Origin of the sequence: Actinomadura sp. NTSP31, from assembly GCF_041951385.1 — a bacterium.
In the GTDB taxonomy this organism is placed as follows: Bacteria; Actinomycetota; Actinomycetes; order Streptosporangiales; family Streptosporangiaceae; genus Spirillospora; species Spirillospora napierensis.
Window position 1 is genome coordinate 1 of record NZ_JBGNUT010000048.1, and the last position, 54235, is coordinate 54235.

The window sequence follows — 54235 nt, forward strand, 5'->3', positions numbered from 1 at the left end:
CGCCCCCCCCCCCCCCCCACCACACCCCGGCTAGTTGCCGGCCATCACGGTGAAGGCGAATCCGGCGCTCGTCGGACGGCGCAGCGGAATGTCGCACTTGATCCGGCGCAGCACCTCGTTCCTGCTGAGGCCGAGCCCGCGCGCGATGAGCCGATCCGGACGTACCGGCACCGGATCCTCGAAGACGACCTCCACCTGGACCGGCCACGTCTCATCGAGCGGTGCCGGCGCGGTGTCCAGCCGCCATGCCCTCGTCCAGTCCAGGGTGAAGCGGTTGCGCCTGGCGAGTTGCGGATCCAGCAGCCTGGACGCCACCAGTTCCGGGTCGTTGACGCGGTAGCCGTGGAGCTCGGCCGGATCGAAGGAACCGGCCGGCACTCGCTCGTGCACGGTGAGCTTGCGCGTCCGATCGCAGGACACGCAGCGGACCAGCAGCCACACGTCCAGCAGCTTGCCGTTGGCGTTGACGCGGAACCTGCCCTCGCCCGTGGTGGCGGACTCCGACCGGCAGTCCGCGCACCGCAGCGACAGCAGAGGCAGCCTGGTCCGGCGAACGACCCAGGGCAGCACGGTATGAGGTTGTGAAGACATGAGCTCTCTAGACCTGACACGAGGCCGATTACGCGCGGCCTCGAACGCTGAGAGACCGGGCGCACATGGGCAGCCCGGCAGAGCCGACGGGAGCGTCGGCTACAGGTGAGCGGAAGAAGGTGTCAGGTCTAAAGAGCAGGCGGGGTCACGCGGTTCTGTCCTCTGTCCTCGCTGCGACGGGGGCCGCAGGCAACTTACTGGAACGCGGAGGCAGGCTCAAACGGTTTTCCGAAGCGCCAACCGTGTGGTGCGCCGCCTGGTCGATGTTCACATGGCTACGGGGGCCTCTACCGCCAAAGCCGCTGAGGGGCAGCAGTACCGGAGTGAGGGCGAACAGTGCGACCGCGAGGGCCGCAACCGCGACCATGGCTCCGCGGAGTCCCACTGCGTCAGCCCATATCCCGACGTAGACCGGGCCAACGAGGAACCCGAGGTAGGACACGGTCGTGACCACCGAGGTCGCGCGGCCACGGCGGGACTCGTCGACGTTTCGCGAAACGATCCCGAGCAGGGTCGGGAACAGTACTGCGGTCCCGGCGGCGGCCACTGCAAGGCCCAGCCCGGCGACCAACAGCGTGGGTGCGGCGGCGATCAGAACCGCGCCCGCCGCAGCGGCCGCCGCGCCGGCGAGGAGAACGGTTCGAGCGTGGGACGCCTTGAGGCCGCCGACGGAGAACCGTGTGATCGCGACCGTTCCGGCGAACACAGCGGGTGCGACGGCGCTCAACCCCGCACCGGAATGAAGTTCGTCGTGGGCGAAGACGGCGCTCCAACTCTGGTGCGCGTTCTCGCTGGCGAACCCCAGCGCGCCCAGCGCGCCGATGAGCAGGAACGGGCCGATCCCGCGTCCGGTCGACGGTGCCGGATCCGCAGCCGGGACGGGCTCGTGCCTCTGAGCGGTCGCGCCCGCCGGCAGCGTCTTGAGCAGGGAGGCCCCGGCCAGCAGAGAGAAGAAGGCGACGACCGCGAACGGGACCGCAAGCGGGAGGGACGCGGCCGACGCCAGTCCGGTGGCAAGACTCGCCAGGACCACCAGACTGGAGAAGACGCCGTGGGCGCGGGTGATGACGGGCCGGCCGGCGATTCTTTCGGCCCGTCCGGCGACTGCGTTCATGGCCACGTCCGCCGCTCCGCTGGTCGCCCCGACGAAAACCAGCCCGACGCACAGACGCTCCAAGCTCACCGCGGTCAGCACCATCCCGACCCCGGCACAGCCGAGAGCGGCGATGACCACGCCCGCGACCGTCAGTCCCCACCGATCGAGCGCTCTGCCCACGAGGAGCATCGCCGGTAGAGCACCTGCGCCCACGAACAGCAGAGCAAGACCCAGCTGGCCGTCTCCTATGTCGGCCTGGCGCTGAACCCGCGGCACGGAGGCGCCCCACACTCCCCAGAAGGAGCCGAACGCGGCGAAAGCCACGATGGTCGAAATGATCATGTGGCGCGGTGAGCCGACCGACGTCCGTCCCATAGGTGTAACGATACACAACGCCGCTAGGCTGACCCTCATGGAATCGTCGACAGGCTCGGAGCGGGTGACCCTCGCGCAGGTGGCCGAGCGGGCCGGCGTGTCGGTGATGACCGCCTCCTACACCTACAACCGGCCGAACCGCGTATCGGACCGGGCCCGTTCGAAGGTGCTCGCCGCGGCGGCCGAGCTGGGGTATCCCGGCCCCGACCCGAGTGCCCGGTCGTTGCGCCGCGGCAGCACCCGGACGCTCGGCGTCGTGATGGGCGAGCATCTGAGTTACGCGTTCGACGACCCGGAGGCGACGTCCTTCCTCGCGGGGATCGCCGATGTCTGCGCCGATCGCGGTTACGGCATGACGATCTTGCCGATCACGGGGGCTTCCGCCGACGTCCCGCGGATCACCGACGCCGCCGTCGACGGGTTCATCGTCTGGACCACGTCCGACGATGATCCGATCTTGGCGGCCGTCCGGGCGATGAAGCGCCCCGCGGTGGTCCACGGAGGGCCGGCGGTCCACGGGATGGGACTGGTGAGCATCGACAACCGCGCCGCGGCGCGCGCGGTGGGCTCTGTCGCGTTCGCGGGCGCCCGGCGGCCGGCGGTGGTGAGCTTTCCGCTCTCCCGAGATCGGACCAGCACGATCAAGAGCGGGGCGGACATCGCGGATGTCCGTTTCCCGGTGACGCGTGAGCGGCTGGAGGGCTACCGGCGGGCAGCCGAGGACGCCGGTACCGCCTGGCGCGACGTGACCATCGCGGTATGCGCACGCAATGACGCGGCCGAGGCCGAGCGCGTCGCGGCGACCCTGCTCGCCTCCGACGAGCCGCCCGATGCGATCGCCGCGATGAGCGACCAGCAAGCGGCCGGAGTCGTTCGCGCGGCCCGTGCCGCCGGCCGCGCCATCCCCGATGATGTGGCGATAACCGGGTGGGACGACGCGGCAGTGGCGGGACGACTCGGGCTGACGACGGTCGCGCAATCACTGCGCGACCAGGGCGCGGCATGCGCGCACGCCGCCCTTGGCGACGAACCGAACGCCCAGACCGCACCTTGGTCCATCGTCCGCAGAGACAGCACCCGCGCATGACAAGGCAACAAGCTCGTCCCGTCCACGGAGGGACCCGGTCCGAGCGCGACGCGATCACCAAGGACAATGCGGGCATGTCGTCTCTCTCCACCCGGGGGATCTTGCGCAGCAGGGCCGGCACCGGGGTCATGCTCGTGGTCGGCGTCGCGCTGGTGGCACTCGGGGTCTTTCTCAGCCTGCGGATCGCGCCCGGTGGTGTTCGCGATCTGCATGCTTACCAGGCGGCGCCGCGGTGCACGGCGGCTCCGTCCGGAGAGGCCGAATGCCGGTGGACGCAGACGTTCACCGTGTCCGATATCAGGCTGACCAGCAGCCGGAGCGACGTGGACCGCGCGTTCCTGACCGACGGGAACGGGGGCAGGTGGGAGACGGAGTACGCCAACCGCAAGCCGGTCCTCACCGACCTGAAGAAGGGCGACCAGGTCACGGGCACCGTGTGGCGTGGGCGGCTGACCGAGATCTCGGCGAACGGCGCCTCCCAGCGGACACAGGCCGCTCCGGCCGACATGCGCACGCGGGTCCTGATCCTCGCGCTGATGGTGGTGCCCAGCGGCCTGCTCGCGGCGGTCGCGAGCGGCTGGCGGCTGGTGCGGCGCGCCCCGACCCCCGGGATGGTCGCCACCCTGGGGGTGGCGCTCGGGATGTTCTTCGCCGGGCTGTTCTCTCCGCTGATCGGGGGCGAGAACCTCTGGACGGTCGCGGCCCTCTGGCTCACCGTGGCCGCCGTCATGATCGGTGCCGCGCGATACTACGTCGTCCACAAGCGTGTGCCGGAGGCCGTTCCGTCCTCGCCGGCGCCGGCCGGGCAACGTCGGTGAACTGGAGAAACCGCAGAGTGCGGGCGCTGCGCCGGCCGTCCGCGCGGTCTTCCGGGTACGGACGAAAAGGTGTGGCCTCGGTTGCTTGCCGCTCGGTACGGTCGCGCCCATGGCGCCTGCGGAGACTCTGGGATGGACGGTTCGGCGTGCGGGCATGGGCGGCGTTGCCGCGCTGGTGCAGCTCGGACAACGGACGGCGTCCGTTACCGATGAACCGGAAGTGACCGAGCGACTCGACGGGTGAGGGGCGCATTCGTGTCCACCATTCCCGTGGCCCCCGAGAGCGGACGAGGCCGGGCCCTTCTGCTCGTCCTGTGCGGGACGATCTTCCTCGAGGGCAGCGACGTCGCCATGCTGGCCGTGGCCGTCCCCACCATCCGCGCCGACCTCGGCCTGGACACCGGCACCGCGGCGTGGGTGATGAGCGGGTACGTGCTCGGCTACGCCGGTTTCACCCTGCTCGGCGGCCGCGCCGCCGATCTGCTGGGCAGGCGGCGGATGTTCCTCACCTGGCTGGGCGTCTTCCTGGTCTTCTCCATGCTGGGCGGCTTCGCGGTCGACGGCTGGATGCTGGTCGCGGCCCGGTTCGTCACGGGCGTGGCGTCCGCCTTCATGACCCCCGCCGCGATGTCGATCATCACGACCTCGTATCCGGAGGGACCGCAGCGGGACAAGGCCCTGCTGGTCTTCGCCGGCGTCGGGGCCGGCGGGTTCTCGATGGGCCTGGTCATCGGCGGGCTGCTGACGGAACTCGGCTGGCGCTGGGTGTTCTTCGCCCCGGTGTTCCTGGCCGGCGCCATCCTGCTCGCGGCGCTCAGGCTGGTGCCGGCCGAGGCCCGCCCCGAGCCCGCCCGGCGCGGCTACGACCTGGTCGGCGCGGCCAGCGCCGCCGCGGCGATGCTGCTGTTCGCCTACGGCATCGTCCGGCTCGAGCACGGCGGCGACGGGCTCGGGCTGACCCTCGGCGCGCTCGCCGGCGGGCTGGCGCTGGTGGCGGCGTTCGTGGTGATCGAACGGCGCGCCGAAGCGCCGCTCGTCCGGTTGGGGATCTTCCGCAAGACCGCGATGGTGCGGGCCCACCTGGGCGCGCTGCTGTTTCTGGGTGCGTTCTTCGGCTTCCAGTTCATCGTCACGCTGTACCTGCAGGAGCTGCGCGGCTGGTCCTCCCTGCAGACGGCGATCGCGCTGATCGCCATGGGCTGTGACGCCGTGCTGGCGCCCACCCTCACTCCGCGCCTGGTGCGCCGCTACGGCAACAGCCGGGTGATCTTCGGCGGCTTCCTGCTGGCGATCGTCGCCTTCGGGCTCTTCCTGCCGGTCGGGATGGACTGGTCGTACGCGGCGATGTTCCCCACCTTGATCATCACGGGCACGGCCTTCGCCCTCGCCTACGGCCCGCTCACCATCGCGGCGACCGACAGCGTGGCCGAGGAGGAGCAGGGCCTGGCCGGCGGGCTGCTGTACACGTTCACCCAGTTCGGCTCGGCGGTCGGGATCTCCGCGGTGACCGCGGTGTACGGGATGGCCGCGGCGGGCGCCGACGGCTCACCGGACGCCGTATTGGACGCCTACCGCACCGCGCTCGTCATCCCGGTGGTCATGGTGCTGCTGGGGGCGGCGGTCTCCGCCTTCGGCCTGCGCGGCACCGGGCCCGCCGGCGGCCGGAGGAAGGGCCCGGCACCCGGGTCCCGAAGCGAGGTCGGCGACGGCGTTCCGAGGTGAAGCCGGCCCGCTCCGTGGCCCCGCTCGTGCTCTCGTGCTCGACGGTCAGGATGGCTGGACCTCGTCGAAGACGGCGAGGGCTTCGGTGGGGTCCGGGCTCACGAGGCGTTCCAGACCGGCCGCCGTCATCTTCGCCCACCTGCCGGCCCGTGCCCACATCTGTTCCTCGAAGGCGCGGACGGCCTTGTCCAGATCTTCGGGGCCGGTGGCGGCGGCGATGGACTCGGCGAGTTCGGCGCCTTCCAGCATCGCGAGGTTCGCGCCCGCTCCCAAGGGGGGCATCAGGTGGGCGGCGTCGCCCAGCAGCGTCACCCCGGGGACGTGCGCCCAGGTGTGGGACACGGGCAGGACGTGGAGGGGGCGGTGGACGAAGGCGGTGCCGTGGCTGAGAAGGTCGAGGACGGGAGCGGCCCAGCCGTCGAACAGCGCCAGCAGGCTTGATCGCACAGCCTCGACGTCGGTCAGGTCAAGGTCCCTGTGCCAGTCCAGCGGCGCGCGGAACTGGGCGTACACCTTGACGTGGCCGCCGCTGTTGCGCTGGGCGACGAGGCCGCGGTTCACGCCGTACACCGCCACGGAACCGTCGCCGATCAGCCGGGCGAGGTCGGGGTGGCGGTCGTCGACGTCGTCCAGGGAGGTCTCGAGCGAGGTGACCCCGGTGTAGTGCGGCGTCGCGGACGAGACCGCCGGGCGGACCCGGGACCAGGCGCCGTCCGCGCCGATCACGAGGTCGAACGTCTCCTGCCGGCCGTCCGCGAAATGGACCGGCACGCCGTCCGGTGTTCCCGGCACCACCTCGGTCACGGCCCGCCCCCACTGAACGTCCAGGGGGCCGAGCAGCAGGTCACGGAGTTGCCCGCGGTCGATCTCGGGACTGGCCCGGTCGTCCGGACGCGACGGCCAGTCGCGCAGGACGGTCCCGTCGGTGTCCAGGATGCGCATGGCCTGCCCCTCGGGTCGGGACAGCGTCCGGAACTCCGCAAGCAGCCCCGCCTTCCGCAGCGCGAGCTGGCCCAGTCCTTCTTGCAGGTCCAGCGTGCCGCCCGGGGGACGGGCGTCGGGGGAGGGATCGCGTTCCAGGACGGTGACGGGGTGGTCGTGGCGGTGCAGGACGCGGGCGAAGGTCAGGCCGGCGGGGCCGCTCCCGACCACGGCGATACGATGTCTCATGTCGATACACCGTATTGGGCGAATACGGCGTATCGCAACAGTACGGTGTGACCATGACTGTGTGGGACCGACCGGAGCCGCCGACTCGCCCCGCTCCGCTCGACCGGGAGAGAATCGTCGCCGCCGCCATCGCGCTGGCCGACGAGGGCGGGCTCGAAGCGGTGTCGTTGCGCAAGGTCGCCGCGCGGCTGGACGTCGGCCCGATGCGGCTGTACGGATACATCTCCACCAAGGAGGAGCTGTTCGACCTCATGGTGGACGAGGTCTATGCCGAGATCCTCCCCGAGAAACAGCCGGGTGACTGGCGGGAGGCGCTGCACATCCGCGCGCATCGCACCAGGCAGGCCGCCCTCCGTCACGAATGGCTGGCCGACCTGCTCGGCGGCCGTCCGACACTGGGGCCGAACGCCCTGGCCGTGAGAGAGGCCACGCTGGCCGCCCTCGACGGCGTCGCCGACCTCGACACGGTCCAGCGCGCCGTGGAGACCGTCAGCGCCTACCTCACCGGCGCGATCAGGCGCGAGATCGCGGACCTGCGGGCCGAGCGCGCCACGGGCCTGTCCAAGCGCGACTTCCAGCGCGCCTCCGGCCCGCACCTGAGGAGGATGCTGGCCACGGGCCGCTTCCCGGCGCTGGCCAAGGCGGTGTACGACGGCAGGGAGGTGGACGCCGAGACATCGTTCGCGACCGGCCTGGAATGGGTCCTCGACGCCGTGGCCGCCAAACTCGGCCGACCGCCGGCGTGACGTTGCTTACGGCGCCTGCGTCGCTGGGATCTCCGCTTCACGCCGGGTGAGCACCATAGGGGCGTCCTCGGTGATGGCGATCGTGTGCTCGGAGTGGGCCGTGCGCGAGCCGTCGGCCGACCGGATGGTCCAGCCGTCGGCGTCGTAGACGATCCGGTCAGTCGTACGCGCCAACCAGGGTTCGAGGGCGAGGGTCAGCCCCGGCAGGAGCTTCAGGCCGCGGCCGGCCCGGCCCTTGTTGGGAACGTGGAGATCCTCGTGCATGGTGCGGCCGATGCCGTGGCCGCCGAACTCGGTGTTGACCGGATAGCCGTAGTCGCGGGCCACCGCCCAGATGGCCGCCGAGATGTCGCCCAGGCGGTTGCCCGGCCGTGCCACCTCGATCGCCGCCTCCAACGCCTCCTCGGTGGCGCGGATGATCCGCAGGTCCTCCTCGGCGGCGGTGCCGACGACGACCGTCCGCGCCGAATCGGCCACCCAGCCGTCGATACTGACCGCGAGGTCCGCGCTGAGGACGTCGCCGTCGCGCAGTGTGTAGTCGTGGGGGAGGCCGTGCAGGACGGCGTCGTTGACGGACAGGCAGATGACGTTGCGGAACGGGCCGCGTCCGAAGGACGGCGCGTAGTCCCAGTAGCACGACTCGGCCCCGCGCCGTTTGATCATGCCGCGGACGTGGTGCTCCAGGTCCAGCAGGTTGACGCCCACGTCGGCGAGCCGGCCGACCTCAGAGAGGACCTCGGCGACGAAACGCCCGGTCACATGCATGCGTTCGATCTCCGCAGGCGTCTTCAGCTCGATCACGAATACCTCGCGTCACAGGGTGTTGGTATTACTATACCTGGACTCTAACACTTGCCGGTATAGTAATACCAACCCTATCCTGGGGGCATGGTCCGCCAACCGCTCACACCCGAGCAGATCGAAGCCGGCAGACGTCTCGGTGCCCTGCTGCGCCGGGCGCGGGCGGAACGCGACCTGGCGGAGGTCGCGCACGCGGCCGGCATCTCGCCGGAGACCCTGCGCAAGATCGAGACCGGACGGCTGCCGTCCCCCGGATTCGGCACGATCGTCTGCCTCGGCGAGGCGCTCAACGTGCCGGTCGAGAAGTTGGCGGCCACCTGGCGCGGCAACGACCTACCGCTGGAAGCCGTCTCCTAGCGATCCTGTTCGCCGGCAGAGTGGAACCCCGGCCCGCGCCCTCGATGTGAGCGGTGAAGGATCGGCTACTCGCGGATGCCGATCACCGCGTTGCCGGGCCGGTGGCGCAGCAGGAGCAGGGTCGGCAGGAGTGTGGCGGCCAGGACGAGCGCGAGAGCGCCGCCGGTGACCGCCGCGACGATCCACCAGGGTCCCGCCGGGACCACCGTTCCCAGCACGCTCAGGCTGAGTGGCGTCAGCGTCGTCGCCGCGATCAGCCCGCCGAGGATGACGCCCGTGGCGGAGACCAGGACGGCCTCCAGCGCCATCATCTGCATGACCTGCCGGCGGGTGGCGCCGACGAGCCGTAGCAACGAGAATTCCCGCCGTCTTTCGACGGCCGCGAGGACCTGGGAGTTGACCAGGGCGATCACCGCGTAGCCGACGACGACGCCGAGCACCAGGTAGGCCATCCACGCCTGGGTGTCGTCCTGGTCCTGCCTGGCGAGGGAGAGCGCCTTGCGGTCCGCCACGCGCAGCCCGGGGTGTTGTGCGGCCAGCGCGGACAGTGTCGCGGCCAGTTCCGCTCGGTCCGTCCCGGCCCGGGTGCTCACCATGATCTGCGGCACCAGGCCGGAGTCGGTGTGCCCGATGAGGACCGACGCGGGCAGCAACGCGGTCTCGTAGCCACGCCTGCCGTTCATGGTGGCGACCAGTTCCAGTTCGACCCGGGTGCCGTCGCCGAGCCGCATCGGGACCAGGTCGCCGATCTTGCGGCCGCTGGTGTACCGGGCCGGCAGGGCGACGGTGTTGCCGTGCAGCGCGTTCAGGCTGCCGCTGACGGCGCGGAACGCGGTCGTCCGGGTGATCCCCTCGGGGGTGACGCCCAGCAGCGACATGGCGGGGACGTCCGGCGCGCCCTTGCCCCCATCGCCCTCGGCCACGGCCGGACCTGCCAGTTCCTTGGGCTCGATGAAGCCGAGACTGGTGATCTGGGCGGTGGCCGCGGCGACTCCCGGCTGCGCTTTGACCGTGTCGACCAGGTCGAGCGGCAGGCCGGAGTCGGAGGCGACCGTGAGGTCGGCCCGCAGGTTCTCCTCGAACGCCTTGTCCGACCCGCTGGACTGAGTGGTCTGCATGTACGTCAGGGCTAGGGCCAACCCGGTGGCGAGCATGACCGGGAGGACCGCGCCGGCGAGCCGGGCGATGCGCGCCTTGGTGTTGGAGGTGGCAAGGTGGCCGGCGTTCCCGAACGCCGCGCGCATCGGCCGGTGCATCACCGCTGTGACGGCCCTGGCGAGAACCGGGCCGAGTAGTCCGAACCCGGCCGTCCACACCATCGCCGCCGGGGTCGCGACCCCGGCCGCGTCCGGGCCGTCCGAGCCCGCGGTGCCCGCCGCGAGCGCGGCGCCGCCGCCGAGGAACAGGACGGCGAGCACGAGGCGGACACGGCTGAACCGGCGCCGCCCCAGGGAGGCCTCGGCCAGCGCCTCGGTCGGCCGGGTGCGCGCCGCGCCGTTGGCCGCGATGAACGCGGCGCCGAGCGCGATGAGCAGCGCGGCACCCACGCCGACGATCATCGGGCCGCTGCCGGCGCGGTACACGATCGCGTCCGGCACCACGCCGGCGCCGGCGAAGGCCCCGAGCAGCCACCTGCCCACGTACGGGCCGACCGGCCAGGCGAGCGCGGTGGCGACCGCGGCCAGGATCATCGTCTCGCCGAGGATCAGCCGGCGCAGCTGGTTCGGGGTGGCGCCGATCGCGCGGAGCAGGGCCATCTCCCGATGCCGCTGCTGCATCGACAGGCCCAGGGTGGCGGCGATGATGAACACGGTGACCATGGCCGCCAGGCCGCCGAACGCGGCAGCGAGCGCCACCAGGTCGCCGGCGTCGGAGACGACATCGGAGTTCTCCGCCTGGCCGCGCTCGTCGCCGGTCAGCACCGAGATCTGCCGGCCCGCGACGGCCTTCTCCACGGCTTTCCGGACTTGGCCGGCGTCGGCTCCCGCGGCGACGAACACCCCGACCGTGTCGACCATGCCCGGACGGCCCGCCATCGCGGCGGCCTCGGCGTCGGAGACGAACACGCTCCCGTCGCCGGTGACCAGTCCCGAGATCTCGTAGCGTTTGGCCGCGCCGCGCACGACCAGTTCGACCTGCCCGCCGGGCCGCAGCCCGGCCTGCCCGGCCAGGCGTGTGTCCACCACGACCTGGCCGGGCCTGGAGGGCGGTGCTCCCGTCTGGATCCTGTACTGGGCGAGCCGGGCCGACGACCAGCCGTGGCCGGTCACCGGCACACCGGCCGGCGCGCCCCGCGACAACGAGGTCCGGAACGACACGTCCGGCGCGACGGCGGCGACGCCCGGCAGCGCCGCGAGCTCGCCGGCCAGCCGCGCGTCCAGGTGGACCCGCTCGGGGAAGACCTCGTCGGCCGCCGTGCCGTGGTAGCGCTGATCGCCGGTGACCACGATCGGCGCGGCGGTCAGCCGCTGGGGCGGCGCCGCGCCGTGCACGCCGGTCTCCAGCAACCCGCCGCAGCCCATCACGATCGCCGCGCCGAGGAACATCGCGATGAACGAGGCGAGGAAACCCGCCTTGTGGAAGCGCAGGGTGCGCAGTGCGATCCGGATCATCGGGCGTCACCCCGCGCCACCCGCTCGTCGGCCCGCGCGCCAAGGCGGGTCATGCGCTCGGCGACCGCCTCGACCGTGGGCCGGTCCAGCGCGCCGGCGATCCGGCCGTCGGACAGGAACAGCACGCGGTCGGCGTGCGCGGCGGCCACCGGGTCGTGGGTGACCATCACCACCGTCTGCTCCGCCCCTTGGACGGCCTCCCGCAGCAGCACCAGCACCTCGCGCGCCGTGCGGCTGTCCAGCGCACCGGTCGGCTCGTCGCCGAAGATCACGGCCGGCCGGGTGATCAGGGCCCGCGCGATGGCGACGCGCTGCTGCTGCCCGCCCGACAGCTCACCGGGCCTGCTGGTGCGGCGAGCGGCCAGGCCGACCCGCTCGATCACCTCGTCCACCTCGGCCTTCTTGGGTCTGCGCCCTGCCAGCCGCAGCGGCAGCGTGACGTTCTCCAGCACGCTCAACGCGGGGAGCAGGTTGAACGCCTGGAAGACGAAGCCGATCCGCTCGCGGCGGAGCCGGGTCAGGGCCCGCTCGCCGAGCGTCGACAGGTCCGCACCGTCCAGCCGCACGGTCCCCGACGTCGGCCTGTCGAGCCCGGCCGCGCACTGCAGGAAGGTGCTCTTCCCCGAACCGGACGGCCCCATCACCGCGGTGAAGGTGGCCCGTTCCAAACCGATGCTCAGATCGTCGAGAGCAGTCACGGTGTTCGTCGATCTGCCATAGACCTTGCGCACGGCGTCGAACCGTACGACGTCGTGGGCGAGGGGGGTCGAGGTCCTGCTCATGGTGTGTCCTTAGGAAAGCCGGCCCACGAAACGGACCGAGTCGAGGCTTGCCGGGGCGGGTGAAGTGAACTGTACAGACCAGTTCACATGAACTCAACCGTTCAGTTCAGGTAGAGTGCCGGTCGTGAGCACCGAACGCAGACCACCCAGCGGCGAGCGCGCAGAACGCAAACGGGCCGCGATCGTGCAAACGGCCCGCCGCGTCTTCCTGCGCGAAGGCTTCGGTGTGGGCATGGACCAGATCGCGGCCGAGGCCGGAGTCTCCAAGGTCACCGTCTACAACCACTACGGCCGCAAGGAAGACCTGTTCACCGCGGTGATCGGCGACGCGCTGGAAGACGCGCTCGCCGATGCGCAGTCCCGCACCGAGGAGTGTCTGCGCAGCGGCAACGACCTGGAAGAGATCCTGGTCGAGACGTCCCGGGCATGGATCCGCGGCATGGCCACACCCGAGTTCCTGGCGCTGCGCACCCTGGTCGGCGCCGAGCTCCGCCGCTTCCCCGAACTGGGCCGGGCATGGAAGGTCAACGGCCCAGGACGATTCCGCTCGATCATGGCCGGGCTTCTGCAACACGAGATCGACCGCGGCGTCGTGGCCATCCCGGACATCGAGCTGGCGGTGACCCAGCTGTACTCACTCGTGCTGTATCCGCACTTCGCGCACAGCACCTACGGCGACACCATCGACCAGGCCACCACGGACCGACTCATCACCGACGGCGTCGCCATGTTCCTCGACCACTACCGGGCCGATCCGCGGAGCCGCGCGCCGGGCTGATCGCCGTCCGCCAGGCCGACACGGCAGTCGACATCGGGCCAGGATCTCGGTATGGGACAGAAGGGGCGGGCCCGATCGCGCGGGGGGCACACCGCGCTCGGTGTGCCCCTGCGATGCGCGTTCGTGGAGGCAGCCCGCAAGGCGTGCGGGCCTGCGGTGCTCAGGTGCTGGGCTAGGCCGACTCGGGCCGGCTGCTGGAGAAGACCGTGGTGACGAGCAAGTCCAGGATCTTCGGGAACACCTCTGCCATGTCGACATCGGCGTCCCCCATGGTCAGCGAGGCGGTGAGGGTGGTGCTGCCGTCGGGGGCGCTGTACATCAGCGCCCCGTAGCCCCCCGGCGCGCTGCCGTTGTGGTGGTAGATCGTGCCGCCGTCGATCTCTTGGGCGAACAGCCCGAGGCCGTAGCCGAGGGGCCCGTACGGCTTGCGCATCTCGGCCAGCAGGCCGGCGGGCAGGAGCCTGCCGCCCATCAACGCGGAGATGAAGGTGTGCAGGTCGCGGGTGGTGGAGCTCAGGTCGCCGGCGGCGCGGAGCATCGTCGGGTTCTGGCGGGTGACGTCGGCGACCGTCCACTGGTCGCCGTCGGGGTAGCGGCAGTAGCCGTGGGCGTGCGGGTCGGGCAGGTCCGGCGAGGTGCCGGCCGCCACGGTGCCCGTCAGCCCGAGCGGCTCCAGGATCCGCCGCCGCATCTCTTCGGCGTAGGTGCGGCCGGTGAGGCGCTCGATCAGCAGCGAGGCCAGCGTGTAGTTGGTGTTGGAGTAGCTGAAGCCGGTGCCCGGCTCGAACCGCGCCGGCTTGGACAGCGCGAACTTCACCAGCTCTTCCGGCTGGTAGGCGTGGAGGCGGTTGTCCACCCAGTCCTTGCCCAGCGAGGGGATGCCCTGCACGAACGTCCCGTCGGGTTCGAGTTCGCCGGTGTAGTTGTACAGGCCGCTGGTGTGCTGCAGCAGCATCCGCACGGTGATCCGCTCGTCGAGCCCGAGTTCGGGCAAGTGGCCGGCCACCGGGGCGTCCAGCTCGATCGTGCCGTCGGCCACCAGCTGCAACATCAGGGTCGCGGTGAAGGTCTTGGTGATGCTGCCCGCCCAGAAGTGTCCGTCGATCGGCGGCGGGGTGTTCGCGCCCAGCTCGTGGACCCCGGCGGTGCCGGCCCACTCACCGTGCTCGTCGTGCACGCGCGCCTGCACCCCGGCGAAGCCGGCGTCGACGGCTTCCTGGATCGCCTTCTGCAGCTCCGGACGATCCTGCCCGGTAGCGGCCGCCGACGAGGTCAGACCGCGGTCCGCGGCCGCCACGGGCGTGGCCGAAGCGGCGTCGAGGGCTTGGGTGATCTTGCGGGCCATCTCCGTCATGGTGGGGCTCGGGGGGCCCTGCTGGGGCCGGGTGGCGGCGTCGACGGCGACCAGGACGGTGCGGCGGAAGTTGTCGGCCTCGGCCGGGGTCTGCTGCTGGAGCAGGTTCATGGACGCCGTCAGGGCCGGCAGCACCTGGTCGGCCAGGGCGGCGACGGTCTTGCCGTCCAGGCCCTTGGGCGCCTTGGCGAGGACGTGCCCGACCAGGCCGGTCGCCGAAGTCAGGGCGATGGAGCCCTCGGTGGCGGCCTTGTGGGCCGAGCCGGCGGCACCGGCGGCCGACATCAACGAAACCGCGCCCCACGCAGCGGTCCGCACGGTGAACTGATCCTGCTCGGAAAGGGTGACGGGCATTATCGCATGCTCCTTTGAAGGTACTAAGAATTAATGGTCAGCTCGTGGTCGGGGAAACCCATTCGGTGAGCTGGACCGTCACACCGTTGGGGTCGCTGAGCTGGGTCATCAACTCTCCCCACGGCTCCCGCCGGAGCGGGACGGTGATGGTGGTGCCTTCGTGGCGCAGCCGCTCGTATTCGGCGGCCAGGTCGGTGACGGCGAACACCACGACCGCGTCCGCCAGCCCTTGCCCCGGTCGCCACCGTTCGGGGTCGCGTTCGGTCAGGACCAGGTCGACGGCCGCGTCGTCACGGCCCAGCGCGATGAACCCCTCGCCGGCCAGGGTTTCGCGGAAGCCGAGGTGGCTGGTGAAGAACCGGCTGGACGCGGCCGGATCGTCAACGGTCAGGGAAACCGCGGAAGAGACGATGTTCACGCCACAGCACCAGAAAAGGACATTCTCCCATTCACCTCCCGACAGGCGTTTCCTTTGGATGCATCAAGCATCACGCCGGGGGGCACCGAGGATCAACGGCGACCATCGCAACGATCGTTGACGCCCGGTTGACGGTCTCAGCCGGGCAGCGGACCCAGCTCACGCACCACGCGGGCCAGGCCACGGATCATGTCGTTCTCCGCTTCGCTGCGCCACACCAGCCCGAACGGCAGCGTCTCCATGTCCGTGACAGGCAGGTAAACGACCCCGGGGCGCTGGTAATAGCGGGCCACATGAGCCGGGAGAAGGGAGACCGCTTCGTCCATGGCCGTATTCAGCAGGATGTCGTCGATGTTGTGCACGAGGGCTGTGCGCTCGATCAGCCGGCCCTTCGGAGTGACCTCGGGAACGTAGCGGTCGAACCAACTACCGGGCACCGGGTCGACGGTCACGTGCCGATAGTCGCCGACCGTTTCCAGGGAGGCCGTGGACCATCTGGTGAGAGCGTTGTCGGCGGCAACGGCCAGCACCCTCGGCTCGGCGAAGAGCAGGGGGCCCACGGTCAGGTCGGGCTCCTCCACGGGCGGCCAGGTGACCAGGACATCGGCCTCTCCGCTGCGCAGCTGGGCGAACGGGTCCGGGTAACTCGACACTCGCAGCCGCAATTCCCACTGCGGGTGCCGGGAACGGAAGGTCTCCCAGTACCGGCGCATCTCCTGGACGTTGACGGGAAACAGGCTGACCCGCAGCGTGCCGGTCTTGCCGCGGGCCGCCAGCCGGGCCCGCTCCAGACTCAGCGTCAAGCCCTGATGAACCTGGCGCAGGTCGTCGCGGAGCTGCTCACCCACCGGCGTCAGCCGCACGTTGCGGCTGTCGCGGGCGAACAGCTCGGCACCGATCGCCCGTTCCTGTTTCTTGATCGCCTTGCTGACCGCCGCCACCGACACGTGCAGCCGCTCCGCGGTCCGGCCGAAGTGCAGCTCCTCGGCAAGGGTCAGGAAGATCTCAATGTCGCGCAGCTCCACCCGGGCCCTCTCCGTCGGCCCCGCCGGCAAGATCGTTCGTTCGGGACGCAAGCATGATATGTCGGCCATGAAGTGGTCCTCGCGAGCATGACCACGCGGTGAGCGGACCGCTCACCAGCGGGTCTGTTGTCCGGCTCCGCCGGATCAGGGGCGAGGTAGCAGAACGTGACGCCCTGGTCGGGGCACGCCCGGGATCCCGGCCGTGGACGTCCGTGCCGAGCGTGGGCCGGAACGCGCTCCGCGCAGGCACGACTGAGCAGTCAGCGATTTCGGTGGCCCGGGTGCCACCGCCTCACCGCCGAGGAGGCCGGATACCGGCAGATCCGTCCAGCTCACCCGCATTGCGCGCCTCCGACGCGGACAGCGCACTCACCCTGCCGGCCGCCGAACTGCTCACCATCACCGAGAAGCACGGCACCGTCCGCCGCGACGGCCGGTGGAGGCTGCCGCACCGGCTGGCGCTGCGCACCGCGTGGTGCGACGTGACACTGGACCGGACCAGTGCGGTGCGCAGCGCCCCCGAGTTGGTCATCGAGCTGCGGGTGGGTGGCGGCAACGTGGGGGTGGTCCTCGCGCCGGGCATGGTGGTGGACGCCAATGAGCTGTCGGTGCGGCACAGCGGCCTGGCGATCGGCAGGGACGCGGACGACGACACGCCGGAGACGCTGCACGTCCGCCTAGTGGGCCGGATCCGGCACGGCCGGCTCGACGCCCGGTGGCAGGCGGCTCCGCCCGCCGCTTCGGCACCGGCAGCGTGTCACGCCCAGCCTGACGCGCACACGCCTGTCACCCCAGCTTTCCCAGCTTGACGGCCTGCTTGAGGAAGACGACGCCGTCGATCGCGTCGAGGTGTGCCGGGTCCAGCGGGAAATAGGCGAAATCGCGGGAGACGCGCGGGACGGGCTTCGTGATGGCCTCGCTCATGCGGCGGGCATCGATGAGGCAGCGGTCCCACGGGAGGGTGGACAGGACGCCCTCGATGGTGTCCGGGGGAGGGGTGTCGTCGCCGGCCGTGCCGAGGGCCGAGGCCAGGAACGCGTACCGGTCGCCCAGGTACGTCCCGGCGATCGCGCCCGCGCTCCACCACTCCAGCTGCTGGTCGCCGAACGGCATGACGCTCTTGTTCCGCTGCAGGTGGAGGTTGGAGGCGAAGACCAAGGCGGGGCCCTGCTCGGCGATGGCACGCAGGTTGTCGGCCATCATCGCGTCGCGCAGGGCCGACAGCCGGGTCCACCGTGCCGGGGACGTGTCGGCCATCCAGTAGTGGTACCGGAGCAGGCCGACGGCGGTGCGCCCGTACAGTGCCGCCCGCTCCGCGTCCTCCGCACTCAACTGCGGAACCTGCGTGTGCAGCAGCGCCACCAGGTCGTCGGCGATCAGTCGCAGCCGCTGGGCGTCCGGGGACCGGCCGATCGACTGGGACGGGTCCATCGCCGTGGCCTCGTTCGACCACCGGTCGTCCGGGCCGAGCAGCGTGTCCAGGGCTTCCCTGGTGACGATAGTGCGGGGGAGCGGTCCGTCGAGGAGGGCGTAGAGGGCGGTGAGCGCTTGGCGCGGGCTCTCGGCCCAGTACTCAAGCGGGCCGTCGAACCCGAAGAAGCGGAGCTTTTCGTCGTGCTCCTCGTTGTACGCGCGCATCCAGCGCACGAGTTCTCGGTTGGCCGGGAAGGCGCCGAAGTTGTGGCTGAAGCCGCGTTCCATGACGTCATCGAGTGAGCCCGCACCCGTCGTGATGTAGTCGTCCACCACGAGGCCCCTGAGGCAGTCGCTCTCGATGGCGAACGACCGGTAGCCCTCGCGCTCGACCAGATGCCGGAACATCTCGTTGCGCGATTCACCCAGCTCCCCGACGAGGTGCCGGGCCTCGCCCAGACCGAGCAGCAGGGGCTCGGCGGGAAGCGACCGGAGGAACGCCGAGATGCCCGCGCCGTTGAGCGCGCGGGCCGTGTCCGTGATTTTCATGCCTTTAACGCTATCGTTGAACCTTCGGTGTAAACTTTTCGCGGAAATCCTCCCTCTCACCGCGATGGACTCTCAATCGGTGATGCATCCATGAGGCCAGTGGACCTGGCGCGCGAGCACCGCCTGTCGACGCAGGCGATCAGGAACTACGAGGACGCCGGCGTCCTGCCCGCGGCCGAACGCACCGTCCACGGCTACCGCACCTACACCCCGCTGCACGCGCTGGCCCTGCGCGCGTTCCTCGCCCTGGTTCCGGGGCACGGCCACCGGACCGCCACGTCGATCATGCAGGCGGTCAACCGCGGTGCCACCGAGGACGCGCTGCGGCTCATCGACGAGAGCCACGGCCAGCTCCTCGACGACCGACGCACCCTCCAGGCCGTCGAAGCCGCGCTCCGCGATCTGGCGCCCATGCCGCACGAGCGCGGCGACACGTTCATCGGCCCGCTGGCCAAGCGGCTCGGCATCCGCCCGGCCACCCTGCGCAAATGGGAGAGCGCCGGGCTGGTCCAGCCGCGCCGCGACCCGCAGACCGCCTACCGGATCTACAGCGCGGCCGACGTGCGCGACGTCCGGCTGGCCCACCAGCTCAGGCGGGGCGGCTACCTGCTGGAGCAGATCGCCCCGCTGATCGCCCAGGTCCGCTCCGCCGGAGGCGTCGCGCCGCTGGAGTCGACCCTGCGCGACTGGCAGGCCCGCCTGTCCGCCCGGGGCCGCGCCATGCTCGAGGGCGCCGCCGACCTGGACACCTACCTTCGCGCTCGCGAACCCTGAGGCCGGGTCACGACCACAGCAGGACCAGCAAAGGAAGGAAACACGTATCGGCGCCGGGGCTTTTCGCCTTACCGGGGGGTCGGCATTGGACGGAATGACGGCCGCGGTGTCAGCGGGTGCGGGCGGGCAGGCGGCCGGCCACGAGGACGGCCCTGGTCGACGGTGCCGCCGAGACGACGAGGTCGGGCACGACCGACAGCACCGTGAGAGCGGCGGTCACCGCCACGAACGTGCGCCTGGGGAGGCGGGCCCGGCGCCGCAGCGCCGCAGCCAGCACGATGCCGATCGCGGCGCACGCCAGTGTCAGTTGGGTGAAGCCGAGCAGCGGGATCGGTTCGCCGCCGATCACACGTCGTCTCGAAACTGCGGCTCGGCCGCTGCGGCGGTTCGGTTCCAGATAGCCGGACCAGGCAGGTTCCCGGTCCGACGGCGCGGCATCGGGCAGGACTTGATCCCCGCAACCTCGCGGTGGTGGCGGTCAGTGTCCTGCTGTGGCGCGCAGGGCGGAGGCGAAGGTGCGCAGCGCCCTGCGAGCGGCCGGCTCGGACGGGCGTGATTGCAGGACGACGCTGCGGGTGGGCAGCGGGGGCAGGCCGAGTGATTCGCCCATGTCCATGGTGCCGGGCGGGGCCACGCGCGGGCTGAGCGCCGCCACGGCCAAGCCTGCTGCCGCGGCGGCGCCGATGGTCGCGAGGCCGCCGCCCACGAACACCTCTTGCCAGGCGATGCCCGCTTCGTTCAGCGCGGTCACCGCCATCTGGTGCACATGGCATGACTCGGCCTGCAGGGCGAGGCGCAGAGGCTCGCCGGAGCGGTGTTCGAAGTCGGACGAGGCCATCCAGCCGAAGGACTCCTCCATCAGGACTTCACCGTCGGTGCGGCGGCCCTCGTGGTGCAACACGATGGCCGCGTCCAGTGCACCGCTGTCGAACATGTCGAGGAGCTCCCATGAGCTGGCGATGCTCACCTCCAGCGTCAGGTCCGGCTCTGCTCGCCCTATCTGGCGCAGGAAGTGGGGCAGTTCGGCGCCGACGACGTGGTGGCTCATGCCGATCGTTAGGCGTTGCCGCTGGACGCCGAACGAGCCCAGCGCGCCCGCGTGGGCGGCCAGCAGTTCACGCGCGGGCCCGAGGAAGGCGGCGCCGTCCTGCGACAGGCGGACCAGGCGGGGCGTACGGTCCAGCAGGCGGCGGCCCAAGGCGTCCTCCAGCCGCTTGATCTTCAGGCTCACGGCGGACTGCGTGGAGTCCATCGCCTCCGCCGCGCGCGTGAAGCTCTTCATCTCGGCGGTCAGCACGAAGGCCTGCACAGCGTCCAGGGCGAGCATCTTCATCGGCACACCGATCATTGGAATATTTAATGACTGAAATATCTTAAGATGGCTTTTTTGAATGATCAAGTGATGGCTACGCTGCGAACCGTCCCGAGGAACGGAGTCAGACCATGCCCTTGGTCCAGGTGTCGTTGCGGCGAGGCAAGTCCGCCGTGTACCACCAAGCCCTCTTCGAGGGCGTCTACCGCGCCATGCGCGAGACCTTCGACGTGCCGGAAGACGACCGCTTCATGACGATCACCGAGCACGACAGCAGCACCTTCAGCGTCAGCCCCACCTACTACGGCGTCGAACGGAGCGACGAGGTGGTCATCATCCGGATCACCGCCAACAACACGCGCGGTCTCGCCCAGAAGCAGGCGCTCTACCTGCGCATCGTCGAACTCTTGCAGGCGAACCCCGGCGTGCGCCCCGAAGACGTGTTCATCAATCTTGTGGAAGTACTGCCGGAGAACTGGTCGTTCGGCCATGGCATCGCGCAGTACGCGGTGCAGCAGGGCTGAGGGGAACGGTTCGCTCCGAGCCTTCTGCGTTCCGGCGCCATGTGACGGCACCATATGGCGCCGTCACATGGCGCGGACAGTTTGGACATGTCGCCGGGCGCCTAGGCATCAGGGTTGGCGGGGGCGGCGGTGTCCTCGCCGGTGTCGATTCGGTAGCCGACGCCGGGCACCGTGGCGATGAGCCATGGTTCGCCGAGTCGCTTGCGCAGGGCGGAGACCGTGATGCGGACGGCGTTGGTGAAGGGGTTGGCGTTCTCGTCCCAGGCCCGCTCCAGTAGCTCCTCGGCGCTGACGACACCGCCTTCGGCGGAGACGAGGACTTCCAGCACGGCGAACTGCTTGCGGGTGAGCGCGACGTAGCGTCCGTCGCGGAAGACCTCCCGGCGGAAGGGGTCCAGCCGGAGGCCCGCGATCTCCATGACCGGGGGCCGGGTGTACGCGCGCCTGCGGTCCAGCGCTCTGAGCCGCATGACGAGCTCCCGAAGCTCGAACGGTTTGGTGAGGTAGTCGTCGGCGCCGAGCTCGAACCCGGAGACCTTGTCGTCGATCCGGTCGGCGGCGGTGAGCATGAGGATCGGGATGCCGCTGCCGGAGGCGACGATCCGCCGGGCGATCTCGTCGCCGGAGGGGCCGGGAATGTCGCGGTCGAGGACCGCGAGATCGTAGGAATTGACGCTGAGCAGTTCCAGCGCGGAGTTGCCGTCGCCGGCGATGTCGGCGGCGATCGCCTCCAGCCGGAGACCGTCACGGACGGCCTCGGCCAGGTAGGGCTCGTCCTCCACGATCAGCACGCGCATACCTCAAGCCTAAGCAGCACCGCATATCGCCGACGTATGCGTACCGACACGTTCCCGGCGCAGTGACCATGATAGGGCCCGCCTCCGCCACGATGTCTGAGCACTTCACACGCTCAAGCCCTGGTTCGTGGGTCCGGGCACGGTGGCAGCGTCGACCAGGCGCGCGACCAGGTGCTCGTAGGGCAGTCCGGCTGCGGCGAACATTCTCGGCACCTGGGACTCGGCCGTCATTCCCGGCATGGTGTTGACCTCGTTGAGGACGGGCCCGTGATCGGTGAGGAAGAAGTCGATGCGGGCGACACCGGCGCAGCCGAGCGCGTCGAACATCCGCAGCGCCGCCCCGGTCAGGGCTGCCCGGTCTCTGTCGCCGATGTCGGCGGGCACGCTGAACCGCGCGGAGCCGTCGTATTTCGACTGGGTGTCGAACGGGCCGGTGGTGTGGATCTCCAGCGGTGGCGGCGCCCATCGGCGGCCGTCGGCCTCACGCAGGACGGCCACGTCGATCTCCCGGCCCTGGACGGCGTCCTCGATCAGGATCCGGTCGTCGAATCGCGCCGCGCTGCGCAGCGCGTCGCGCAGTTCGGAGGCGTCGCGTGCCAGGGCGACACCGAAGCTCGACCCGGCCGAGGCCGGCTTCACCACCGCGTCCGTCTCGAATTCGACACCGGTGATCTCCGTCGCCGCCACCAGCCGGCCGGGAGCGGTGCGGATCCCGACGGCCTCCGCCACGAGCTTGGTCGCCCACTTGTCCATGCCGAGCGCTCCAGCGCGCAGGCCCGAGCCGACCATCGGCGTGTGGGTGAGGGCGCACAACGCCGCGAGCGTCCCGTCCTCGCCGAACGGGCCGTGGACTGCGGGGAAGACGACGTCGGTACGTTCAATGACGCCCAGTGCCGCCGCCACGGAACCGATGGCCCGCGATCCGAGCGCGTCCGCTCCTCGCCTCCAGGTCCCGTCGCGGTCGATCGTCAGCTCCTCCACGTCGAATCCGCTGGCGCGCAGCGCCTTTGCGACCGCCGCGGCGGTGGCCAGGGAGACGTCGTGTTCGGCGTTCTCTCCGCCGCCGATCACCGCGATTCGCCGTGTCATGCGGTGCTCCTTTTCACGCGCGGCCCGATGCCGGTGACGATGGTGTGCGGAATGGTCCCGGCCCAGCGGGCCCAGTCCTGGATGGTCGGGACCGCGTCCCCACCCGGGCCGAACACGGTCGCGGACGTGCCGGCAGAGAACGATTCGGCACCGGTGTCGATCACGATCTGGTCCATCGAGACCCGTCCGACGACCGGGAAACGGCGCCCGCGGATCTCGACGCCGGCCTGGGGCGAGATCTCTCGGGGTATTCCGTCGGCGTAACCGATGGGAAGGACGCTCAGATGGGTGGCGCGATCGGTGACATACGTGCCGTCGTAACCGACCGGCGTGCCGGCCTCAACCGCCGCCGTGTGCACGATCGGTGCGGTCAGACGGGACGCGCCGTGCATCATCACGGTCCCGGAGGGATCGATGCCGACCAGTCCCGCCCCGACGCGGACCATGCCGAAGTGCGTCGCCGGGTCGTTCAGCGTCCCCGATGTGGCCGCAAGATGGGCAAGCGGCGAACCGAGCCCCGCCGCCCGGATCGCCTGCTGCGCGTCGCGCATGCCAGCGACCGCCGGCGCGTTCGCCGCAGGGTCGGCCTGGTCGGCCAGCGGAAGATGCCCCATGACGCCCACGACGCGGACCCTCCGAGCCCGTTGACCACGCTGAGCGAGAGCGATCAGCTCGTGCCACTGCCGGCGGGGGCAGCCGCCCCGGGACATCCCGGTGTCGACATGGAGATGAATCCGCACCGTTGACGCGGCTTGCGCAAGAAGCGCGCCGAGTTCGTCCACCGACCCGACCGCGACATCGACCCTGTCGGCCGCCGCCGCCTCGGCGTCGATCCCGGAGGGGTGCAGCCAGGTGAGGATCGGCGCCGCCAACCCTGCGGCGCGCAGCGCAGAAGCCTCCGTGACGCTCGTCGTCCCGAGCCACCCGGCACCGGCTGCGACGGCGGCTCTGGCGACCGTGACGGCACCGTGGCCGTAACCGTCGGCTTTGACCACGGCCATGATCGTGCTTCGGGTCCGTGCGCGAATCTCGACCACGTTCGCGGCCACCGCCACCGGGAGCGTCCGCAAGGTCGGCGGTCGAAAGGTGCTCGATCGGCTCTGAAGCGCGATCGGGGCCCGGTTCACGGCTGCATCCTCGGGTCCTCGGTCGGATCCGCATACATCGGCGGGCAACCGTCGTCGACGGCATCGGGACGCAGTTCGTAATGCCATGGTTCATTGCGGTAGATCTGACAGAGCCCGTACGCGGCGCCGTGCTCGGAAAGCCAAACCGCGGCATTGGGCGGGCCGATGTCGACCGCTTCACCCGACACATGAGCAGACGTCTCCGGAGTGGCCACCCATCGCGCGGCCTCTTCCTGGGAGCCGTACTTGGCGACGGCGTCCTGCAACAACCGCTGCTGATACTCGGGCGACCGCCAACCACTGTTGACCCGAAACCGGACGCCGTCGGCTTCCGCGTCCATCGCCGCCCGACGCAAGGCGTCGAGGAGATCCGGGGTGAGTTTGCCCACGCCCGGCATCTCCTCGTCGAAGACCGAGACCGACACCCCGTCGGGAATGGCACCGTCGCTCTCGTCCAGCGTGGTGTGCCTGCTGCTCGACAGATCGACTTCGGCCGACGAACTCGACGGAGCGAACGCGACGAACGGCCACTGCACGGCGAACGCAGCGATCGCTGCACCGAGGACCGCCACACCGACGAGCACGACCCCGCCCGTACGATGAGCCGGCGTTGACAGTGATGCGCTGTGGTCCATGCCCCCACTGAACGCGGAAGGCTGTTGTGGCGGCGTATGCGGTTTTCGATACGCCCGCGATACACGGAATTCCCATCATTTAGGAATTGGCGCAAGATGGCCCCGCCGCTCGTACTCCTCCCCGGGTGGTGAGCGACACTCGCAACCCCACGCGACCAGGACACTGATCAACCCGCCACCACCACAGCGCCCCTGGACAGCTACGGCGCCCCAGTACGAGAAGGCGCTTGCCGCGCACTCCGACGATCCGTCCACGTCCGCCCCGCTGAGTCGTCCTGCAGTTACTTCATTGGTGGCCGATCTTGTCGAGTTCGGTGAGGTCTTCGGGGGAGAGGCGGAGTCCCGCGCCGGTGACGTTCTCGCGGAGGTGCGCCGTTGAGGAGGTTCCGGGGATGAGCAGGATGTTCGGGGACCGCTGCAGTAGCCAGGCCAGGGCGACGGACAACGGGGTGGCGTCCAGCCGGGCGGCCACAGCGGAGAGCGCCGAGGACTGCAGGGGGTTGAAGCCGCCGAGCGGGAAGAAGGGCACGTAGGCGATGCCCTGTTCGGCGAGTTCGTCGATCAGCTTGTCGTCCTGGCGGTAGGCGAGGTTGTACATGTTCTGCACGCACACGATCGGTGCGATCGCGCGTGCCTCGGCGACCTGCTCCGCCGTCGCGTTGCTCACGCCGAGCTGCCGGATCAAGCCCTGCTGCTGGAGTTCGACGAGTGTTCCGAGTGCTTCGGCGACGGACTCGGGCCGAGGCCCCTCGGCGTTGCCGAGCCGGAGGTTGACCAGGTCGAGCGCCTCGAGGCCGAGATCTTCCAGGTTCTCGTGGACGGCGCGACGCAGCTCCTCGGGCTTGCGGGCCGGGGGCCAGCCGCCCTGCCGGTCGCGGTCGGCGCCGACCTTGGTCACGATGTGCAGCGCTTCGGGATAGGGGTGCAGGGCTTCTCGGATGAGCTGGTTGGTGAAGCGCGGCCCGTAGGCGCCGGCGGTGTCGATGTGCGTGATCCCGAGGTCCCTGACCTCGCGGAGGACGGCGAGTGCGGCATCGCGGTCGGCCGGCGGGCCCATGACGCCGGGGCCGGCGAGCTGCATGGCGCCGTAGCCGAATCGGGAGACGGACAGGTCGCCCAAGGTCCAGGTGCCGCCGGGAAGGGAGGAGGACATGCTCTTACCTCTGTCTTTTCGTGGTCTGCTGCGAAGGCGCCTTGCGGCCCTCGACACCATCTTTTGGGGCGTAACCTTCTGGAGGGAAGTAGGCACCTGAAAGTGCGTAGGGAACCTCGAGGGCGGATGGAGGGGCCTGTGGCGACAGCGACGGCGGCCCAGCAGCGGGCACATTCCAAGGTGGAGTACGACGCTTTCCTGGCGGCGTGTCCGAGCCGGGACCTGCTCAACCGGATCTCCGGCAAGTGGGTCGCCCTGATCTTCGCCGCCCTTGGCAGCGACGGCCCACGTCAGCCAGGTGATGTCTGCGCCGGCGAGCCGCGGCCGATGCGCTACTCGGAGCTGTCGCGCACGCTGACGGGTGTCAGTCAGAAGATGCTCACCCAGACGCTGCGCTCGCTGGAGCGCGACGGACTGGTGAGCCGCGCCGTGGTGCCTACCGTGCCCGTCACGGTCACCTACGAGCTGACCGACCTGGGCATCTCCTTGCACCACATGGTGCGCGGGTTGAAGAGCTGGGCCGAGACCCACATGGACGACGTGATCGCCAACCGCGCGACGTACGACACCAGGACTGACTGAACGACGGCCCCGGCTCGCATCCCGCTGGTCCCGCCGCTGGATCGCTACGGCCGCGCCGGAGTGTCCGGGCTTGCCCGCCGAGTGTCGATCGGCTTCCGTGACCACTCCTGCCGCGGTTGTTGCGCCGGCGAGTTCCACCATGCCCGGCTCGGCGCCGACAGCGGTGACCCGGGCGCCCCTCGCGCCCGCCCCGACCAGATCGGACGGGCACTGTCATCCAACTCGGTCACACCCACCCCTTGGACCGACCACATCACGGGCGAGACCGGACGGTAACCGACCGCCCGGGCCGTCGACCAACGCCTTTCCCCGTCATTCGGGGGGCTGCCTGGCCGCGAGAAGAGGGCCGATCACCTGGGTGCCCGGGCCGACGCGGCCGCCGGGGCCGGGGAGCTGGGTGGTGTTGTCGACGGTGAGCGCGTGGCCGCAGTGCGCGCACGCCATCACCGGCTCGGTGTCGTGCCCGCACTCCAGATGGCGGATGCGCAGCGGCGGCCCGGACTCCCCGCTGTGCCAGCGGTCGCCCCACCGCATCAGGGCGAGCAGGACGGGATACAGCTCCTCGCCCTTCGGCGTCGCGAGGTAGTGCTCGCGCGGCGGACGGTCCTGGTAGCGCTCGCGGGTCAGGACGTCCTCCTCCACCAGCCGCGACAGCCTGGCCGCCAGCACTTTGCGCGAGATGCCCAGGTCGCGGGCCAGGTCGTCGAATCGGGTCACGCCCATCAGGACGTCCCGCATGATCAGCGCCGTCCATGCGTCGGCGAACAGATCGGTCGCGCGCGCGATCGAGCACGCGACATCGGCGAGGGAGGTTCTGGTCACCCCCCGAGGCTACCTGAGTTCCCTTAGGGCACTAGTGTGGGTTTCCTTAGGGAACCAAAGAGGAGGACGTCGTGGCTCCGATCATCGAACTCGACTCGCGGACGCCCGGGGCGGTCGACGGCCGGCACATCCGCGCCCTCGCCTTCCAGGAGGTGCGCCTCGAGTACCTGACCTCGACCCTGCGCCGGCTCGGCATCGCCCCCGCCGGCCGGCGCGCGTTGGTCATCGGCAGCGGACGCGGCCTCCTTGCCCGGAGCCTGGCCGGGCTCGGCTTCGACGTCGTCGCCCTCGACCCGTCCTCGGACGCGACCGACCTGGCGCGGCGGGCGTCCCAGGGTGAGGCCGTCGAATACGTCACGGCGCCTGCGGAAGCCCCCGGCCTCGCGGGCGAATCCTTCGACGTCGTCTTCTGCGCCGACACCTTCGAGATCACCGACGCCCTCGACAGGGTCGTCGGGCACGCCTCACGCCTGCTGCGGCCCGACGGCGTCCTGTTCTACGACACGGTGAACCGGACGCCGGTGTCCCGGCTGATCTACCTGTGGGCCTTCCAGTCGTCGCCGTTCACGCGGATCATGCCCCGTGATCGCTACACGGCCGCGCGGCTGCGCACACCCGAGGAGGTCCGGGCCGCACTCGCCGCGCACGGCCTGCGCAACGAGGACGTCTGCTCCTTCAAGCCCAAGAGCGTCCTCGGCCTCGTCCGCGCCATCATCGCCCGCCGGAGCGGGAAGATCACCGATGGGGAGGTCCCGGCGATGACCGGTTTCGTCCTCGAACCCGGCGGCAGGCCGATCGTCACCTACCTCGGGCACGCCCGTCCCCGCGAGGGCTAGAGGAGGTCCTCCGTCCTTCTCGACCGGGTGCGGCGCGTCGACAGGCCCGCAGCCGTTCGGGCGTGGCCGTGGGACGGACGTGCGACTAGCGAGTTAGTTTGCTAGCATGCTCGTGTGGGCGACGAGGACGTCAAGCAGTTCAACGTGTACCTGCCGGTCGGACTGATCAAGCAGGTCAAGCACCGCGCCATCGAGTCGGAGCTGTCACTGTCGGCGCTGGTCGCGCAGGCGCTGCGCGCCTACCTCGACGACGACGGCACGCCGCGACGGCGATCGACCGAGAAGGAGACCTGAGATGAGCACCGAGGGCATCGAGGCCGTGTTCCTGGAGACCCACAACTGGGGGAAGGCGGCCAAGTTCTTCCAGGCGCTGGGTTACGAACTGGAGTTCGCGACCGATCACAACTCCGGACAACTGCGCAACGGCGACGGCCCCTACGTCTTCATCGCCGAGATCCCCGAGGACCGGGAGCCGCAGGCGCGGATGGTGCTGAGGGTGCCCGATGCGGACGCCTTCCGCGCCGACCCGGCCGTCGAGGTGGTGTCGCCGTTCGAGGAGACGCACTACGGGACGCGGGAGATGACCGTCCGCGACCCCGACGGGCGGCTGTGGAGCCTGCAGGCCCCGCTGACGAAGTGACCCGGGGGCCGCCCCGGTCGGGAGCGGGGCGGCCCGGAGTGCTCGGCGTGAGCGAGGTCTCGGTGCCGGCACGTCACATTTCGGGGGGCTGCGGCCTCAACTTTGTATGGACGTTTCTTCGGTCGCACCGCCCGTGGCGGCGGTGCGGGGCACGGCGACGGCGCCGGGCGGCGAGCGGGCGGCCGCGGGGCTCGGCGGCGTGGCGGGCCCCGGGTTCATGGACGTGTTCGCCCACGCGGGGCACGTGGCGTTCCGCAGAGATCTGGAGCGGCTGGCGGCGGCCGCGGCGGCGGGCAGGGCTCGCGCTCCGCTGGTGCGGGCGGGCTGGGAGAACCTGAAGGAGCAGCTGCGCCTGCACAACGAGCTGCAGGAGAGCGTGTTGTTGCCGCGGGTGGAACGCGCGGTGGCCGGCCACCGCGCCGAGCTGGGGGTCGTGGCGGAGCTGCGGGCCGAGCATCCTCGGATCGAGGCGCTGGTCACGGCGGTGGACGCCGCGCTGGAGGACGACGAGCAGGGCCCCGGCGAGGTCGTCGCCGCGGTGCGGCGGCTGCGTGAGGCGCTGGAGGTGCACCTTCGGCATGAGGAGGCGGGGGCGCTGCCGCTGGCGCGGCGGGTCCTGGAGGCGGCGGACTGGGCGGCGTTCGCCGCGGGCACGGTGTCGCTGTGGGCCGCGGCGGGAGCCGGCTGCGGGGAGGGGACGGTGCCGTGGATGGTGGACGGGATCGCGCCGGTCGAGCGCAGCCGGTTCCTGACGGCGCTGCCGCGGGAGGTGCGGGAGCTGAGCCGGCTGCGGTGGGAGCCGCGTTACCGCAGGCGCCGGCTCTGGAGCGTGTGACGCCGCTCCCCGGCGGAGGCCGCTGTCACCACGGGACGGCGTGGACGGTGACGTGCCGGTCGGCGGGGTTGTAGTGCGACATGAGCAGCGCCGCGGTGGTGCTGAGCTCGGGGTGCCCGATGAAGGCGCGGCATTGGTCGCTGCCGCTGCCGCCCGAGCAGGGCAGGGCGCCGCCGCCGGCCGGCCGCCAGGGGCCTTGCGGGGCGGGGGCCCGCCAGAGCCGGTACCGCCCGTCCAGGCCGCGCTGCTCGATGAGGACCAGGCCCTTGCCGGCGGCGGTGTAGTCGGCGATGTGGACGGCGGCGGGCGCGGCGCCGGGGACGACGGTCTGGGCGAGGGAGGCGTCGGGCGTCCATCCGGCGGGGGACCAGTACCGGTAGGCGGACGGGTCGCGCCGGGCGGCGGGGTCGGCGGGGACGCGGGCGAGGGTGACGCGGCCGGCGGCGCAGGCGGCGGCGGTCCAGGTGTCGCAAGTCGATCCGTACAGGTAGAGGTGGCCGTCGCGCAGGACGGGTGAGCCGAGGTTCAGTTGGAACGGCAGGCCGCCGGGGAGGGTGAACACGCGGGTCTGGCCGTTCAGGGTGCCGTCGGCGGGCCGGTAGGCGGCGATGCCGTAGCCCTGGGCGGTGATGGTGGCGCCGTGCGCGCACACGTCGGTGTAGGTGAGCAGGACGGTGCCGTCGGCGGGGAGGCGGGTGGCGCCGGAGATCCAGGAGGCGCTGTAGGCGGTGCCGGGCAGGCGGCAGGGGGTGCCGCCGGGCAGGAGGAGGCCGGGCGGGGTGGCCAGCAGCGGCTGCGGCGGCCGGTCGGCCGGGGCGGCGGTGGCGGGAGGCGTGGCGCCGGTGCCGGTGCCGGTGCCGGTGGTGGGGGTGGGGAGTTCGGTGAGGTCGGTGGGAACGCGTCCGGGGGCGGCGGTTCCGGTGGCGGCGGTGGCGCCGAGCGCCAGGCCGGGGTGGGTGCCCTTCCAGATGGAGTCGCAGAACAGCCAGAGGCTGCGGCGGCCGGTCAGGGGGACGCTGTAGCCGCAGTCGCGGTCGATGGTGTTGCCGGCCGCGGCGGTCTCGTAGCGCGACAGGACGGGGCCGGGCGGTGCGGCGCCGGGCGGTTGCGGCGGATCGCGGTGCAGGAGGGCGGTGACGGTGAGGGCGGTGGTCAGCAGCGCGGCGGCGAGGAGGGCGGCGGGTGCGGTGAGCGCGCCGCGTCCGGGCGGCCCGCGGCGGGCCCGGCGACGCGCGGCGGGTGCGGGGCGGGCCGTGCGGTGCTCCATCGGACGGCCCCCTTCCGAAGGCCCGGCGGTTTCGGCTGCCGGGGACGAGTGCCAGGGTCGCGTGCCGGTGCGGGTGGCGGCAACCCGGCGGCAACCCGGGGTCAGAATCGGACGGTGAGCAGGGCCAGGACGGCGACGCCGGCGGTGAGCCAGGCGGCGTAGTCGCCGATGTGCCCGGAGTGCAGGGCGTGCAGGCGGGCGGCCGTGGCGGTGGCGGCGCGCGCGAGGGTCCCCGGGGAGGCGTCGGCGCGTTCGGCGGCGCGTTCGGCGGTGCGGCGGCGCACCGCGTGCACGGCGATCAGCGCGGCCAGCAGCAGGGTGACGAGGAACCCGGCGACGCCGGAGGCGGTCCAGGGGTCGGCGGGCACCGAGTAGGGGTGGGGGACGCGGCCGTCCAGCACCAGGGCGGCGTAGCCGTCGCGGTCGGTGAACATCGCGGCGGCGGCGCCGACGGGGCCGCCGGGGATCAGCCCGGCCAGCAGCGCGGCCAGGAGCAGGGCGAGGCCGGGGGTGAGCATCGTCCAGGGCAGGTTGCGCAGGGTGGGGCGGGTCTCGGGGTCCTCGTGCCCGCCGCCGGCGGGGTGCCCGGCGTCCTGGCCGCCGCGGGCGGGGTCCTCCTCGGCGGGGGTGCCGCGGAACACCCCGAGCCAGACGCGCAGGACGGCGCCGGCGGTGAGCGCGGACGCGGCGATGGCCAGCGGGGTGAACCACCACCAGCCGAGTTCTTCGGCGGCGTGCTCGGTGACGGCGTGCCCGGCGTACAGGCCGGACGGGGGGAGCCCGGCCAGGCCGAGCGCGCCGAGCAGGAAGGTGGCGCCGGTGACGGGCATGCCACGTCCGCGTCCGCGCAGCTCGTGCTCGTCGACGGTCTGGTGCCGGTTCAGCAGGGCGCCGGCGGCCAGGAACAGGGCGCCCTTCACGCCGGCGTGGCCGGCGAGGTAGTAGGCGGTGCCGGCCAGGGCGCCGGGGCCGTGGGCGGCGACGCCGACCAGCAGCAGCCCGACGTGGCTGACGGTGGAGTAGGCCAGCAGCCGTTTGATGTGGTGCTGCAGGACGCACATGACGGCGCCGAGCAGCGCGGCGGCGGCGCCGAGGACGGCGATGGCGCGCAGCGGGACCAGCCCGGCGAACGTCGCCCAGTAGGTGCGGGCGATCCCGTAGACGCCGAGCGGCACCATGATGCCGGAGAACAGCACGCAGACGGGGGTGGGGGCGACGGCGTGGGCGTCGGCGAGCCAGAAGTGGAACGGGACGGCGGAGGCCTTGACCAGGTAGCCGGTGCAGATCAGCACGAACGCGGCGGTGACGAGCGCGTCGCCGTGCCCGCCGGTGCCGGTGCCGGTGCCGAGCAGGTGGCGGCCGGCGGTGGCCATTCCGAGTTCGCCGGTCCGCGCGTACACCAGGGCGATGCCGGCGAGGGTGAGGTAGGCGCCGATCGACTGGATGATGCCGAAGTTGAGGGCGCCGTGGACGGTGGAGGGCTCCTCGGAGCGGTAGCCGGTGAGCGCGAACGCCACGACGCTCATCAGCTCGAAGAACACGAACGCGTCGAACAGGTCGCCGGTGTAGACGTAGGCGACCATCGCCGCCAGGAACAGCAGCATCAGGGTGTGGAAGATCGCCTGGACCTCGGTGAAGTACCGCCAGGTGAACAGCAGCGCGGCGAGGGTGAGCAGCGCGGTGATGAGGGCGAGGCCGGCGGCGAGGGGGTCGGCGACCAGGGGGATGCCGACGCCGGTGGCCGGTCCCCAGCCGCCGAGCCAGGTGACCTGCGCGTGGTGGGGGGCGCGGGTGAGGGTGAGGGCGGACAGCGCGGCGACGGCGGCGACGGCCAGGACGGCGGCGAGGTCGACGGCCAGCCGCGGCAGCCACCGTCCGGCGGTGGCCAGCAGCGCGGCGGTCAGGACGGGGACGGCGACGGTGATCTGCAGGATCACGATTCGAGCGACCTCAGCTCGCCGGGGTCCAGGGTGCCGCGCCGTTTGGCGACCTGGACGGCCAGGGCGAGCAGCAGGGCGGTGACGGTGGCGCCGACGACGATGTCGGTGAGGGTCATGGCCTGCACGACGGGGTCGGTGACGGGGCGTCCGTGGGGCGGCCGGTCGGAGAAGACGGGGGCGGTGGCGCCGTAGCGGTAGCCGATCGCCAGCAGCAGGACGTAGGTGCCGGACTGGGTGACCGACAGGCACACCACGGCGTGGACCAGGTCGCGGCTGGTGACGATGCCGTAGATCCCGACGAGGATGATCCAGCCGGCGGTCAGGTAGGGCAGGTGGCTCACGAGGGCTCCCCGGGTGGTTCGCGCACGAGCAGTGCCTGTTCGAAGAACTTGCCGATGAGCAGGACCAGCGCGCAGCCGACCTCGACGCCGACGGCGCCGTTGAGGGCGGGGACGGCGCCGGCGGCGGCCAGGGCCATCGCGACGAACACGCCGGCGGCGAGCGCCTCGGTGGACTCGAACACCGGGATGGGCCGCAGCCGCTGCAGGGCGGGGTAGTCGCCGGCGAGGTAGAGCAGGTGGATGGCGGTGCCGAGGATGACGCCGCCCTGGAATCCGCCGCCGGGCGACTGGGCGCCGTGCGCGATGATGTAGAAGCCGATGAGCAGGGTGACGGGCAGCAGCAGGTAGCCGACGATGCGCAGGGCGTCCGACACCTCGGCGGGGCCGTGCCGGTGGGTGGCGCCCTGGTCCTCGGCCTCCTTGCCGGCGACGCGCAGCAGCACCACCGCGCCGATCGCCGACGCCATCAGGATCAGCTCCTCGCCGATGGTGTCGAAGGCGCGCTGGTCGAAGTTGACGGAGGAGACGGTGTTGGTGGTGGACTCGCGCAGGGCCTGGTGGACGGCGCGGTCGCCGTAGGGGTGCAGGGCGCCGCCGAAGCGGGGCAGGTCGAGGGCGCCGGCGGTGAACAGGGCGGCGCTGCCGGCGGCGCCGGCGGCGAACAGCAGGATGCGGGCGCGGGTCCTCATGCGGGCGCCCTCATCGCGCGTCCCTCCCCACGCCGCCGGAATCGGCGGTATCGGAGGTGTCGTGCTCGGGGTGCTGGTTGTCCTCGCCGGTGTCGCCTCCCTTGCGGTGGCGGCGGGTGGCGTGCAGGGCGAGGACGACGATGAGGGGGACGACGACGGTGCCGACGCCGATCTGCGACATGGCGACGTCGGGGGCCTGCAGGACCAGGAACAGCACCCCGAGGACCATCCCGTAGCCGGACAGGACGATGGCCTGGCGGGCGGGGTTGCGGGTCAGCACGACGGCGGTGGCCATGAAGGCGGCCATCATCAGCGCGGTGGCGATGAGGGCGTCGGCGAGCGGGCCGGAGAACGGGTCGCTCACGGCGTTTCCCCTTCCCGCGCGTCCCGGCTGGGCGCGCTGGCGCCGGTGGCGCCGGTGGCGCGGGCGACGGCCTGGCCGGCGGTGACGACGGTGGCGGGTCCGGTGGCGGCCAGCAGCACCCCGATCACGGCGATCTTGACGACGTCGTGCCAGGACGACCAGGGGTGCAGGGCGAGCCCGGTCAGCAGCAGCGGGGCGGCGAGCGCGGTGACGGGCGCGACGGCGTGCAGCCGGGCTGCGGCGCCGCGGGTGAGCAGCAGCCGCAGTCCGGCCAGCACGCACACGGCGGTGCCGGCCCAGGTGAGGGTGTCGGCGAGCAGGGTCATGTGCCTCCCGTTCGGTTCACGGCTTCTCCGTCCTGTCACAGGGTCCGGCTGAAGAACCGGGCGAACACCAGGGCCCCGGCGAACGACAGCAGGGCCAGGATGAGGGCGACGTCGAGGTAGGAGGTCCGCCCGTAGGCGGAGGCGAGCAGGGCGAGCACGAGGGTGACCAGGGGGCCGGTGACGATGAGGCCGGCGAGCCGGTCGACGGGGCGTCCGCGCAGGGTGGTCAGCAGCGCGGGCAGCACGGCGGCGACGAGGATCACCAGGGCGGGGACGGCGATGCTCATCGCGCCCCCGCCCCGCCGCCGGTGCGCCCGCCCTGCTCGCCGGACGTCTGCTCGCCGGACGCCTGCCCGAGGGGGGTCTGGTCGTCGGGGGAGCGGATGAGGCCGGTGGCGCGCAGCCGCCGCTCGAACGGCGAGGGGTGCGGGGTGAGGCGGTGCACGGTCAGCATTCCGTGTTCGGGGTCGACGCCGCCGACGTAGGTGGCGGGCGAGGTCGACACCAGCAGGGTGGCGGTGCCCCGGTTGGCGGCGCCGGGGGCGGCGGCCAGGCGGGTCCAGGTGCCGCCGGACGCGCCGAGCACGGCGACGCGGGCGCTGTCGGCGACGATCTGGGCGGGCAGCAGCGCCAGCGGGGCCGCCAGCCGGGCGGGCGGGACGGGCCGCAGCCCGGGCGCCAGGTCGGCGGCCGGGCTGCGCCGCCCGGCGGGGTCGCCGGCGGTGCCGGTGCTGAACAGGGCGCGGCGTCCGCCGGTGGCGGCCGCGGCCGCGACCGCGGCGACGACCGCGCCGACGGTGATCTCGACGAGGTCGATCGTGGAGATCAGCGACAGGTAGAGCGCGAAGAGCACGGCCCACCAGGCCAGCGGTTCGGCGGCCGGGCGCGCCGGGCCGCCGCGCGTCAGCGGGATCGTGCGGGCGGCGCGGGGCCCGGCCTGGGGCAGCCGCGACGGGCGCCCCGGCGGCGGATCCGGTCGCGGATCGGGCTGCCCCGGGGTGGGTGGCGTCATGCCGGTCGCATACCCCGGCGGACGGTTCCAACCGTGATCGGCGGCGCCCGGAGGCCCGACCGGACCCGTCCGCAGCCCGTTTTCTGCCTGTCTGGGGCGTATGCCGGGGGATGTTTGCGCGTGGCGGGCGGGGTAGGCCGCGCTACGGGCCCGTCCGGTGCCCGCGCACGGCACAGGGAGGAACGGCAGATGGCGAGGTTCGGGTACTTCCTGTCCAGCGAGGAGCACGCCCCCGGCGAGCTGGTGCGGCAGGCGCGGCTGGCGGAGGAGGCCGGGTTCGAGGCGCTGTGGATCTCCGACCACTTCCACCCGTGGCTGGACGAGCAGGGCCAGGCCTCGTTCGTGTGGTCGGTGATCGGCGCGATCTCGCAGGCGACGTCGCTGCCGGTGGGGACGGCGGTGACCTGCCCGCTGGTGCGCACCCACCCGGCGATCGTGGCGCAGGCCGCGGCGACGTCGGCGCTGCTGACCGGCGGCCGTTACACCCTCGGCGTCGGCACCGGCGAGTTCCTCAACGAGCACATCGTCGACTCGCGCTGGCCGCCCGCGGCCGAGCGGATGGACATGCTGGAGGAGGCCGTCGGGCTGATGCGGCGGCTGTTCACCGGCAGGCTGGTCACCCACCGCGGCGAGCACTACCGGCTCGACACCGCCCGCCTGTACAGCGTCCCGGACGAGCCGCCGCCGATCTACATGTCGGGGTTCGGGAACAAGGCGGCGACGCTTGCGGCCCGGATCGCCGACGGGTTCATCTGCATGATGCCCGACGCGGACCTGGTGAAGGTGTTCCGCGACGCCGGCGGCGAGGGCAAGCGCGTGCAGGGCGGGCTGAAGGCGTGCTGGGCGCCCGACGAGGCGCGGGCGCGGCGGACCGCGCTGCGGCTGTGGGCCAGCGACTACCTGCCGGGCGAGGCCAACCAACTGCTGCCGCAGCCGCGGCAGTTCCGGCAGCTGGCGCAGCTGGTGACCGAGGACATGGTCGCCGAGCGGGTGCCGTGCGGCCCCGACCCCGAGGTGCACGCGCGGGCGCTGCGCGCCTACGTCGACGCCGGGTACGAGGACGTGTTCGTCACGCAGATCGGCCCCGACCAGGACGGCTTCTTCGACTTCTACTCCCGCGAGGTGCTGCCCCGCCTGCGCGGCTGACCCCGCGCACCCGGCGCATCCGGCTCCATGCGGCCGTTCCCCGCACGGCCGTCCCCCCGAGAACCGACACCCCCGAAATCCCCCCGATGGAAGGAACGAAGATGGAAACCCCCTCGGTGCCCGGCAAGGGCCCCGGAAAGATCGGCGAGAACGCCGGACGGGTCGGCGCGGCCGCGTCCGGCGCGGCGAAATCGGCCGCCGAGACCGGCTCGGACGCGGCGCAGGGCACCGTCCGCGCCGCGGGCGCGGGCGTCGGCGAGGGCACGGCGGCCGTCCAGCAGGTCGGCGGGCAGGTGGCGGCGCTGCCGGGCCGGGTGGTCGGGCTGGCGAAGCTGCTGACGCTGCGGCGGCTGCTGCGGGCGGCGCCGGTGGTCGCGGCCGCGGGAGCCGGCATCCTGATCGGCCGCCGCACCAAGCGCTGACCCCGGCCCCCGGCGTGCGCGCCGACCTGCGCGTGCCGGTCTGGACGGGCGCCCCCGGGACGGTTCCTTCGGACGGTCCCGGGGGCGCCCCGTGTCGCTTGACCGGCGCCTGACCGAAACCGGTATGCCCGTTTAGAGAGGTCGAGGGGGGTAGTGGGGAACATGAACGTCCCCCACACAAGGAGATGACATGACTGGGCCGATCGCCCAGCAGACCTCGGGCACCTCAACTGTGCAGCGCGGCGGATCGAGCAGCAGCAGCCTCGCCGACGTCGTCGACCTGATCCTGGAGAAGGGTCTGGTCATCGACATCTACGCGCGGGTGTCGCTGGTCGGCATCGAGATCCTCACGGTGGACGTGCGGATCGTGGTCGCCAGCGTCGACACCTACCTGCGGTTCGCCAAGGCGGTGAACCGGCTCGACATCGCCCACGACGGCACCTCGCAGGGCCTCCCGCAGTTCGTGGAGGGCATGCAGGAGTCGGGCGCGAAGAAGAAGACCAGGGGCGCGCTGGAAGGCGCCGGAGAACGGCTGAAGGAGACCTTCGGCGGCGGCTCCAACGACGAAGAGGACGAGGACAAGGAGCCCGCGCGGCGCCGGTCGTCCCGTAAGAAGGAGGACGACGAATGACCTCCCCGAGCGAACCCGGCGAGGACAAGACCCCCCAGTACGTCTACGGCGTGACGCGTTCCGGCGCGGCCCTGCCCGGCGACGTGGCGGGGCTGGACGACCGGCCGGTGAGGCTGGTGGAGGACGGCGGCCGCTGCGCCGCGGTCGTCAGCGACCTGCCCGCGGGCCGTCCGCTGGGCGAGCGCGCCGACCTGGTGGCGCACCAGCGGGTGCTGAACGCGCTGCTGGACGCGGGCCTGGTGGTGCTGCCGTTCCGGTTCGGCGCCGCACTGTCGGACTCCACCGCGGTCCGCAACGAGCTGCTGGAGGGCAACTCCGACCGGCTCGGGCAGGTCATGGACCAGCTCGAGGGCCGGGTGGAGCTGCGGCTGAAGGCCACCTACGTCCAGGAGACGGTCCTGCGGGAGATCATGCAGTCCGAGCCGGAGGTCGCCGAGCTGTCGCGGCGGCTGCGCGAGGTCCCCGCGGACGTCGCCGACGCCGTCTACTACGACCAGGTCCGCCTCGGCGAGCTGATCGCCCAGGCGATGGACCGGCGCCGCGAGCACGACGGGCAGGTGCTGCTGGAAGCGGCAGCGCCCGCCGCCGAGGCGTTCGTCCGCAAGACCCCCGCCCGGGAGGAGGACGTCCTGGACGCCTCGTTCCTGGTGCGCGCCGACCGCCGCGAGGTGTTCGAGAAGGCCGTGGAGGAGATCGGGAACGCGCACGCCGACCGGATCCGGCTGCGGCTGATCGGACCGCTGCCGCCCTACGACTTCGTCCCGGAGGCCTGAATGGGACTGTTCACCGGCCTGGTGACGCTCCCGCTGGCCCCCGTGCGCGGCGTGGTGTGGCTGGCGGAGGTGCTCACCGAGCAGGCCGAGCAGCAGCTGTACGACCCGGGCCGGATCGCCGCGGAGATGCAGGAGATCGCCGACCAGGTCGCCGCGGGCGAGATCGGCGAGGACGAGGCCGCGGCCCGCGAAGAGGAACTGATCGCCCGGCTGCACGAGGGCCGCGCCCGCGGCCTGTAGCGGGCGCGGCCGGACAGGAGGCCAGTGATGATGTCGGCGTCCGAGGCCGCCAAACGGGCGGCCGAGCACGTGACGGCGATGACCGGGCGCACCGCCGAGAGCGTCGTCGGGATCGAGCGCGCCGGCGAGGACGGCTGGCGCGTGTGCGTGGAGGTGGTGGAGACCCACCGCATCCCCGACTCCGCCGACATCCTCGCCATCTACGACACCGAGGTCGACGCGGACGGCGAGCTGGTGTCCTACCGGCGCGTCCGCCGCTACCCGCGCGGCCGAGTGGAAAGGGACTGAGGACCATTGAGCGAGATCTCCTGGACCGGCTCCCGGGGGCCCGCCAAGTCGATGGCGGGGGAGCGGCAGTCGGCCAACCTGGCCGACCTGCTGGAACGGATCCTGGACAAGGGCATCGTGATCGTCGGTGACGTCCGGGTGAACCTGCTGGACATCGAGCTCCTGACGATCAAGCTGCGGCTGCTCGTGGCCTCGGTCGACCGCGCCCGCGAGATGGGCATCGACTGGTGGGAGCACGACCCGTCGCTGTCGTCCAAGGCGCGCACCGCGCAGTCCGAGCGGGCCGGCGACGACGGGCGCGTGGAGGGCGGCGCCGACCGGGAGCTGCTGGAGGAGAACCGGCGGCTGCGCGAGCGGCTCGCCGCCCTGGAAGCCGGCTCCACCGGTTCCGGTTCCGCCGAGGCCGGTTCCGCCGAGGGCGCCGGTTCCCCGGCCCGCCGCGCGCAGGAAAAGGAGGCCGGATCATGACCGACCACCGCACCCCCGCCGCCGCCGAGCACGCCCACGGCGGCGGGGGCATCGGGGAGGAGCTCGCCGTCTACCTGTACGGGGTGGCGCGGGGACTGGACCCCGCCGCGCTGGACGGCGCCGCCGGCGTGGCGGGCGCACCCGTCCGCGCCGTGGCGCCCGCCGGGCCCGGCGGGCTGACCGCGCTGGTCAGCACCGTCCGGCTGGACGAGTACGGCGAGGCGGCGCTGCGCGAGAACCTGGAGGACCTGGCGTGGCTGGAGGCCACGGCCCGCGCCCACCACGAGGTGGTCGACCGGGCCGCGCACGCCGCGCCGACCGCGCCGGTGCGGATCGCCACGATCTACCGCGACGACGCGCGGGTCGCGCAGGTCCTCACCGAGCAGGGCGACCGGTTCGCCCAGGCGCTGGACCGGGTCGCCGGCCGCGCCGAGTGGGGCGTCAAGGCCTACGCGCACCGCGACGCCCTCGAAGCCGACGAGCCCGCCGAACCGGCCGGGGCCGCCGCGTCCGCGGCCGGTTCGGGAGCGCAGGGGCCCGGGGCGGGAACGGCGTATCTGCGGCGCCGCCAGCAGGAGCGGCAGCGCCGCGCCGACGCCGGCCGCAAGGTCGGCGCGCAGGCCACGGCGATCCACGACGGCCTGGCCGCCCTCGCGGTGGCCTCCCGCCACCACCCGCCGCAGGACCCCAAGCTGTCGGGCCACGCCGGGGTGCAGATCCTCAACGCCGCCTACCTGCTGGACGAGGACGACGCGCCGGGGTTCGCCGACGCGGCGCGGGCGGCGGGGGAGCGGTATCCCGGGATCGAGGTCGAGGTGACGGGGCCCTGGCCGCCCTACTCCTTCATCGACACCGCCGCCCCGCAGGCCTCGGAGTCCTCGCAGGACGCGGCGCAGGGGGCGCCGCGGTGACGGCCGTCCTGGACACCGGCCGAGACGTGCCGGTCGAGCGGGTCGCGCTGGTCGACCTGCTCGACCGGCTGCTGGCCGGCGGCGTGATGATCGCCGGTGACCTGGTCATCTCCATCGCCGAGGTGGACCTGGTGCGGGTGTCGCTGCGCGCGCTGGTCACCTCGGTCCGCGAAGAGCTGCTGCGCGGCGACGAAATGCTGCGCGAGGAGGAAGCATGAACCCCGCGCCCCACGGCCACGACCCGGCCCGCGAACCGGGCCGTCCTCGCGGCGGGGACCGCGCGCCGGTGTCGGGCGAGGTGTCGGTGCGCGACCCCGCGGCGGGCGACCCGCTCACCGACGACATCCTGGCCGGACGCACCGGCGGCGCGTCCGGCCAGGCCCCGGTCCGCGCCACCCGCGCGTCCGCCCACGCCTCGGCGCTGCGCGAGCAGTCGTCGCGCACCATGCAGCGGCTGCGCACCGACCCCGAGACGGTCGAGCGGGACCTGGTGAAGCTGGTGCTGACGCTGGTGGAGCTGATCCGGCAGCTGATGGAGCGGCAGGCGCTGCGCCGCGCGGAGGGCGGCGACCTCAGCGACGAGCAGATCGAGCGGCTCGGGCTGGCGCTGATGCGGCTGGACGAGGCGATGACCCGGCTGAAGGACCACTTCGACCTCGAGGACGGCGACCTGAACCTCGACCTGGGGCCGCTGGGCCCGCTGCTGCCGGAGTGACACCGCCCGCCGTCAGCACGGCGGCCGCTGGTGCGGCCGGCCGGTGGGGGCGCCGGGGTTGACGGCGGTGCCTTTGAAGAAGGTGTAGTGGAACGTGCCGCCCTCACCGGCGGTGCGGCGCAGGTCACCGATGCCGCGGTCGAACTCCTCCGGTGTGGTCAGGCCCGCGGCCAGTGCCTCGCCGCGGACGGCCTCCACCATCGCGATGAAGGTGTTGCGGGTGAACCCCTCCACCAGCGCCGGGCGGCTCTGGTCGGCGTACACCGTGCGGGGCCGCACCGTGACCTCCCGATATCCGGCGGCCGACAGCAGGGGGTGCAGGCGGCGCCCGATGAGCGCGTCGCCTCCCGCGGCGGCCTGCAACCGGACCTGATGGCCGATCGCGGCGCGCGCGGCGGCGCTGTCGGGATGGAAGAAAGCCGACCCGTGGTCGCCCTCGATGACGGTGAGGGTGCCGCCCGGCCGCAGGACCCGCCGCAACCCGACCAGCGCGGCGGCCGGATCGCGCAGATGCTCCAGCACGAAGCAGACGAAAAGATGGTCGAACGCGGCACCGGGGAACGGCAGATCGTGCAGATCAGCGCGCAGCCACCGCACCCGAGCGCGCGGGAACCGCGCCGTCACCCGCTCGCGGGCCTGCGCGAGGGACGCAGCGGACACGTCCACCGCGGTCAGATCGACACCGGGGGAGGCCGCCAGCAGGTGGACGGTCTGGGCCCCCACCCCGCAGCCGACCTCCAGGACCCGCGCGCCGGCCGGGAAGACGCTGCCGGAGTCCTGACCGGCAGTCGCGCCGTGCAGCAGCGCGGAAAGGGTGTCGGCCTGGTCGCCGAGCCGCCGCGCCTCGTGCGCCGAATAGCCGTGAACGTAACCGGGCGCCTCGCCGGAGGGGCGCCCGGAGGCGGTCGCTGTTTCCATGGGCCCACCGTCCCGCCACAATGGCCCGATGCACAGGTCCAATGGCGACGCACCTGATCGGTCCATAACCGGGCCGGGAACCCACCCGAAGACGACCTCGCCGACAGGACCGCAGCCGGGGGCGGACTTCCTGCAGCTCGACACCGCCGACGCCCCGCCCGGCGGCAAGGCCGACTGGCTCGCCCGTCGCCTGCGCGAGGCGATCGGCGACGGGCGCCTGCCCGTCGGCAGCCGCCTGCCCGCCACCCGCGTCCTGGCCGCCGACCTGCGCGTGTCCCGGGGCGTGGTCACCGACGCCTACCAGCGGCTCATCGACGACGGGCACGTCGCCGGCCGCGGCCGCGCCGGCACCATCGTCGTCGCCGCACCCCTCACCGCACCACCCCCGTCCCCAGCGCCCGCCACACCCGACGCGCCGCCGAGCCCGGCGTTCCCCGGCCGCCCCGCCGCGCAGGTGTTCGACGTCCTGCGCGCCGCCCCCGCCCACATCGACCTGACACCCGGCGTCCCCGACCTGGCCGCCTTCCCCCGCGCCGCCTGGCTCCGCGCCGAACGCCGCGTCCTGTCCGCCCTGTCCGCACCGTCCTTCGGCTACGGCGACCCCCGCGGCACCCCCGCCCTGCGCACCGCCGTCGCCGGATGGCTCGCCCGCAACCGCGGCGTCCGCGCCGACCCCGCCGACATCGTCATCGTCGCCGGCACCGCCCAGGCACTCGGCCTGCTGTCACAGGCACTGCGCGCCACCGGCGTCGACACCGTCGCCGTGGAGGACCCCGGCTCCCTCGGCGCCCGCCAGCACCTGGCCCACTGGGGCATCCGCACCCCGCCCGTCCCCGTCGACGACCACGGCGTCCGCGTCGACGCCCTGCGCCGCTCCGGCGCCCCCGCCGCCCTGCTCACCCCCGCCCACCAGTTCCCGACCGGCACCGTCCTGGACGGCGCCCGCCGCCGCGAGCTGATGGACTGGGCCACCGCCGGCGGCCTGGTCATCGAGGACGACTACGACGCCGAGCACCGCTACGACCGCCCGCCCGTCCCCGCACTGCACGCCATGCTGCCCGACCGCGTCCTGTACGCCGGCAGCGCCTCCAAACTCCTGGCGCCCGCGCTGCGCACCGGATGGGTGATCGCCCCGCCCCGCCACCGCGACGCGCTCGTGGACGCCAAACGCTTCGCCGACCTCGGCAACGCCGCGCTGCCGCAACTGGTCCTGGCCGACCTGATGGAAACGGGGGAGCTGGAACGGCACCTGCGGCTGCTGCGCCGCCGCCACCGCGCCCGCCGCGACGCGATGATCGCCGCGATCCGCGCCCGGCTGTCCGGCGCGGTCGTGCACGGCGCCGCCGCCGGCCTGCACCTGCTCGTCACCTTCCCCGGCCGCCCCGGCCTCGGCGACACCGACCTGGCCGCCGCCGCCCTCACCCGCGGCGTGAAGACCCAGCCGCTGTCCTGGCACGCCCAGCGGCCCGGCCCGCCCGGCCTCGTCCTCGGCTACGCCGCCACCGCCCCCTCCGCCATCGACGACGGCGTCACCGCGATCGCCGCCGCCCTCCACGACCTCACCTGACCCCGGCCACGCCGCTTCGACCCGCTGGACCGGTGCCGGCTCAGGCCCGGGGGAGGAGCGGGTCAGGCGGCCAGCAGCTCCGCCTCCCACAGATCCCGGTACGGACCCGGCACCGCCACCAACTCGTCATGACGGCCCCGCTGCACCACCCGGCCGCGGTCCATCACCACCACCTCGTCCGCCGCGCCCAAAGCCGCAAGCCGGTGCGTGACCAGCAGCAGCGTCCCGCCCCCGGGCCCCGACAGCAGATCCCGGACGACCTCGTCGGCCATCACCGGATCCAGCGCCTCCGTCGGCTCGTCCAGCACCAGCACCGGCGGATCGGCCAGCAGCGCCCGCGCCAGCAGCAGCCGCTGCCGCTGCCCGCCCGACAACCCGTGCCCGCCCGTCCCGACCGGCGTATCCCACCCGTCGGGCAACGCCTCCACCACCTCCAGGAACCGCGCCCGCCGCGCCGCCGCCTCCAACTCGCCCGGCGTCGCGTCCGGACGCGCCAGCAGCAGATTCGCCCGCACCGACCCGCCGAACACATGCGCGTCCTGCATCAGCCCCCGCACCGCGGCCCGCACGCCCGCACCGCCGGACACCGACACGTCGTGCCCGCCCAGCAGCACCGCGCCCGACACCGGCACCACCTCACCCGACACCGCCGCCAGCAGCGTGCTCTTACCTGCACCGCTGGCGCCCACCACCGCGACCCGCCGGCCCCGCTCCACCCGCAGATCCACCCCGTCCAACGCCACCCCACCCGGCTCATCCGCCGCGCCACCGCGCCCCGGGTACGCCACCCGCACCCCCAGCAACTCCACCGCGAGCGGCCCGGCAGACACCTCCACCGACCGCACCGGACGCGGCAACGGGGGAGCGACCAGCACCGCCTCCACCCGCCGCACCGCAGGCCACACCTCCCGCAGCCGCTGCGCGGCCACCGCCAGCGGCAACACCGACTCCACCGCCACCAGCGCCGTCAACCCCACCACCGCCGCACCCACCTGGCCCCCAACGCCCGAACCGCCCCGCAGCACCACCCACACCACCGCCGCCACCACACACCCCTGCACCGCCACACCGGCCCCGGCCACCAGCGCCGACACCCGCGCCGCCGCACGCTCCGCACCCCGCAACCGCCCCGCCGCATCCCCGGCCGCACCGGCGAACCTGCCGTCCGCGCCGAACATCCGCAGATCCGCCGCACCCTCCAGCACGTCCAGCGCCCGCACCGCCAACTCCTCCCGCCCCACCGCGACCCGAGCCGCCGCGCGGCCGCTCGAGCGCGCCGCCACGACCGCCAGCACCGGCCCCGCCACCACCAACCCGACCGCCAGCACCACCGCCGCCACCGGCGCCACCAGCCCGCACACCACCACGCCCACGACACCGCACACCACCGCCGCGACCCCCGGCAGCACACACCGCAACAGCAGATCCTGCACCGCCTCCACGTCCGACACCATCCGCGTCAACAGCCCGCCGTCCCGCAACACCGCCTCGGCCGGACGCCGCGCCGCCAACGCGTCGAACACCCGCCCCCGCAACTCCGCCAACGCCCGCAACGTCCCGTCATGCCCCGCCAACCGCTCCACATACCGCAGCGACCCCTTCGCCAGCGCCAGACCCCGCACCGCCACGATCGCCACCGACAACACCGCCAGCTCCGGACGCTGCGACGCCCGCGCGATCAGCCACGCCGCCACCGCGACCAGCCCCAGCCCGCACACCTCCGCCGCCACACCCGCCAGCGCCGCCGCCACCAACCGCGCCGCATGCGGACGCACCGCACCCCACAACCCCCTCACGCCGCCTTCCCCTCCCGCACGACCACCGGCGCCCCAACCCGGCCGCCCTCCAACCGCACCACCCGATCCGCCAGCGACAACAACGCCGGACGATGCGCCACCACCAGCGCCGTCCGCCCCTCCAACAACCGCGCCGCACCCTCCACCAGCGCCCGCTCACTACGCACGTCCAACCGCGCCGTCGGCTCGTCCAGCAACATCACCGGACCACCCGCCAGATACGCCCGCGCCACCGCCAACCGCTGCCGCTGCCCCGCCGACACCCCCGCACCACCCTCACCGAGCACCGTCGCATACCCCTGCGACATTCCCGCGACGAACCCATCGGCGACCGCCGCCCGCGCCGCCTCCACCACCCGGTCCAACCCCGCACCCGGATCGCCCAACCGGATGTTGTCGGCGACCGACGCCGCGAACAGATGCGGACGCTGCGGCACCCACCCCAGACGCCGCCGCCACACCACCGCGTCCAACTCCGCCAGATCAACGCCGTCCACCAGCACACGCCCCGACACCGGACGCACTAAACCCGCCACCACCAGCAACAACGTCGACTTCCCGGCACCCGACGGCCCCGTCACCGCGACCCGCTCACCCGCCCTGATCCGCAGCGACACCTCCTCCAGCGCCGCCCGGTCCGCACCCGGATACCGCACCGTCACGCGATCCAGCACGATCTCCGGCACCCCCTCACCCACCACGGCCCGCCCTCCCGCCGGCGCGGGCGGCGCGTCCAGCACCCCGAACGCCTCCTCCGCCGCCGCGACACCCTCCGCACTGGCATGGAACCGCGCCCCCAGCGCCCGCAACGGCAGATACGCCTCCGGCGTCAACACCAGCACCAGCAGCCCCGTCGACAACCCCATCCCGCCCTCCAGCAACCGCAACCCCACCGGCACCGCCACCAGCGCCACCGACAACGCGCACACCAACTCCAGCACCAGCGACGACAAGAACGCGACCCGCAGCACCCCGGTCGTCGCCCGCCGATGCTCCTCCGCCAGCGCCCGCACCACACCCGACTGGTGACCCGTCCGGCCGAACGCCCGCAACGTCGAAAGCCCCGCCACCACGTCCCGGAAATGCCCCCCGAGCCGATGCAGCGACGCCCACTGCCGGCCCGTGAGCGCCGCCGTCCGCATCCCCACCAGCGCACCGAACACCGGCACCAGCGGCAACGTCACCAGCACCACCACCGCCGACGCCCAATCCGCCGCCACCAACCGCGCCACCACCAGCGGCGGCACCACGCACGCCACCAGCAACTGCGGCACATACCCGGCGAAGAACGGATCCACCGCATCCAAGCCCCGCGTCAGCAACGTCACCCGCGCACCGGCATCTCGGGCCTCGCCGCGCAGCAGCGCCTCCCGCAACCCCCACTTCACCTCCGCCGCCGCACGCCCCGCCACCAGCGACGACACCCACGCCAGCACCGCACGCCCCACCACCGCCCCGACCAGCCACGGCAGCAGACCCGCATCCAACCCCGCGACCGCCTCCGCCAGCAGACCCGCCGCCACCACCATCAGCACACCCTGCGCCACCGCCAACCCGCCCAGCGCCACCAGAACGCGCCGGGGGACAAGCCCCAGCAGACGCCGCTCCACACCCTTCACTTCGACCCCGCCCCTTCTCACAGGTACGAGGGCGAATCCACACGCCCCCAGAACGTCCGCCACACCAACGCCTGCGACGCCACCAGCAACGGAAGCAGCACCACCGCCGACACCGCCGTCAACGACAACCCGCCGCCCTCGGCGACCACCTCCGACCACGGCAACCGCGACCCCGCCACCACGAGAGCCACGACCAGCACCGCACCCGACACCCCGTACCGGCCACGACCCCGCGCCGCCCGCACCGCCAACTCACCCGCCAACCGCAACCGCGCGAACCCCGCACCATGCCAGGCGAACACCGCCGCCAACGGCAACCCCAACACGCTGCCCGCATTCACACCGCCACCACCCAGCAACGAACCCAGCAACGACCCCCACCCCAACGCCAGCGCCCAACTGCCCGCAACGACCGCGCCATCACACCCCGCCCGCCACCCGGACGCATCCACCCGGCCCCGCAACCACAACCCCATGTCCCGCACGACCCACCCGATCAGCAACACCACCACCAGCGGATACAACTCCTCCAGCAACCGGTGCTCCAACCCCGGAAACGCCCCCGCCACCAGCCCCGCCGAAGCCACCAGCCACACCTCGTTCCCCAGGAAGAACGGCGCGAACGACGCGATCACCACCCGCCGCTCCCGCTGGTCACTCCCCAGCCACGGCAACAGCATCCCCACCCCGACGTCCGCACCCGCCAGCACCAGATACCCACCGGCGAACACCGCCAGCAGCACCATCGCCAAAGACTCCATCACGCACACTCCCGTCGCACCGTCACCGAACCGAACATCAGAACGTCACCGACGCCACCGGCGCGGACGGCGCCACCGGGGGAGAAGCCCCCAACGCCGACCCCTCCGGACCCCGCCGCGCGAACCGCGCCAGCAACCACGCGTTCACCCCCACCAGCACCGCGAACAGCGCAGTGAACGCCACGAACGACACCGCGACCGTCCCCGACCCCACCCCCGGCGACAGCGCGTCCCGCGTCTTCAGCACCCCGTACACCATCCACGGCTGCCGCCCCACCTCACGGAACATCCAGCCCGCCAGCATCGCCACATAGGGGAGGGGCACCGCGCACATCATCACCACGTGGAACACCCGCCCCCGCACCAGCCATCGCCCCGACCACACCTTCACCAGCGCCACCAACGCCAGCAGCCACATCAACGACCACAACCCCGTCATCACCGCCTCACCGACACCCGCCATCCCCGGCGCCATGTAATCGCCCGGACCGAACCGCGCCGTGAAGTCCGCCACGGCCGCCGCCGCATCGTCACCGCCCGTCTTCGTCGGCTGCAGATACCGGTACTGCATCCCCCCGACGACCACCACCGGCATCACCGCCGCCATCAGCGTCACCAGTCCGGTCCGCATCGAACGCCGGAAGAACTCCACCTCCGCCGTCCGCCGCAGCAGGTGATAGCCGCTCACCCCCGCCACGAAGAACCCCGCCGTCAGCAACCCCCCGAACAGCACATGCCCGAACGCCAGCAACGCCGCCGGATTCCCCAGCAACGCCCCGACATCCGTCAGCCGCGCCGCCCCGTCCCGCATCTCATAACCGACCGGACGCTGCATCCACCCATTGGCCACCAGCACGAAATACGCCGACAGATACGCCGTCAACGTCACCACCCAGATCAACGCCAGATGCACCCACCGGTTCAACCGGTCCCACCCGAAAATCCACAAACCCAAGAACGTCGACTCGACGAAGAACGCCCCGATCGTCTCCAACGCCAGCGGCGCACCGAACACCCCGCCCGTCATCCGCGACATCCCCGCCCAGTTCAAACCGAACTGGAACTCCATCACCAACCCCGTGACGATCCCCACCGCGTAATTCACCACGTACAACTGGCCCCAGAACCGCGTCATCCGCGCATGCACCGCACTACCCGACACCGTCGCCCGGGTCTGCATCAACGCCACCAGCGTCGCCAACCCCAGCGTCAACGCCACGAACAAGAAATGCGAACCCGCCGTCAACGCGAACTGCACGCGCGCCAGCACCAACGCATCCATCAGCACAACCCCCAGGAACGATCGGCGGAAACCACCACACGATCCTCTCGCCCCCACCCCGCCGGCGGATCCTGCGCAAGCGCGGACCCCGGCTGCACCTTTCGCGTAGCGACCTACCGCCGCCTACACCCCGAGGTGTACGCCACCGACCGACCTACTCCAGCCGGAGAAGCCGCACCTCAACCACGCCGATCCGCAACCCACACCACGACCGCCACTACCGCGAACGGCACCGCCGCCACCGCCACCAGCACACCTGGCCCCGCCCACGCCGACCCGACGGCGTACCCGCCGAACACCGCCACGCTCACCACCTCCGTCCCGAACCCCGCCAACGACGTCACCGTCGCCCGCGACCCGTCTCCCACCCGGTCCTGCAACCGCGCATCCGCCGCCGCGACCGACCACCGGAACGCCCCGAACGCCACCGCCACCAGCGGCACACCCCACACCGACTGCCGCACCGACCCGGCCGCCAGCAACACCGCACCCGCCCCCACCACCGGGGCCAGCCACCGCACACCCCGCCCCGACACCCAACCGCCCACCGCATCGCCGACCGTCACCACCAGGACCAGCACCGGCACCCACACCGACGCCACCCCCGTCGACCGCACCAGCAACGGCACGTACTCGTCCAACGACGTCACACCCGTCAGCACCGCGACCAGAACCAGCGCCCCCCGCACCGCCGGCACCCGCCTCACCTGAGCGACACCGTCCCGCAACACCTGCGCGAACGACACCTCGTCCTCCGCCCGCCCCGCACGCTCATCCGGCAGGAACCACCCCGCCACCGCACATCCCGCGCACGCCACCACACTCGCCACGCCCAACGCCCGGTACCCGCCCACCGCCAGCACCGGCGACGCGACCGCACTCGCCGCCACCACCCCCAGCAGCGCCACCGCCTCCGAACGCCCGATCAGCCGCGCATACGTGTGCGCGGCCCCCGACCGCTCGAGAGCCTCGTACACCAGCGCCTGCAGCGCACCCGACCGCAGAGCCGAACCCGCGCCCCACAACACGAAACCCACGGCGAACGCCGGATACGACGGCACGAACGCCCACAGACCGAAACCCGTGCCGGCCAGCAGGGGAGCGGCCACCAGCAGAGAGCGCCGCGAGAACACGTCCGCCCACAACCCGGCAGGCAGCTCGACAACGAAGCCCGTCACCGACCAGACCACGAACAACGACGAGATCGCCGCGTCCGACAACCCGGTCTCGGCGAACAACACCGAATAAACCGGATAAAGAAGGATGAAGTCCTCAAGAAACGCGTAAACGTACAGCCTGCGCGCCAGCCGGGACCCGGGGGAGAGGCATCAACATCGCCACGTCATACCGCGACCCTAAACCCGCACAAATGTCGACGCCACCGCTTAACCCGCCCACCGAAGTCCGTGAGCCGGCCCAGGGGAGATGCCCATGACCACCCTGATGGCTGACCGCCCTACTGACACGCCCCGGATCGGAGCCGCTCGTCCACAAGACCTACGGCAAGGCCGGAATCGGTCGCCTCGTCGTCACGGGCGCCGAGACCGACGCGTGCGTCCGACCCGCGATCCACGGCGCCTTCACTCGCGGCTACGACGTGACCCGCGTCGGCGACGCGCACACCGTCCCCGACAACAGCCAGTACTGACCCGCGAACCCGAGCGCACCGCGGGAGAGACCCAACTCGGACGAGCTGGGCTCTACTTAACATAATGCTCATTATCGACCGTCCTTCAGACCGGCTGGAAGAGGGGTGATCCGGGCGCTAGTCACCGTCCGAACGGCTCCAGACTCCACGGGATGGACGATCCGCTCGTCGGCGCCGTCCGGACGCTGGGCCGGTTGGGTGTCTCGCTGAATCTGCCTCGCGGATTCTCACTGGCGATCGGGGCCCCGGATCAGACTGCGAAGATCAGCCGAACGTGAACGCCCTGGCGTGGATACGACGCCGGCTGGGAGGGTGGGCCTCATGGAGGACTTGCGAGAAGCAGAGCACCGACTCCAAGCCGCGCAGCTGGCTGGAGATGTCGAGGCGCTTGATCGGCTGCTGGATGATCGGCTGATCTTCACCTTCGGCGCCAACGTTCAAACCAAGGCGGACGATCTGGAGCTCCACCGCACTCGGGCGCAGGTGGTGACGAAGGTGGCCGAGGAAGAGTTGACCGTACTCGCTGACGGGCGCACCGGGGTGACCTGGTTTCTCGGCACCGTCGAGGGAACCGTCTCCGGGACGCCGTTCGCGGCCAGGATGCGATACACCCGCACATGGATATACGACGAGAGGCACGGCTGGCGAATCATCGCCGTGCACGCCAGCACTGCCGATTGACACAGCCGACACATCGTCCGACGACCGTCCAGCAGGTCACGGCGCAGAGCTGAGGAAGATTCACTGTAATCGGACAATTGGCGCCGAGGACGTCGCAGGTTCAGTGAGACAGCCGACCGGGCTATGGCAGCTTGAGTGAGAATCGAGCAGCTTCACTGAGACGGGACAGCAGGCCCTCCTCCGCAGGTCGCCGCGCGCGTGCTCTCATGTCAAACCAGACAGAAGCAGGATTCTGTCTGGTTTGCGTAGTTTGTTGCACTTTGTCCTTCGGGGTCAGGTTGAGGTGAGGTCGGTGAAGCGTAGGGCGTTGCGGACGGCGGCTCCCCCGGGATCGTTGTTGAAGTAGACGTAGGCGTCGTCGGTGCCGTCCAGCCGGTCGGCCCAGGCCTGGAGGGTCTCGTCGTCGTAGTGCGGCCAGGGCTGGGCGGCGCCCTCATGGAAGCGCAGGTAGAGCCAGTCGGTGGTCCGCCACAGGGGCGTGAGGGGGCTGCCGAGGCGGTCCGCCCAGCACAGAGCGGCGCCGTGGTGTTCCAGGACGCGGCGTACGTCGTCGGTCCACCAGGTGGGGTGGCGCGGTTCGACGGCGACGCGGACGCCCTCGGGGAATCGGCGCAGGCATGCGTCCAGCCGCTCGGGTGCGGCCTGCAGGGTGGGCGGGAGCTGTAGCAGGACGGGGCCGAGTTTGCCGTCGAGGCCGCCGGCGACGTCCATGAGGCGGGCGACGGGTTCGGCGGGGTCGTTGAGGCGTTTCATGTGGGTGAGGTAGCGGCTGGCTTTGACGGCCATGACGAAGTCGGGCGGGGTGTTGTCGCGCCAGGTCTCGAAGGTGGCGCGTTTGGGGAGCCGGTAGAAGGCGTTGTTGTTCTCCACGGTGGCGAAGACCTGGCCGTAGCGTTGCAGCCAGGCGCGTTGCGGGACGCCGGGCGGGTACAGGACGTCGCGCCAGTCGGTGTACTGCCATCCGGATGTGCCGATCAGCACGGGCCGCTCCCCTCCCCCGGGCGCCGGGCGCCGGGTGCGGTGCTCCTACCCGTCCTGCGGCGGTTCTGTCGGTGGCGGGTTGTAACGTCCGGCGGGTGCGCCCTGCCGATGTTCAGCGAGTGACCGTTGCCGAGGCCGTGGACCGATACGCGGAGATGGTCCGGGCGAAGACTTCCACGGGGGCGCTGGCGCCCGCGACGGCGGAGGTGTACGCGCGGGACGTGGTGACGTTCGCGGAGCTGGCGGGTGCCGATCGGGTGCTGGACGATCTGACGGGGCGGGACGTCGATGAGGTGCTGCTGGGGTTCGCGCGCAAGCCGGACGGGCGGCGGCGCGCGGGTGGCGGGACGGTGGGCGGCGGCGGGTCGCAGAGCGCGTCGTCGCAGGCGCGGTTCCGGCGGTCGGTGTCGGCGTTCTTCAAGTACGCGGTGGTGGCGGGGTGGGTTCAGCTGGATCCGATGCGGGCGGTGACGGTGAGGCCGAAGCATCGGGGCGGGTTGCGCGCGGAGCGGCGGGCGTTGACGGCGGAGCAGGCGGAGGGGTTGCTGGGTGCGGCGCGAGGGTTGGCCGAGGAGGGGCCCGCGGCGCGGCGGCGGGTGGATCAGCGGACGGAGTTGCGGGACGGGTTGATCGTGTTGTTGCTGGCGGCGGTGGGTCCGCGGGTGTCGGAGCTGACGCGGGCGAACACGGAGGATTTCTTCGTGAACGGGGGGACGCGGTATTGGCGGATCTTCGGTAAGGGCGGGCGGACGCGGGATGTGCCGCTCCCCCGTCCGGTGGTGGAGGTGCTGGACGCGTATCTGGTGGAGGGGCGGCGGTTGCTGGATCGGGGGGTGGAGGCGCGGGCGTTGCTGTTGTCGTGGCGGGGGCGGCGGTTGGCGCGGGGTGATGTGCAGGCGGTGATCGACCGGGTGCTGGAGGGGGTGGAGCCGGGGCGGCGGCGCAGTGTGACGCCGCATGGGTTGCGGCATACGACGGCGACGCATTTGCTGGCGGCGGCGACGGACATGGATGCGGTGCGGCGGGTGCTGGGGCATTCGGATCTGTCGACGTTGGGGCGGTATCGGGACGAGTTGCCGGGTGAGTTGGAGGCGGCGATGCGGGTGCATCCGTTGCTGGGGCCGGTGGAGCGGGGGTGAAGCGGTGCGCCGCTCCCCCGGGGCTGGCGCGGGTGGTCAGAGGAGGGTGCGGGCGAGGTTGTAGGCGGTGGTGAGGTCGGTGCCGCGGTAGTCGAGGGCGGCGATGTCGGTGAGGTGGTGGTCGGCGTTGATGGCGATGGTGTTGGTGAGGTGGCGGAAGAGGGGTGCGTCGGATAGGGAGTCGCCGTAGGCGAGGCATTGGTCGATGGTGAGGTGGTGGCGGGTGCGGAGGTCTTCGGTGATGCGGATCTTGTCGGCGGGGGTGAGGATGCCGGCGGTGTCGAGGGGTGTGGTGGTGAACGGGAGCGGGGGGAAGCGGGAGGCGATGACGTGGTCGAAGCCGAGGTCGAGGAGGTGGCGGGCGAAGAAGTCGGGCGACATGGTGATGACGGCGGAGTGTTCGCCGCGTGCGCGGATGTCGGCGCAGACGTCGGCGATGCCGGTGAGCCAGGGGCCGGCGGTGTAGGCGGCGGCGACGTGGTCGGGGGTGAGGTGGTGCCAGAGGCGGTGGATCTCGGTGGAGAAGCCGCGGGTGTCGAGGGTGCCGGCGGCGAATCGGGCCTCGAGGGCGTGGAGTTCGGGGAGGGTGCCGAGGTGGCGGGCGAGTTCGAGGTTGGCGGTGGTGCCGTTGAGGAGGGTGCCGTCCATGTCGAAGATGTGCAGGTATGTCACGTGGTGTGAGTGTGGCGGATGGCGGTGGCGGCGTGCGAGCGGGTTTTGCCGGGTGTGTGCGGGGGCTGTCGTCAGTCGGGGGTGGTGGGGGGCTTTCGGGTGATGTGGGGGTGGTCGCGGCGTTCCTAGCGTCGGGTGCATGGATTCGATCTTGGATGGTGTGGGTGCGGCGGTGGCGTCGCCGTGGTTCGGCCTGGTGCTGTTCGCGGTGGCGGCGCTGGACGGGTTCTTCCCGGTGGTGCCGAGCGAGAGCATGGTGATCGCCGGTGGGGTGTACGCGGCGTCGGGTTCGCCGGATCTGGCGGTGGTGGTGGTGTCGGCGGCGTTGGGCGCGTTCGCCGGTGATCATGTGGCGTATCTGCTGGGGCGGGGGCCGGGCGGGCGGTTGCTGCGGCGGGCGCGGCCGGGGACGCGGCGGTATCGGGCTCTGGTGTGGGCGCGGGGCGCGTTGGCGGAGCGGGGCG

At 72.1% G+C, this 54235-nt stretch carries 63 protein-coding genes (1 of these 63 cut by a window edge); 29 read left to right on the forward strand and 34 right to left on the reverse strand.

Translation table 11 applies throughout. From position 1 onward, the window contains the following. Window positions 1-30: 30 nt before the first annotated feature. Window positions 31-570: a DUF1062 domain-containing protein gene (locus ACA514_RS45295; protein ID WP_375047695.1), complete on the reverse strand. Its 540-nt coding sequence runs from the start codon at window positions 568-570 to the stop codon at window positions 31-33. A gap of 166 nt (window positions 571-736) precedes the next feature. Then, a complete protein-coding gene (locus tag ACA514_RS45300) occupies window positions 737-2062 on the reverse strand; it encodes an MFS transporter (protein ID WP_375047696.1) in 1326 nt (441 codons plus the stop codon). Window positions 2063-2099: 37 nt separating this feature from the next. Between ACA514_RS45300 and ACA514_RS45305 the strand changes: the two genes are divergently transcribed. The 3 genes from ACA514_RS45305 (at window position 2100) to ACA514_RS45315 (ending at window position 5689) form a co-directional block, all read left to right on the forward strand. After that, window positions 2100-3149 (forward strand): LacI family DNA-binding transcriptional regulator, encoded by a 1050-nt coding sequence (locus tag ACA514_RS45305; protein ID WP_375047697.1) that lies wholly within the window; start codon window positions 2100-2102, stop codon window positions 3147-3149. Window positions 3150-3223: 74 nt separating this feature from the next. Then, on the forward strand, window positions 3224-3967 hold the full coding sequence (locus ACA514_RS45310) for a hypothetical protein (RefSeq protein ID WP_375047698.1): 744 nt from the start codon (window positions 3224-3226) through the stop codon (window positions 3965-3967). A gap of 255 nt (window positions 3968-4222) precedes the next feature. Next, window positions 4223-5689 (forward strand): MFS transporter, encoded by a 1467-nt coding sequence (locus ACA514_RS45315; RefSeq protein ID WP_375047699.1) that lies wholly within the window; start codon window positions 4223-4225, stop codon window positions 5687-5689. Window positions 5690-5734: 45 nt separating this feature from the next. Here the strand turns inward: ACA514_RS45315 and ACA514_RS45320 are convergent, their stop codons facing one another. Then, window positions 5735-6859: an FAD-dependent oxidoreductase gene (locus ACA514_RS45320; protein WP_375047700.1), complete on the reverse strand. Its 1125-nt coding sequence runs from the start codon at window positions 6857-6859 to the stop codon at window positions 5735-5737. 53 nt (window positions 6860-6912) lie between these two features. On the opposite strand from ACA514_RS45320, the gene ACA514_RS45325 reads away from it, so the two are divergent. Further along, the gene (locus ACA514_RS45325) at window positions 6913-7605 is read left to right on the forward strand and encodes a TetR/AcrR family transcriptional regulator (protein ID WP_375047701.1); all 693 of its coding nucleotides are present in this window, start codon (window positions 6913-6915) and stop codon (window positions 7603-7605) included. A 6-nt stretch (window positions 7606-7611) separates the two neighbouring features. On the opposite strand, the gene map is transcribed toward ACA514_RS45325, so the two are convergent. Beyond that, the gene (gene map, locus ACA514_RS45330; protein ID WP_375047702.1) at window positions 7612-8406 is read right to left on the reverse strand and encodes a type I methionyl aminopeptidase; all 795 of its coding nucleotides are present in this window, start codon (window positions 8404-8406) and stop codon (window positions 7612-7614) included. 87 nt (window positions 8407-8493) lie between these two features. Here map and ACA514_RS45335 point away from each other — a divergent pair, with 87 nt between their 5' ends. Then, the gene (locus ACA514_RS45335; RefSeq protein ID WP_375047703.1) at window positions 8494-8763 is read left to right on the forward strand and encodes a helix-turn-helix domain-containing protein; all 270 of its coding nucleotides are present in this window, start codon (window positions 8494-8496) and stop codon (window positions 8761-8763) included. Between the two features lie 65 nt (window positions 8764-8828). Here the strand turns inward: ACA514_RS45335 and ACA514_RS45340 are convergent, their stop codons facing one another. Next, on the reverse strand, window positions 8829-11375 hold the full coding sequence (locus ACA514_RS45340) for an ABC transporter permease (RefSeq protein WP_375047704.1): 2547 nt from the start codon (window positions 11373-11375) through the stop codon (window positions 8829-8831). Then, window positions 11372-12157 (reverse strand): ABC transporter ATP-binding protein, encoded by a 786-nt coding sequence (locus ACA514_RS45345; RefSeq protein ID WP_375047705.1) that lies wholly within the window; start codon window positions 12155-12157, stop codon window positions 11372-11374. The genes ACA514_RS45340 and ACA514_RS45345 overlap by 4 nt, the downstream gene beginning before the upstream one ends. A gap of 124 nt (window positions 12158-12281) precedes the next feature. On the opposite strand from ACA514_RS45345, the gene ACA514_RS45350 reads away from it, so the two are divergent. Continuing rightward, on the forward strand, window positions 12282-12935 hold the full coding sequence (locus ACA514_RS45350) for a TetR/AcrR family transcriptional regulator (RefSeq protein ID WP_375047706.1): 654 nt from the start codon (window positions 12282-12284) through the stop codon (window positions 12933-12935). Window positions 12936-13107: 172 nt separating this feature from the next. Here the strand turns inward: ACA514_RS45350 and ACA514_RS45355 are convergent, their stop codons facing one another. The 3 genes from ACA514_RS45355 to ACA514_RS45365 form a co-directional block, all read right to left on the reverse strand. Beyond that, the gene (locus tag ACA514_RS45355) at window positions 13108-14643 is read right to left on the reverse strand and encodes a serine hydrolase domain-containing protein (protein WP_375047707.1); all 1536 of its coding nucleotides are present in this window, start codon (window positions 14641-14643) and stop codon (window positions 13108-13110) included. A gap of 37 nt (window positions 14644-14680) precedes the next feature. Further along, entirely contained in the window at window positions 14681-15061 is a 381-nt protein-coding gene (locus ACA514_RS45360; protein ID WP_375047708.1) for a VOC family protein, read from the reverse strand. A gap of 137 nt (window positions 15062-15198) precedes the next feature. Beyond that, window positions 15199-16086, reverse strand: coding sequence for a LysR family transcriptional regulator (locus tag ACA514_RS45365; RefSeq protein WP_375047709.1), 888 nt, complete (start codon window positions 16084-16086; stop codon window positions 15199-15201). Between the two features lie 341 nt (window positions 16087-16427). Between ACA514_RS45365 and ACA514_RS45370 the strand changes: the two genes are divergently transcribed. After that, window positions 16428-16895 (forward strand): hypothetical protein, encoded by a 468-nt coding sequence (locus tag ACA514_RS45370; protein WP_375047710.1) that lies wholly within the window; start codon window positions 16428-16430, stop codon window positions 16893-16895. On the opposite strand, the gene ACA514_RS45375 is transcribed toward ACA514_RS45370, so the two are convergent. Beyond that, the gene (locus ACA514_RS45375; RefSeq protein ID WP_375047711.1) at window positions 16873-18048 is read right to left on the reverse strand and encodes an erythromycin esterase family protein; all 1176 of its coding nucleotides are present in this window, start codon (window positions 18046-18048) and stop codon (window positions 16873-16875) included. The two genes, ACA514_RS45370 and ACA514_RS45375, sit on opposite strands and share 23 nt — an antisense overlap. A gap of 90 nt (window positions 18049-18138) precedes the next feature. Between ACA514_RS45375 and ACA514_RS45380 the strand changes: the two genes are divergently transcribed. Then, complete coding sequence (locus ACA514_RS45380; protein ID WP_375047712.1) at window positions 18139-18822, forward strand: TioE family transcriptional regulator; 684 nt, start codon at window positions 18139-18141, stop codon at window positions 18820-18822. 109 nt (window positions 18823-18931) lie between these two features. Here ACA514_RS45380 and ACA514_RS45385 read toward each other — a convergent pair whose 3' ends face one another. Continuing rightward, on the reverse strand, window positions 18932-19171 hold the full coding sequence (locus ACA514_RS45385) for a DUF6069 family protein (protein ID WP_375047713.1): 240 nt from the start codon (window positions 19169-19171) through the stop codon (window positions 18932-18934). A 129-nt stretch (window positions 19172-19300) separates the two neighbouring features. Next, window positions 19301-20170: a LysR family transcriptional regulator gene (locus ACA514_RS45390; protein ID WP_375047714.1), complete on the reverse strand. Its 870-nt coding sequence runs from the start codon at window positions 20168-20170 to the stop codon at window positions 19301-19303. Window positions 20171-20265: 95 nt separating this feature from the next. Between ACA514_RS45390 and ACA514_RS45395 the strand changes: the two genes are divergently transcribed. Further along, the gene (locus ACA514_RS45395; RefSeq protein WP_375047715.1) at window positions 20266-20658 is read left to right on the forward strand and encodes a tautomerase family protein; all 393 of its coding nucleotides are present in this window, start codon (window positions 20266-20268) and stop codon (window positions 20656-20658) included. 101 nt (window positions 20659-20759) lie between these two features. On the opposite strand, the gene ACA514_RS45400 is transcribed toward ACA514_RS45395, so the two are convergent. From ACA514_RS45400 to ACA514_RS45420, 5 genes are all read right to left on the reverse strand, one after another. Continuing rightward, on the reverse strand, window positions 20760-21455 hold the full coding sequence (locus ACA514_RS45400; RefSeq protein WP_375047716.1) for a response regulator transcription factor: 696 nt from the start codon (window positions 21453-21455) through the stop codon (window positions 20760-20762). A 105-nt stretch (window positions 21456-21560) separates the two neighbouring features. Further along, window positions 21561-22544 (reverse strand): D-alanine--D-alanine ligase, encoded by a 984-nt coding sequence (locus ACA514_RS45405; protein WP_375047717.1) that lies wholly within the window; start codon window positions 22542-22544, stop codon window positions 21561-21563. Continuing rightward, window positions 22541-23671: an alanine racemase gene (alr, locus tag ACA514_RS45410; protein WP_375047718.1), complete on the reverse strand. Its 1131-nt coding sequence runs from the start codon at window positions 23669-23671 to the stop codon at window positions 22541-22543. Before alr ends, ACA514_RS45405 begins: the two co-directional genes overlap by 4 nt. Beyond that, window positions 23668-24255, reverse strand: a complete 588-nt coding sequence (locus ACA514_RS45415) for a M15 family metallopeptidase (protein WP_375047719.1) — start codon at window positions 24253-24255, stop codon at window positions 23668-23670. The genes alr and ACA514_RS45415 overlap by 4 nt, the downstream gene beginning before the upstream one ends. Window positions 24256-24592: 337 nt before the next feature. Continuing rightward, on the reverse strand, window positions 24593-25459 hold the full coding sequence (locus ACA514_RS45420) for an aldo/keto reductase family oxidoreductase (protein ID WP_375047721.1): 867 nt from the start codon (window positions 25457-25459) through the stop codon (window positions 24593-24595). A 138-nt stretch (window positions 25460-25597) separates the two neighbouring features. Here ACA514_RS45420 and ACA514_RS45425 point away from each other — a divergent pair, with 138 nt between their 5' ends. Continuing rightward, a complete protein-coding gene (locus ACA514_RS45425; RefSeq protein WP_375047722.1) occupies window positions 25598-26041 on the forward strand; it encodes a winged helix-turn-helix transcriptional regulator in 444 nt (147 codons plus the stop codon). Between the two features lie 312 nt (window positions 26042-26353). Here the strand turns inward: ACA514_RS45425 and ACA514_RS45430 are convergent, their stop codons facing one another. Beyond that, window positions 26354-26863: a winged helix-turn-helix transcriptional regulator gene (locus ACA514_RS45430; RefSeq protein ID WP_375047723.1), complete on the reverse strand. Its 510-nt coding sequence runs from the start codon at window positions 26861-26863 to the stop codon at window positions 26354-26356. A gap of 71 nt (window positions 26864-26934) precedes the next feature. On the opposite strand from ACA514_RS45430, the gene ACA514_RS45435 reads away from it, so the two are divergent. From ACA514_RS45435 to ACA514_RS45450, 4 genes are all read left to right on the forward strand, one after another. Further along, the gene (locus tag ACA514_RS45435) at window positions 26935-27699 is read left to right on the forward strand and encodes a class I SAM-dependent methyltransferase (protein WP_375047724.1); all 765 of its coding nucleotides are present in this window, start codon (window positions 26935-26937) and stop codon (window positions 27697-27699) included. A 114-nt stretch (window positions 27700-27813) separates the two neighbouring features. Beyond that, on the forward strand, window positions 27814-27993 hold the full coding sequence (locus ACA514_RS45440) for a CopG family transcriptional regulator (protein WP_375047725.1): 180 nt from the start codon (window positions 27814-27816) through the stop codon (window positions 27991-27993). Window position 27994: 1 nt separating this feature from the next. Continuing rightward, window positions 27995-28339 (forward strand): VOC family protein, encoded by a 345-nt coding sequence (locus tag ACA514_RS45445; protein ID WP_375047726.1) that lies wholly within the window; start codon window positions 27995-27997, stop codon window positions 28337-28339. A 106-nt stretch (window positions 28340-28445) separates the two neighbouring features. Then, complete coding sequence (locus ACA514_RS45450) at window positions 28446-29174, forward strand: hemerythrin domain-containing protein (RefSeq protein ID WP_375047727.1); 729 nt, start codon at window positions 28446-28448, stop codon at window positions 29172-29174. 25 nt (window positions 29175-29199) lie between these two features. Here the strand turns inward: ACA514_RS45450 and ACA514_RS45455 are convergent, their stop codons facing one another. The 8 genes from ACA514_RS45455 to ACA514_RS45490 all read right to left on the reverse strand — a co-directional run bounded on the left by ACA514_RS45455 (window position 29200) and on the right by ACA514_RS45490 (window position 35113). Further along, a complete protein-coding gene (locus ACA514_RS45455) occupies window positions 29200-30441 on the reverse strand; it encodes a hypothetical protein (protein WP_375047728.1) in 1242 nt (413 codons plus the stop codon). A 101-nt stretch (window positions 30442-30542) separates the two neighbouring features. Beyond that, window positions 30543-32378, reverse strand: a complete 1836-nt coding sequence (locus ACA514_RS45460; RefSeq protein ID WP_375047729.1) for a complex I subunit 5 family protein — start codon at window positions 32376-32378, stop codon at window positions 30543-30545. Continuing rightward, entirely contained in the window at window positions 32375-32722 is a 348-nt protein-coding gene (locus tag ACA514_RS45465; RefSeq protein WP_375047730.1) for a sodium:proton antiporter, read from the reverse strand. Before ACA514_RS45465 ends, ACA514_RS45460 begins: the two co-directional genes overlap by 4 nt. Further along, window positions 32719-33411, reverse strand: coding sequence for an MnhB domain-containing protein (locus tag ACA514_RS45470; protein WP_375047731.1), 693 nt, complete (start codon window positions 33409-33411; stop codon window positions 32719-32721). The genes ACA514_RS45465 and ACA514_RS45470 overlap by 4 nt, the downstream gene beginning before the upstream one ends. Before the next feature lie 10 nt (window positions 33412-33421). Continuing rightward, window positions 33422-33775: a Na(+)/H(+) antiporter subunit B gene (locus tag ACA514_RS45475; protein WP_375047732.1), complete on the reverse strand. Its 354-nt coding sequence runs from the start codon at window positions 33773-33775 to the stop codon at window positions 33422-33424. Next, complete coding sequence (locus ACA514_RS45480) at window positions 33772-34101, reverse strand: monovalent cation/H(+) antiporter subunit G (protein WP_375047734.1); 330 nt, start codon at window positions 34099-34101, stop codon at window positions 33772-33774. The genes ACA514_RS45475 and ACA514_RS45480 overlap by 4 nt, the downstream gene beginning before the upstream one ends. Before the next feature lie 35 nt (window positions 34102-34136). Further along, complete coding sequence (locus ACA514_RS45485) at window positions 34137-34388, reverse strand: monovalent cation/H+ antiporter complex subunit F (protein ID WP_344285051.1); 252 nt, start codon at window positions 34386-34388, stop codon at window positions 34137-34139. Next, window positions 34385-35113 (reverse strand): hypothetical protein, encoded by a 729-nt coding sequence (locus ACA514_RS45490; RefSeq protein ID WP_375047736.1) that lies wholly within the window; start codon window positions 35111-35113, stop codon window positions 34385-34387. The genes ACA514_RS45485 and ACA514_RS45490 overlap by 4 nt, the downstream gene beginning before the upstream one ends. 189 nt (window positions 35114-35302) lie before the next feature. On the opposite strand from ACA514_RS45490, the gene ACA514_RS45495 reads away from it, so the two are divergent. From ACA514_RS45495 to ACA514_RS45540, 10 genes are all read left to right on the forward strand, one after another. Next, on the forward strand, window positions 35303-36259 hold the full coding sequence (locus ACA514_RS45495) for an LLM class F420-dependent oxidoreductase (RefSeq protein ID WP_375047737.1): 957 nt from the start codon (window positions 35303-35305) through the stop codon (window positions 36257-36259). 101 nt (window positions 36260-36360) lie between these two features. Next, window positions 36361-36681 carry a hypothetical protein gene (locus ACA514_RS45500; RefSeq protein WP_375047738.1) on the forward strand — a complete coding sequence of 107 codons (321 nt, stop codon included), beginning with the start codon at window positions 36361-36363 and terminating at the stop codon, window positions 36679-36681. A gap of 190 nt (window positions 36682-36871) precedes the next feature. Next, a complete protein-coding gene (gvpJ, locus tag ACA514_RS45505) occupies window positions 36872-37312 on the forward strand; it encodes a gas vesicle protein GvpJ (RefSeq protein WP_344272135.1) in 441 nt (146 codons plus the stop codon). Next, entirely contained in the window at window positions 37309-38085 is a 777-nt protein-coding gene (locus tag ACA514_RS45510) for a GvpL/GvpF family gas vesicle protein (protein ID WP_375047739.1), read from the forward strand. The genes gvpJ and ACA514_RS45510 overlap by 4 nt, the downstream gene beginning before the upstream one ends. Then, window positions 38086-38325: a gas vesicle protein GvpG gene (locus tag ACA514_RS45515; RefSeq protein WP_375047740.1), complete on the forward strand. Its 240-nt coding sequence runs from the start codon at window positions 38086-38088 to the stop codon at window positions 38323-38325. Window positions 38326-38349: 24 nt separating this feature from the next. Then, entirely contained in the window at window positions 38350-38613 is a 264-nt protein-coding gene (gene gvpO, locus ACA514_RS45520) for a gas vesicle protein GvpO (protein WP_375047741.1), read from the forward strand. A 51-nt stretch (window positions 38614-38664) separates the two neighbouring features. Next, window positions 38665-39081, forward strand: a complete 417-nt coding sequence (locus ACA514_RS45525; RefSeq protein WP_375047759.1) for a gas vesicle protein — start codon at window positions 38665-38667, stop codon at window positions 39079-39081. Further along, window positions 39078-39992 carry a GvpL/GvpF family gas vesicle protein gene (locus ACA514_RS45530; RefSeq protein ID WP_375047742.1) on the forward strand — a complete coding sequence of 305 codons (915 nt, stop codon included), beginning with the start codon at window positions 39078-39080 and terminating at the stop codon, window positions 39990-39992. The genes ACA514_RS45525 and ACA514_RS45530 overlap by 4 nt, the downstream gene beginning before the upstream one ends. Further along, a complete protein-coding gene (locus ACA514_RS45535; RefSeq protein WP_375047743.1) occupies window positions 39989-40210 on the forward strand; it encodes a gas vesicle protein in 222 nt (73 codons plus the stop codon). The genes ACA514_RS45530 and ACA514_RS45535 overlap by 4 nt, the downstream gene beginning before the upstream one ends. Next, the gene (locus ACA514_RS45540) at window positions 40207-40707 is read left to right on the forward strand and encodes a gas vesicle protein K (RefSeq protein WP_375047744.1); all 501 of its coding nucleotides are present in this window, start codon (window positions 40207-40209) and stop codon (window positions 40705-40707) included. The genes ACA514_RS45535 and ACA514_RS45540 overlap by 4 nt, the downstream gene beginning before the upstream one ends. A gap of 12 nt (window positions 40708-40719) precedes the next feature. On the opposite strand, the gene ACA514_RS45545 is transcribed toward ACA514_RS45540, so the two are convergent. After that, window positions 40720-41625 carry an L-histidine N(alpha)-methyltransferase gene (locus tag ACA514_RS45545; RefSeq protein WP_375047745.1) on the reverse strand — a complete coding sequence of 302 codons (906 nt, stop codon included), beginning with the start codon at window positions 41623-41625 and terminating at the stop codon, window positions 40720-40722. 28 nt (window positions 41626-41653) lie between these two features. Here ACA514_RS45545 and ACA514_RS45550 point away from each other — a divergent pair, with 28 nt between their 5' ends. Then, window positions 41654-43192 carry a PLP-dependent aminotransferase family protein gene (locus ACA514_RS45550; protein ID WP_375047746.1) on the forward strand — a complete coding sequence of 513 codons (1539 nt, stop codon included), beginning with the start codon at window positions 41654-41656 and terminating at the stop codon, window positions 43190-43192. A 62-nt stretch (window positions 43193-43254) separates the two neighbouring features. Here the strand turns inward: ACA514_RS45550 and cydC are convergent, their stop codons facing one another. The 5 genes from cydC to ACA514_RS45575 all read right to left on the reverse strand — a co-directional run bounded on the left by cydC (window position 43255) and on the right by ACA514_RS45575 (window position 49957). Next, window positions 43255-44988, reverse strand: coding sequence for a thiol reductant ABC exporter subunit CydC (gene cydC / locus ACA514_RS45555; protein WP_375047747.1), 1734 nt, complete (start codon window positions 44986-44988; stop codon window positions 43255-43257). Next, window positions 44985-46607: a thiol reductant ABC exporter subunit CydD gene (gene cydD / locus ACA514_RS45560; protein ID WP_375047748.1), complete on the reverse strand. Its 1623-nt coding sequence runs from the start codon at window positions 46605-46607 to the stop codon at window positions 44985-44987. Before cydD ends, cydC begins: the two co-directional genes overlap by 4 nt. Before the next feature lie 17 nt (window positions 46608-46624). Beyond that, window positions 46625-47368, reverse strand: a complete 744-nt coding sequence (locus ACA514_RS45565) for a cytochrome d ubiquinol oxidase subunit II (protein ID WP_375047749.1) — start codon at window positions 47366-47368, stop codon at window positions 46625-46627. 37 nt (window positions 47369-47405) lie between these two features. Beyond that, window positions 47406-48650, reverse strand: a complete 1245-nt coding sequence (locus tag ACA514_RS45570) for a cytochrome ubiquinol oxidase subunit I (protein ID WP_375047750.1) — start codon at window positions 48648-48650, stop codon at window positions 47406-47408. Between the two features lie 179 nt (window positions 48651-48829). After that, the gene (locus ACA514_RS45575; protein ID WP_375047760.1) at window positions 48830-49957 is read right to left on the reverse strand and encodes an MFS transporter; all 1128 of its coding nucleotides are present in this window, start codon (window positions 49955-49957) and stop codon (window positions 48830-48832) included. 152 nt (window positions 49958-50109) lie between these two features. Between ACA514_RS45575 and ACA514_RS45580 the strand changes: the two genes are divergently transcribed. Then, window positions 50110-50298: an isochorismatase family protein gene (locus ACA514_RS45580; protein ID WP_375047761.1), complete on the forward strand. Its 189-nt coding sequence runs from the start codon at window positions 50110-50112 to the stop codon at window positions 50296-50298. A 321-nt stretch (window positions 50299-50619) separates the two neighbouring features. After that, window positions 50620-50979 carry a nuclear transport factor 2 family protein gene (locus tag ACA514_RS45585; protein WP_375047751.1) on the forward strand — a complete coding sequence of 120 codons (360 nt, stop codon included), beginning with the start codon at window positions 50620-50622 and terminating at the stop codon, window positions 50977-50979. Between the two features lie 273 nt (window positions 50980-51252). Here the strand turns inward: ACA514_RS45585 and ACA514_RS45590 are convergent, their stop codons facing one another. Continuing rightward, window positions 51253-51960 carry a DUF72 domain-containing protein gene (locus ACA514_RS45590; RefSeq protein WP_375047752.1) on the reverse strand — a complete coding sequence of 236 codons (708 nt, stop codon included), beginning with the start codon at window positions 51958-51960 and terminating at the stop codon, window positions 51253-51255. A 119-nt stretch (window positions 51961-52079) separates the two neighbouring features. Between ACA514_RS45590 and ACA514_RS45595 the strand changes: the two genes are divergently transcribed. Then, window positions 52080-53099 carry a tyrosine-type recombinase/integrase gene (locus tag ACA514_RS45595; protein ID WP_375047753.1) on the forward strand — a complete coding sequence of 340 codons (1020 nt, stop codon included), beginning with the start codon at window positions 52080-52082 and terminating at the stop codon, window positions 53097-53099. Between the two features lie 36 nt (window positions 53100-53135). Here ACA514_RS45595 and ACA514_RS45600 read toward each other — a convergent pair whose 3' ends face one another. After that, window positions 53136-53771 carry an HAD family hydrolase gene (locus tag ACA514_RS45600; protein WP_375047754.1) on the reverse strand — a complete coding sequence of 212 codons (636 nt, stop codon included), beginning with the start codon at window positions 53769-53771 and terminating at the stop codon, window positions 53136-53138. Window positions 53772-53910: 139 nt separating this feature from the next. Between ACA514_RS45600 and ACA514_RS45605 the strand changes: the two genes are divergently transcribed. After that, window positions 53911-54235: the 5' portion of a DedA family protein gene (locus ACA514_RS45605; protein ID WP_375047755.1), read on the forward strand. Its footprint extends 359 nt past the window's final position; only the first 325 of its 684 coding nucleotides appear in the window; the start codon lies at window positions 53911-53913; its stop codon lies beyond the right edge, outside the window.

Excerpts from the sequence above, each read along its gene's own strand:
- ACA514_RS45300 (WP_375047696.1), bottom strand. The coding sequence starts at position 2,062 with ATGGGACGGACGTCGGTCGGCTCACCGCGCCACATGATCATTTCGACC.
- ACA514_RS45305 (WP_375047697.1), top strand. The coding sequence starts at position 2,100 with ATGGAATCGTCGACAGGCTCGGAGCGGGTGACCCTCGCGCAGGTGGCC.
- ACA514_RS45310 (WP_375047698.1), top strand. The coding sequence starts at position 3,224 with ATGTCGTCTCTCTCCACCCGGGGGATCTTGCGCAGCAGGGCCGGCACC.
- ACA514_RS45320 (WP_375047700.1), bottom strand. The coding sequence starts at position 6,859 with ATGAGACATCGTATCGCCGTGGTCGGGAGCGGCCCCGCCGGCCTGACC.
- ACA514_RS45325 (WP_375047701.1), top strand. The coding sequence starts at position 6,913 with ATGACTGTGTGGGACCGACCGGAGCCGCCGACTCGCCCCGCTCCGCTC.
- ACA514_RS45335 (WP_375047703.1), top strand. The coding sequence starts at position 8,494 with ATGGTCCGCCAACCGCTCACACCCGAGCAGATCGAAGCCGGCAGACGT.
- ACA514_RS45340 (WP_375047704.1), bottom strand. The coding sequence starts at position 11,375 with ATGATCCGGATCGCACTGCGCACCCTGCGCTTCCACAAGGCGGGTTTC.
- ACA514_RS45345 (WP_375047705.1), bottom strand. The coding sequence starts at position 12,157 with ATGAGCAGGACCTCGACCCCCCTCGCCCACGACGTCGTACGGTTCGAC.
- ACA514_RS45355 (WP_375047707.1), bottom strand. The coding sequence starts at position 14,643 with ATGCCCGTCACCCTTTCCGAGCAGGATCAGTTCACCGTGCGGACCGCT.
- ACA514_RS45375 (WP_375047711.1), bottom strand. The coding sequence starts at position 18,048 with ATGAAAATCACGGACACGGCCCGCGCGCTCAACGGCGCGGGCATCTCG.
- ACA514_RS45380 (WP_375047712.1), top strand. The coding sequence starts at position 18,139 with ATGAGGCCAGTGGACCTGGCGCGCGAGCACCGCCTGTCGACGCAGGCG.
- ACA514_RS45390 (WP_375047714.1), bottom strand. The coding sequence starts at position 20,170 with ATGATCGGTGTGCCGATGAAGATGCTCGCCCTGGACGCTGTGCAGGCC.
- ACA514_RS45395 (WP_375047715.1), top strand. The coding sequence starts at position 20,266 with ATGCCCTTGGTCCAGGTGTCGTTGCGGCGAGGCAAGTCCGCCGTGTAC.
- ACA514_RS45400 (WP_375047716.1), bottom strand. The coding sequence starts at position 21,455 with ATGCGCGTGCTGATCGTGGAGGACGAGCCCTACCTGGCCGAGGCCGTC.
- ACA514_RS45405 (WP_375047717.1), bottom strand. The coding sequence starts at position 22,544 with ATGACACGGCGAATCGCGGTGATCGGCGGCGGAGAGAACGCCGAACAC.
- ACA514_RS45420 (WP_375047721.1), bottom strand. The coding sequence starts at position 25,459 with ATGTCCTCCTCCCTTCCCGGCGGCACCTGGACCTTGGGCGACCTGTCC.
- ACA514_RS45445 (WP_375047726.1), top strand. The coding sequence starts at position 27,995 with ATGAGCACCGAGGGCATCGAGGCCGTGTTCCTGGAGACCCACAACTGG.
- ACA514_RS45450 (WP_375047727.1), top strand. The coding sequence starts at position 28,446 with ATGGACGTTTCTTCGGTCGCACCGCCCGTGGCGGCGGTGCGGGGCACG.
- ACA514_RS45455 (WP_375047728.1), bottom strand. The coding sequence starts at position 30,441 with ATGGAGCACCGCACGGCCCGCCCCGCACCCGCCGCGCGTCGCCGGGCC.
- ACA514_RS45470 (WP_375047731.1), bottom strand. The coding sequence starts at position 33,411 with ATGAGGACCCGCGCCCGCATCCTGCTGTTCGCCGCCGGCGCCGCCGGC.
- ACA514_RS45480 (WP_375047734.1), bottom strand. The coding sequence starts at position 34,101 with ATGACCCTGCTCGCCGACACCCTCACCTGGGCCGGCACCGCCGTGTGC.
- ACA514_RS45485 (WP_344285051.1), bottom strand. The coding sequence starts at position 34,388 with ATGAGCATCGCCGTCCCCGCCCTGGTGATCCTCGTCGCCGCCGTGCTG.
- ACA514_RS45490 (WP_375047736.1), bottom strand. The coding sequence starts at position 35,113 with ATGACGCCACCCACCCCGGGGCAGCCCGATCCGCGACCGGATCCGCCG.
- ACA514_RS45495 (WP_375047737.1), top strand. The coding sequence starts at position 35,303 with ATGGCGAGGTTCGGGTACTTCCTGTCCAGCGAGGAGCACGCCCCCGGC.
- ACA514_RS45500 (WP_375047738.1), top strand. The coding sequence starts at position 36,361 with ATGGAAACCCCCTCGGTGCCCGGCAAGGGCCCCGGAAAGATCGGCGAG.
- gvpJ (WP_344272135.1), top strand. The coding sequence starts at position 36,872 with ATGACTGGGCCGATCGCCCAGCAGACCTCGGGCACCTCAACTGTGCAG.
- ACA514_RS45510 (WP_375047739.1), top strand. The coding sequence starts at position 37,309 with ATGACCTCCCCGAGCGAACCCGGCGAGGACAAGACCCCCCAGTACGTC.
- ACA514_RS45515 (WP_375047740.1), top strand. The coding sequence starts at position 38,086 with ATGGGACTGTTCACCGGCCTGGTGACGCTCCCGCTGGCCCCCGTGCGC.
- ACA514_RS45525 (WP_375047759.1), top strand. The coding sequence starts at position 38,665 with ATGGCGGGGGAGCGGCAGTCGGCCAACCTGGCCGACCTGCTGGAACGG.
- ACA514_RS45530 (WP_375047742.1), top strand. The coding sequence starts at position 39,078 with ATGACCGACCACCGCACCCCCGCCGCCGCCGAGCACGCCCACGGCGGC.
- ACA514_RS45540 (WP_375047744.1), top strand. The coding sequence starts at position 40,207 with ATGAACCCCGCGCCCCACGGCCACGACCCGGCCCGCGAACCGGGCCGT.
- ACA514_RS45545 (WP_375047745.1), bottom strand. The coding sequence starts at position 41,625 with ATGGAAACAGCGACCGCCTCCGGGCGCCCCTCCGGCGAGGCGCCCGGT.
- ACA514_RS45550 (WP_375047746.1), top strand. The coding sequence starts at position 41,654 with ATGCACAGGTCCAATGGCGACGCACCTGATCGGTCCATAACCGGGCCG.
- ACA514_RS45565 (WP_375047749.1), bottom strand. The coding sequence starts at position 47,368 with ATGGAGTCTTTGGCGATGGTGCTGCTGGCGGTGTTCGCCGGTGGGTAT.
- ACA514_RS45570 (WP_375047750.1), bottom strand. The coding sequence starts at position 48,650 with ATGGATGCGTTGGTGCTGGCGCGCGTGCAGTTCGCGTTGACGGCGGGT.
- ACA514_RS45585 (WP_375047751.1), top strand. The coding sequence starts at position 50,620 with ATGGAGGACTTGCGAGAAGCAGAGCACCGACTCCAAGCCGCGCAGCTG.